Origin of the sequence: uncultured Campylobacter sp. (assembly GCF_937980635.1) — a bacterium.
In the GTDB taxonomy this organism is placed as follows: Bacteria; Campylobacterota; Campylobacteria; order Campylobacterales; family Campylobacteraceae; genus Campylobacter_B.
This window is the reverse complement of the sequence record NZ_CALJPG010000010.1, coordinates 1-53,488: the sequence shown is the minus strand read 5'-3', so window position 1 is coordinate 53,488 and position 53,488 is coordinate 1. Positions and strand designations below refer to the sequence as shown.

Here is a 53,488-nt window from a genome sequence, read left to right as displayed (position 1 = left end):
TTAAGAGGTTAGAAAATGTGCGCAATCGTGGGAGTCATAAATTCCGAAGGTGCGGCTAAAACCGCGTATTACGGGCTTTTTGCCATGCAGCACCGCGGCCAGGAGGCAAGCGGCATCAGCTCGAGCTTCAACCATCACATCAAAACGATCAAAGCCACAGGGCTCGTGACGGAGGTTTTTAGCCTCGCGAGTTTTGAAATTTTAAAGGGCAACATCGCGATCGGCCACAACCGCTACGGCACCGCGGGCGCAGACAGCCTGAAAGACGCGCAGCCTGTTGCGGGCAACTACGCGCTAGGCGAAATTTCGATCGTTCATAACGGAAATTTGATTAATAAAGACGAAATTCGCCGCAAACTCGTAAGCGAGGGGGCGATCTTTCAGTCCGGCATGGACACCGAAAACATCTTGCATCTCATCGCACGCAGCAAGCAGGAGCATCTAAAAGACCGTATCGTCGAAGCTCTGAATCAGTGCGTGGGCGCATATTCGCTTCTGATTTTAAGCCGCTCGAAGATGTTTGCCGTGCGCGATCGCTACGGAGTGCGTCCGCTCAGTATCGGCAGACTCAAAGACGGTGGCTACATCGTCGCGAGCGAAACCTGCGCGTTTGATCTCGTAGGAGCCGAATTCGTCCGCGACGTGAAGCCCGGCGAGATGGTGATCTTCGAAGAGGGCAAGGATGAGTTTAGCTCGCTTGAAATTTTAAAAGCCGCGGAGGCTAGAATTTGCGCGTTTGAATACATCTACTTTGCGCGCCCAGACAGCGTCGTAGAGGGCAAAAATGTATATGAGGTCAGAAAAAAACTGGGCGGCGCGCTCGCGCGAAAATGCGGGGGTTTAAAAGCCGATTTCGTCGTGCCCGTGCCCGATAGCGGCGTACCGGCGGCGCTAGGTTTCGCGCAAGAGAGCAAAATCCCCTTTGAGATGGCGATCGTGCGCAACCACTACATCGGCCGCACCTTCATCGAGCCGACGCAAGAGGTGCGAAATTTAAAGGTCAAACTCAAGCTAAATCCGATCGGTGCGGCACTACACGGCAAGAGCGTCGCGGTGATCGATGACAGCATCGTGCGCGGCACCACGAGCAAAAAGATCGTCGAGCTTCTGCGCCATGCAGGCGCAGCGCGCGTGCATATGTGTATCGCAAGCCCCGAGCTAAAGTACCCCGAGCGCTACGGCATCGACACGCCGAGCGTGCGCGAGCTGATCGCCGCAAATATGAGCACAGATGAAATTTGCAAATTTATAGGCGCCGACAGCCTCACGTTTCTTAGCGTACCGGATCTCGTAGAGGCGCTTGGAAGCGAGCGCAAGTACTCACTCGTAAGCTTCGACGGCGATTATTTCATCAAAGATTAGCAAATTCAAAGGAGTAAACTATGACAAAATTTAAGATTAAGCGCGTTTATGAGAGCGCAGAGGAAGGGGATGGTTTTCGCGTACTTTGCGACAGACTGTGGCCGCGCGGCGTAAAAAAAGACGCGCTGGAACTTGATATGTGGGCAAAAGATATAACGCCTAGCACCGAGATACGCAAGCTTTTCGCGCATAAGCCTGAGAATTTCGCGCATTTTAAGGAGCTTTACCTGGCTGAACTTGAGCAAAATCCCGCCGTAGCTGAATTTTTGAAAAAGGTTAAAAACGAGCCGATCGTCACGCTACTATACGCTGCAAAAGACGAGCACTGCAACCATGCGATGATTCTGCGCGATTTTCTGCAAAGCAAGGTGCGCTGAAATTTTGCGCTCAAAGCGCACCGCTAACTGTATTTTAAAGCAAATGTAAAATCGCCTCGCTCGCCAATCCACTCGGAAAACCAATGTGCGAGGCATAGAATTCAGCGAACAAGGCTTAAGCGGAGCGCTCTTAAAGCCTTGCCAGACGCGATTTGAGATAAATTTTCTATCCGGATGTACACTTCGCAGATGCGCAAAACAAACGCTAAATTTTGCGTCAGAACTCTAAAAAACGCAGAATTTTATAAAAAGCGAATAAAAATTTCAAGGAAAATGACCCGATTTAATATATGCAAATTTAGAATTTCATCTATTTTTTAGCGCTATTTTTCATAATGCAAGCTAAGAATTTAAAAAGCGAGCTTAATATAAATTCGCAACAAATCAAATTAGTTTATTACACGCAGCATTTTTAAATTTCATTTAAGGATTTGCCGCTAACATTGCTCGTAATTTTTTACAAGGAGAAACAATGGCAATCAGTGCTAGAAATCAGCTTCACGTCGTAATCGGCGACGTAAAAACAGGTGCGGTAAATTCGCTAATCACAGCTAAAACCAGAGGCGGCGACGTGTTAAAAGCGACCGTGACGGTTGATTCTGAAAAAACTTTGGATTTAAAAGCAGGCAAAGAGGCGGTATTCTTATTTAAAGCCCCAAATGTCATCATTTCAAAGGGAGAAAACGATCTTCGCCTAAGTGCTGCAAATCAACTAAAAGGCAAAATTACCGCCGTTAAAGAGGGCGCAATCAATGCTGAAATCGATGTCAGAACCGCAGGCGGTGAGAATCTAAGCGCGATCGTCACAAACAGATCTGTTAAAAATTTGGCGCTAGCAGTCGGCGACGAAGTAACCGCGATCATAAAAGCTACTCAAATCATAGTCGGCGTAAAATAATCCTGCATTGTGCGAACCGATGTGCACGCTTTAAACATCGCAAAATCAAGGAATGAAATTTTATAAATTTCACTCCTTCCTCAAAAATCTTTTTTGATAAATCAAATTTCGTAGCAGCTCAAATAGCGCCGTAAGCGGTCTTTTCTCTCATGCGCGCAGATACACCCCGCGCGACATCCAGCCCCAATCACACCAAAAGCAGTCTTGCCCTATTTGCCGCAGTGCGCGTTTCGCGCAGGCTTTGCATCTATGCAGCACGCAAGCCCCACTAGCACGAGATATCTATGAAACGCAGACCCCTCTTCACTCTGCCCGCTCGCTTATAGCAATGTGCTTTCATATTTTCACGCTCGCTACGGCGCTACTTTGCTCGGTAATGACCGATCCTCGCGTAGATGTCCACACCAAGAGTGAGCTGATCTAGATCATAGCGGCACGCGCTAACCGCGCCCACCGATAGATAGCGGCACGGACAGATCATCGAACCGATCGGCTCGTTAAAAGGCGTAGATGTAGATTCTACAAATAAAATCACTCTCGTAAAATTTCGGCTCGTAGCCGCGGGTAGCGGGCATTTGCTTTGCTAAATTTGATACTCGTCGGGGCTTAGTTCGCCTCGTAAAAGTTTGCCGAAGCGTGCGGCTGCAGCCTCTACGGCATCGTCGCCAAACTCGCCGGGCTCAAACCCGCTGCTGATAAACGGCACGACAAACTCCATCCCGCAGTAGTTTGCCGCGATCTTAAGCGGAGTTAAAATTTCATCCATGCTATAGCCGATCGCGCCCTGTTTGGAGTATTCGCTAAGCGGCGTACTAGCGCTTAGCGCGAGCTGCAGGACCTTGCCCCTAAGCGCGCCGGAGCCCACCAGCTCGTGCGAAAAGACGATATCGATATAGGCTTTTAGCATAGGCGGCACGTTTAGCCAGTACATCGGGTACAAAAATACGATGCGATCCGCGCCGCGTAGCGCGTCTTGCTCTGTGCGAGCATCTATACGCGCAGTATCAGTGCCGTAAAGTCCCTCCAAATGACGCACCTCCATGCCGGCAGCGCCCTTTGCGACCTGCGATAGGGCTTTGTTCACGCGCGAGGCGGCGAAATTGGGATGCGATAAGATCACGAGCGTTTTCATGTTGTATCCTTTGTTAAAATTTGTAGAATCATATCGTTAAAAAGCTAAGAGTAGATTAAGAGGAGTTGTGAAAACGAGCGTTATTTTGCTTGTGAGGAACCTGGATTTGCGTGGTACGATAGATACGAGGCGCTCTCGTAACATACTACCTCAAAGCACGCGCTACAAAATGTTTTTACGCGTGTCGCAAAGCAAGCCCCTAGCCCGCTCTTGTCTAAAACGATCTGCTTACGATCCACCCGATCGCGCGCAGCTGCGACGCGGGGCAAAATTTCATCCAAACAAGGATAAATTTATGAAAAAAGATTAAAATTTAGCCGCGATTTGGGCTACGAGCCCGAAAATTTCAAAAAAAAGGACACGATATGCAGAGAAAAACACAGATCGAAGACGAGTTCAGCACAGAGGATCGCGAGCGCAAAATCACGCTGCAAGCGGGAGACGTAGCGCCCGCTTTTACGCTGCAAAACGCCGACGGAGCGAGCGTCGCGCTAAAGGACTTTGCGGGAAAAAAGGTCGCGCTGTATTTTTACCCCAAGGATAACACCCCCGGCTGCACGACCGAAGCGTGCGAATTTAGCGCCGCGTACGATGATTTCATCGCCGCAGACTGCGTGATCGTAGGCATCAGTCCCGACAGCACCAAATCCCACGCGGGCTTCATCGCCAAGCAAAGCCTAAAGCACATCCTGCTGAGCGATCCGCAGCACGAGGTAGCCAAGCTATACGGCGCGTGGCAGGTGCGCAAAAACTACGGGCGCGAGTATCTAGGCATCGTGCGCTCAACCTTTCTGATCGGTGCGGACGGTAAAATTTTAAAGGTCTATAAAAGCGTCAAGGCAAAGGATCACGCCGCAAAGGTACTCGCGGATCTGCTAGCTGCGGGGAAATAAAGCGCTAAGTGGTATTTTGAAGCAGAACTCCGGCGCATTGAGCGCTAAGCTTTAATTATGAAATTTATGCGCTGAAATTTGCTACGGAATTTCGGCATAAAATTTAAGCGTCGAAGCTTCGGCATTAAAATTTGGCTTTGAAATTTTGCCTCAGAATTCTGCTTCTCATTTGAAAATTAAATTTTGAAGCGGAGCTGCAAGCGCGATTTTAGCGGCAAATTTTATCGCCCCAAACCAAAATTTTAAAGGAAAAATATGAAAAACTTAATCATTCTAGCTCACCCCGACATCGAAAATTCGCTCATAAACAAGCGGTTTTTGAAAGAGGCTGCCGCGCAAAGCTTCTAGGAACTTATCGCTTTTTCCTCGCCGCGCTCACGGACAAAAACGCCGCAAAATATCCGCTCTCTTGCTTTGCGTAGCGGCATGTGATGCGAGCAAAGCGGTACTGCGAGCGCGAGTAAAACAGCGCGGCGGGTACGGTTAGAGTCGCTGAACGCCGATAAAGAAACGGGGCGGGGTGCGATACACAAATTTTATCCTCGCGCAAAATCCGCGCCGCAGATCGTATCGGCAAGTAAAATTTCGCTTGATGTTTAGAGAAAAGCGCGAAAAAAACGGTGCCGCAAATTATACGAGCCAAAAATCCGCCCGATGATTTGCAATAAAATTTTAAGTTTAAATTTTACATGTTTGCGCAAAGGCTTCGGCGCCTCCGAATAAGCCTCGGCCGCAGAAATTTTGATCTAAAATTTGAGCAGCCCGTCCTCGTCAAATTTAAAACCGGGTCCCCCCAAGCAACCTCCCAGTAGTACCCGTCCGGATCGGCAAAATACGCGTGGTATCCGCCCCAAAACGTATCTTTGGGCTCCTTGACGATGGTGTCGCCCGCCTTTTTTACTAGCTCTATGACGCTATCCACGTCCTCTTTGTTTTTTACGTTATAGGCTAGCGTGATGCCGCCAAATCCGCTGCCCTTGGGCGGATCGTTCTCGTCGATATCTCGCGCCAGCGCGTCTAACGGATAGAGCTCAAATTTGGTCCCCGGCGTATTAAAAAAGCATACCGACGGGTCGTCGTCTTTACAATCCGTCTTAAATCCTAGGCCGTCTCTGTAAAATTTCAGCGCCCTTTGCATGCTTCGCACGCCTAGGCAGACGCAGGTTATTTTATTCATTTTAGCCTCCATAAATTTTAACGTATCTATTTTGGTTTCTTATGCCGTAGTTGAGCCTGCGCTCAAATAAGCCGTCGTCGCACTAGCCGAGCGCGCCGTCCGAGCTTTTTAATCGCCGATCATTAAAATTCTAAAATTCCGCCTCCAAGCTCGGCGTTAAATTTTAAAATTTAAGCCGCCTTATCTAGCCCACAAGCTAACTCAAAGCCCGCGCCTTACGGCTCAAACGAGCAGGCTTTTAGATTTCCGCCCGCTAAGCCCTTTTTAAACCACTCTTTGCGCTGCGCCGAGGTGCCGTGCGTGAAGGAATCGGGCACGACGCGACCGCTAAATTTGCGCTGCAACGTATCGTCGCCGATCGCACTGGCGGCATTTAGCGCCTCGTCGATATCGCCCGCCTCCAGCACGCGCCCTGTTTTTGCGAGATAATGCGCCCAGACCCCAGCGTAGCAGTCCGCCTGCAGCTCGACTTTGACCTGAAGCGCGTTTTGCTCGGCTTCGCTGCGAGCGCGTCTTTTTAGAGTGGCGATCTGCTCCAGCGTGCCGACTAAATTTTGAACGTGATGCCCCACTTCATGCGCGATGACGTAGGCCTGCGCGAAGTCGCCGCCCGCTTTATATTTATTCGCAAGCTCGTCGAAAAATCCGAGATCCAGATAAATTTTACGGTCTCTCGGGCAATAAAAAGGCCCCGTCTGCGCGCTCGCAAAACCGCAGCCGCTTGCGATCTGATCGCGGAAAAGCCGAAGCCCGGGCTCCTCGTAGCGTGCGCCCGCACTTTTAAATATCTCGCCCCAAACGTCCTCGGTTTGGGCTAGCACCGCCGAGACGAAGGCGAGCTTCTCTTGCTCCTGCGGGCTATCGGTCGGCTCTCTTTGCGTGCTGGCGCCTCCGTCTAAAAGCGCCAAAGGGTTATAGCCCATAAAATACGCTACGACGCCGATTACGAGCACTATACGCCCGATCTTTGAGCCGAGCAAAAACCTAATGATCGGAATCAGCATCCCAAGTGAGCCCGAGCTCGTGCGCATGCTGCTTGCGCGGTCATCCTCTACGTTTGAGCTTCGTCTGCCGTCTTGCCATTTCATGTTTTTCCTTTAAAATTTTTTGAGCCATTATACTAAAATTTTAAAAAGAGCGCCGTTTTGCTTTTACAAAATACTGCGCGCGTAGCGAAATAAATCTGAAATTTTGCTTATTTTAAATTTCTTTTAAGCTGTTTAAAATTTTAAATTCTATATAATCGCCCTTTTTAAATTTAAAAGAAAGGAGAATTTGTGGCAAAAGACGACGTCATAGAGATCGACGGCAACGTCATAGAAGCGCTACCGAACGCGACTTTTAAGGTCGAGCTGGACAACAAACACGTGATTTTATGCCATATCGCGGGCAAGATGCGGATGCACTACATCAAGATAATGCCCGGCGATCGCGTAAAAGTCGAGCTGACCCCTTACAGCCTCGATAAAGGCAGGATCACTTACCGCTATAAGTAAGGATAAAGTTAAATTTAGATATACTCGCGATTTTGCAACTAAACTGTAGGAAGAAGTGTTTTCAAAATCCCCACTATTTTGAAAACAGTTGGTTTGATACTTTCGCTTTTGAAATTTCATTAAACCTAGGTGCAGTTTGCATTTAAAGTGGAGAAAATTTTAGGAGAGTGGAATGAAAGTTCGTCCATCCGTTAAGAAAATGTGCGACAAATGTAAAATTGTCAAGCGCAAAGGTGTTGTTCACGTTATTTGTGAAAATCCAAAACATAAACAAAGACAAGGATAAGTTATGGCTCGTATCGCAGGTGTAGATCTACCAAAGAAAAAAAGGATTGAATACGGACTAACTTATATCTACGGTATAGGTTTATTTACGTCGAGAAAAATTCTCGATGCGGCAGGAATTTCTTACGATAAAAGAGTCGCCGATCTGAGCGAAGATGAAGCCGCCGCTATCAGAAAAGAGATCCAAGAGCACTATATGGTCGAAGGCGATCTTCGCAAACAAGTGGCTATGGATATAAAAGCGCTTATGGACTTGGGCGGCTATCGCGGCTTAAGACACAGAAAGGGCCTTCCTGTTCGCGGTCAAAAAACAAAAACGAACGCCAGAACCAGAAAAGGCAAACGCAAAACCGTCGGTGCGGCAGCTAAATAAGGATTGAGATATGGCACAAAAAAAAGTAGTTAAGAAAAAAACCGTCAGAAAAAATATCGCCAAAGGCATAGTTTACATCTCCGCTACGTTTAACAACACTATGATTACCGTAACGGACGAGATGGGCAACGCGATCGCGTGGAGCAGTGCGGGCGCTTTAAATTTTAAAGGCAGCAAAAAATCCACCCCTTATGCGGCGCAGCAAGCCGTCGAGGACGCGTTAAACAAAGCCAAAGAGCACGGCATCAAAGAGGTAGGCGTCAAGGTTCAGGGTCCGGGAAGTGGACGCGAGACCGCCGTTAAAAGCGTAGGTAGCGTAGAAGGGATTAAAGTTACATATTTCAAAGATATCACTCCTCTTGCGCACAACGGTTGCAGACCGCCTAAACGACGTCGCGTGTAATTATAAAAGGAGAAATTTATGGCTAGATATACAGGACCGGTTGAAAAATTAGAAAGAAGGCTCGGCGTCGATCTATTTATGAAAGGCGAGAGAAGGCTTGCGGGCAAGAGCGCGCTTTTAAAACGCCCTTACGCTCCGGGTCAGCACGGACAAAGACGCGCCAAACTAAGCGAATACGGCTCACAGCTTCGCGAGAAACAAAAGGCTAAATTTATGTACGGCGTAAGCGAGAAGCAGTTCCGCAGGCTATTTGCCGAAGCGGCTCGCAGAGAGGGCAACACGGGAGCGATTTTGGTTCAGCTTTTAGAGCAGAGGCTAGATAACGTCGTTTACCGCATGGGCTTTGCTACGACTAGACGATTTGCGCGCCAACTCGTTACGCACGGACATATCTTAGTAGACGGCAAGCGCGTCGATATTCCTTCGTACTCCGTCCGCGCAGGACAAAAGATCGAAGTGATCGAAAAGAGCAAAAATAACCCGCAAATTTCAAGAGCGCTGGATCTTACGGCACAGACCGGCATCGTAGCGTGGGTAGATGTAGAAAAAGAGAAAAGATACGGAATTTTTTCTAGAGTTCCAGAGAGAGAAGAAGTTGTTATTCCTGTAGAGGAAAGATTTATCGTAGAGCTTTACTCGAAATAGTAGGTGCTAATATGAGAAAAATCACAACATCAGCTCATATGCCAACTGAAATAAAGGTTGAGAATGTCAGCGAAAATGTTGCTAAAATCATAGCGTATCCCTTTGAAACGGGATATGCCGTCACTCTAGCTCATCCTTTACGAAGGTTACTTTATACGAGCACGGTCGGTTTTGCGCCGACCGCGGTTAAAATCGAAGGCGTAAGCCACGAATTCGACAGCATGCGCGGTATGCTCGAGGATATGGCGGCTTTTATCATAAATTTAAAGGGCTTAAGGTTTAAAATCAAGGGCGATTCCCTACGCGAGGTCGTAGAATACAGCTTCAAAGGACCTAAAGAAATTTACGGCAGCGACCTAAATAACGACGCCGTAGAGATCGTAAATCCAAGCGCTTATCTAGCTACGATAAACGAGGATGCCGATCTTAAATTTACGCTCATCATCGAAAAGGGTATCGGCTACGTCCCAAGCGAAGAGATCAGAGAAAATTTAGACGCTGATTTCATCGCGTTGGATGCGTTTTTTACCCCGGTAACTAAGGCTGTTTACGACATCGAAAATGTCTTTGTAGAGGATAATCCTGACTACGAAAAGGTGGTCTTTACGATCACTACCGATGGTCAGATCAGCGCGATAGATGCGTTTAAAAACGCACTTGAGGCGATGTATCAGCAGCTGGCGGTTTTCAAAGGTATCGTAAATATCAGTGCTGCGGATACTTTCGGTAGAGCGATCCCTGCAAATTCCGAGTTTGCAAAGCTTTTTGAGAGCGTTAGCAATCTAAGCTTAAGCGCGCGAAGCTTTAACTGCCTGGATCGCGCGGATATTAGATTTATCGGCGAGCTAGCGATTATGGAAGAGAGCGAGCTTAAAGACCTTAAAAATTTAGGAAAAAAATCGCTCGAGGAGATCAAAGCCGTAATGGAGGAGATCGGTTATCCTATCGGCAACCAAGAGCTCGGCGATAAAAAAGAGCAGCTAAAACGTAAGCTTGACGAGCTGAAGGCTCAAAGACAAAAGAATGAAGGACAATAAATGAGACATAATCACGGATATAGGAAGCTAGGGCGCACTTCGTCTCACCGTGCCGCCCTGCTTAAAAATTTAACCATCGCTTTAGTTACTAGCGGCAAGATCGAAACTACGCTTCCTAAGGCAAAAGAGCTAAGAAGTTATGCCGAAAAATTGATTACTCGCGCGCGAAAAGGCGACAGCGAGGCGCATAGATTTGTTTTCGCGGCGCTTCAAGATAAGGCTGCGACAAATAAGCTGGTCACCGAGATCGCTCCAAAATATGCAGGCGTAAACGGCGGCTACACTCGCATCATCAAAACCCGCCTTCGCAAGGGCGACGCCGCAGAGATGGCTTATATCGAGCTAATCAGCAAATAAAATTTCGGGATCACTCCCGAAATTTCTTCTATGAAATTTAAAATTCTACTTCCGCTTATTATCATCGCTGCGGGCTTGGCGTGGGCATTGGATAATTACCTTAGTTATAAAAACATCGAAACGATCAACTCTGAAATTTCGCTAAAGCAGGCATTGGGCGGTGAGCAAATTTCTAAAATCCGCGTCTATAAATCCAAACGAATTCTTGAAATTTTAACCTCAAAAGGCGTCGCGAAAAGCTACAAAATCGCCCTCGGACGCGAGCCCGAAGGACACAAAGAAGTTCAAGGCGACGGCAAAACCCCTGAGGGCAACTACACCATAAACGGCAAAAATCCGAACTCGGCGTATCATCTAAATTTAGGCATCTCCTATCCGAATAAAGCCGACGTAGCACACGCAAAATCCCTCGGCAAGAGCGCAGGCGGCGATATCAAAATCCACGGGCTACCGAACAAATTCAGCTACCTAGGGCAGAGTATCGCGGCGTTCGGCGACTGGACGGAGGGCTGTATAGCGCTCGTCAATGACGATATGGACGAGCTTTTTGAACACGTGAAAATCGGCACGCCGATAGAAATTTTACCGTGATTGCACGCGCCTGCGCTAAAATTTCACAGCCGCGATCGATATAAAACGTAGCGTAAATTTCATCTGCGAGCTTCAAAACAATATTCGCCGCCCGGGCTTTTGTAGTCGTGAAATTTACGATTAAACTCGGAGTCTGTTTTTATAAAATTTAATCGTATCGGCGCTTGTCTTAATTAAATTTAGACAGTTCCGCCTTAAATTTTACCTACCGCTCAAAAATTTCATCTCAAATTTAGCCCTCGGTCTGGCTGAAATTTCATCCCAAATTTATAGCGCAAATAGTCTAAATTTAAATATACGCAAGCCCGATGATTTGCATACTTCGTCATTGCGAATGGATAAAATTTTAAAATCGCGGCTCGCCGTTCATGGCGTATAAAATTCTTTGCGATCCATTACGCAAAATCCGCGTCCTCGCGCAAAATTTCAGATTAAATTTCATCCCCGATAAGCCTTTTTTTATCGCTTTTGGATATAATTCGCCAAAATCAAAACAAGGAATTTTAATGATACCATTTACAGACGAAGAGCTTCTAGCCCCGGTACAGGATAGCTTGGAGCTGATCCGTCCGATGCTGCAAAACGACGGCGGCGATATGAAGCTTTTAGGCATAAAAAACGGCGTCGTCTATGTCCGCCTTACCGGACATTGCCACGGCTGCGCGGCGAGCTCACAGACCCTAAAATACGGCGTCGAGCGCCAGCTTCGCATGGATATTCACCCCGAGCTTAGCGTCGTAAACATCCCCGAAGGCGAAGAGTTTGAACTATAAAAAACTGGGGCTAAAGGCGTTTTCGCGCGGAGAATTCGAGCTTGCGAAGCTATATTTTTCGCTCGCCTACGAGAAAAGCGGCGAGGAGGAAATTCTATTTTTGCTTGAACTTTGCCAGACCGCGCTGGCAGACCGCGAAGAGGCGCTTATGCTCTTTGATTTTTACAACCTCAGCCCCAAAACTCAAACTGCGGAGCTTTTTAAAATTTTAAACTCCATCAATGAAAAGATCGCGAACGAAGCGGCTTCTGAACCCGGCGCCGAGGACGAGATTGCAGTCATTGCCTATGCCGATTTTATGCGCGCGGTAGGTCAAAGAGGCTTTAAAGACGCCTTCGAATCGATCATTTTTTCCTCCAAAATCGCCATTTCAGATAAAACCGAGATGATAGAATTTTTAGAAAATTTGATAGAAAACGGCTACTACGAAATGGGGCTTAATTACGTCGAGAGCTCGGCTGCCGCGTATGCAGGCGATGAACGCTTCGAAGCGCTAATGCAAAAAATCAAAAATCATGAAAATACGACTCGAAAATAGCTTTATCACCGATAACTCCGCCGAGTGCGAGGCAGGCTGCTTTTTTATGCGCACGAGCGCGAACGCTAAATTTGAACCAGAAGCGTCGCAAAAAGGTGCGCAGATCATCTCTATCGCGCAAGCAAAGGTGCTTTTAAAGATCGATCCGCGCATCAAAATCGTAGGCATCACCGGTACGAACGGCAAAACGACGACCGCGGCGGCGATCTATTCTACGCTACTGGATCTAGGCTTTAGCTGCGGTCTAAGTGGCACGCGCGGCGCCTTTATAAATGAGCGCAGGATCGACGAAAAGGGGCTTACGACGAGCTCAGTTTTTAAGACGATGAGCTATCTTTACGAAGCCGGCAAGCAGGGCTGCGAGTACTTCGTCATGGAGGTAAGCTCGCATGCGATCGCGCAAAATCGCATAGAAGGGCTAAAATTTGCGCTTAAAATTTTTACGAATTTAAGTCAAGATCATCTCGATTATCACGGCAGCATGCAAGAATACGCTGCGGTCAAGAGCTCATTTTTCGCCGACGACGCGCCAAAGCTCATAAATGCCGATGACGGACATATTAAATTTAACCCCGCAAACGCCCTTACCTACGGCATCAAAAACGCCGCGAGCTTCGGCGTGAGCGGATACGGGCTAAAGGGCGGTATCGACGCGCTCGTGCGCACTCCAAACGGCGATAATGCGCAGCTTCAGAGCGATCTTATCGGCGAGTTTAATCTCTACAACCTTACAGCGGCGTTTGCGGCGGTTAAAATTCTAACCAAGCTGCCGAACGAGGAGATCGCAAAAGCCCTGACAAACTTCGGCGGCGTCGAGGGTCGCGTGCAGATCGTAAATAAAAATCCGCTTGTAATCGTTGATTTCGCTCATACTCCCGACGGCATCGAAAAGGTGCTAAACGCGCTACGCGCAAGCGGCGAGATTATCGCGGTTTTTGGCGCAGGAGGCGATCGCGACCACGGCAAGCGTCCGAAAATGGGCGCTATCGCGGAGCACTTTGCTAAAATTTGCATCGTTACGAGCGATAACCCGCGCAGCGAGGATCCCGACGAAATAATCGAGCAAATTTGCGCCGGTATGTGCCGAAAAGATAAAATTTTAAAGATCGCGGATCGCAAAGAGGCGATCGCGCGCGCGCTAGATCTTGCCAAAAACGGCGAGATGATCGCTATTTTGGGCAAAGGCGACGAGACCTATCAAGAGATCAAGGGCGTGAAGCATCCTTTCAACGACAAACAGGTCGTAAGCGAGCTCGTCGCGGTGCGAGGCGAGTCAAATTTAGACTAAATTTTAAAGGACGGCCGATGAAAATCGAAATTTTATCAAGCAAAATCCACCGCGTGCGCGTGACGGACGCCAACCTAAACTACGTAGGCTCTGTCACGATCGGACCCGAGCTCATCGCAGCCGCAGGCTTGCGAGAGTTTCAAAAAGTCGAAATTCTAAACGTCAATAACGGCGAGCGCTTCGCTACTTACGTGATCCGCGGCGAGAAAAAGGGCGAGATCTGCCTAAACGGCGCGGCCGCGCGCAAAGTCTGCGTCGGCGACGTCGTCATCATCGTAGCCTACGCACAGATGAGCGCCAAAAAAGCAAGAAGCTTTAAGCCTAAAATCGTGCAGGTAAACGAAAAAAACCAAATAACGGAGTAAAGATGTTCGAAGGAATGGATTTTTCGAAAATGGGGCAAATGCTCGATCAGATGCAGGCCAAGGCTAAGCAGATCGAGGAGGAGAATGCGCGCAAGGAATTTACCGTAAAATCGGGCGCGGGCATGATCGCTATCAGGCTAAACGGCGCGGGCGAGGTGCTCGATCTAAGCATCGACGACAGCCTTTTTAGCGACAAGGAAAGCTTACAGATCCTGCTAATTTCCGCGATAGGCGACGCGATAAAACTCGTCGAAAACGAAAAGAAAGGCGCAGCAGCGTCCATGCTAGGAGGGCTCGGCAGCCTAGGCGATCTACTTGGCGATAAAGGCTGAGGCGGTAAATTTGAACAGATCGGTCGGATAAAATTTTAAAATTTTATAGTCTTAGAATTTGCCAAACAGCCGATCGGAGGGTTTAAAATTTAAAAGCGGCGATTGTGACGTGTTTCGATCGTTTGCCTCTGCGCGAACACAAAAGAGATAAAATTTAAACGGTACGCAAGACGCAGCTAAATGTCATAAAACGGGCAATAAAAAGTGCGAGCGCGACAAGTAAAATGAGCGTAAAAACCGATAAATACAAACAAGGTAAAAGCAGCCGAACAAGGGCACAAAAAGCGGCTTTAAAGCCCAACCATGCGATAGGAATTTGATGGATATTTTAGAAAAATTTAAAGACTACTTGAAGCGAAACGAACTGAAGGCGCCGAGCTTTCATCCCTACTTCGAGGAGGCGCTCAATTACATGCTGCAGGCGGGCGGCAAGCATTTTCGCGCGCAGCTGCTACTAGGCGTCGTCTCGGCAGTGGATGAGCGGCGCTTTGAGGGCGCGCTGGCGATCGCGATGGCACTTGAGATGATCCACACCTACTCGCTCATACACGACGATCTGCCCGCGATGGACGATGCGGATCTGCGCCGCGGACGGCCGAGCCTGCATAAAAAATACGACGAGGTCACGGCGATTTTGGTGGGCGATGCGCTAAATACAGACGCATTTTTGATCGCCGCGAACGCAAACCTAAGCGACGAGATTAAGATAAAATGCATTAAAACTCTAGCGCGAAATGCAGGCAGTAGCGGCATGGTACTCGGTCAGGCGATCGATTGCCGTTTTGAAAACAGCCCGTTAAAGCAAAACGAACTTGAGTTTTTGCATCTGCACAAAACGGGCGCGCTGATCGCAGCGGCGTTTGAGCTAGGCGCCATAATCGGCGGGCTAAAGGACGAGCTCGCGCATGAGCTTTATAAAATCGGGCTAAAGCTAGGTCTCATATTTCAGATCGAGGATGATATCATCGACGCTACGGGCGACGAGGCAAGCGCAGGCAAGCCCGTAGGAGCGGATGGCGCGAAAAATTCCTTCGTAAATTTACTCGGTCTTGCGGGCGCAAGGAGCTACAAGCAGCGCCTAATAGACGAGGTAGGCGACGCTATGAGCGGCTATGACGAAAGCCTGCGCGATTTGGTTTTAAATTTGATAGAAAAATACCTGAAAGGATGAAAAATGTCGAGCGAGCAGCTAAGTAAAATTTCAAATACGATCAAATTTCTAAGCGCGGATATGATCCAAAGCGCCAACTCAGGCCATCCCGGCACGCCGATGGGGCTAAGCGACGTAATGAGCGTCTTTATGAGTAAGGTCCGCCACAACCCCAAAAATCCCGCGTGGCTGAACCGCGACCGCGTCGTATTCTCGGGCGGACACGCAAGCGCGCTCGTGTATAGCTACCTCTATCTTAGCGGATATGATTTGAGTATGGACGATCTCAAAAGCTTCAGGCGCCTGCACTCCAAAACCCCGGGCCACCCGGAGATCACCACTCCCGGCGTCGAGATCGCTACCGGACCGCTCGGACAAGGCGTCGCAAACGCAGTCGGATTTGCGATGGCCGCAAAATACGCCGCACATCTGCTCAACGAGGAAGGAAACGATATCATCGATCACCGCGTCTATTGCTTCTGCGGCGACGGCGATCTGCAGGAGGGCATCAGCTACGAAGCGTGCGCGCTTGCAGGCAGACATAACCTCGACAATCTCACGATAATCTATGATTCTAACGGCATCACGATCGACGGTAGCACCGATATCGCCTGGTTTGAGGACGTGAAGGTGCGATTTGAAGCCCAAGGCTTTGAGGTCGCACGCATCGACGGGCATAATTTCGATCAGATAGAATTTGTCCTTGACGAGGTCAAAAATAAAACCAAACCCTACCTCATCATCGCAAACACCACGATCGGCAAGGGCGCGCTCGAGCTTGAGGGCACGGCCAAGACGCACGGCGCGCCGCTTGGAGAGGAGCTGCTTGCGCGCGCTAAGCAAAGCCTGGGCTTTGATCCAGCCCAAAGCTTCGTCGTAAGCGAGGATGTGCTTTTTGCGACGCGCGCCGCGGTTGAGAGGGGCGATTTGGAGGAGCGGCTTTGGAAGGAGAAGCTCGGCAAGCTAAGCGATGAAAAAAGAGCGCTTCTAAACGAGCTTTTGAATCCCGATTTTAGCAAGATAGAATTTCCAGATTTTAGCGGGCTTAAAGTCGCCACCCGCGATAGCAACGGCAAAATTTTAAACGCCATCGCAAACGCAGTACCCGGCTTTTTGGGCGGAAGCGCCGATTTGGCGGCATCGAATAAGACCGAGCTAAAAGGCGGCGGCGACTTTCCGTGCGGCAAAAATTTACACTTCGGCATCCGCGAGCACGCGATGGCGGCGATCGGCAACGCCTTTGCGAGATACGGGCTTTTCATCCCGTTTAGCGCGACGTTTTTTATCTTTAGCGACTATCTCAAAACGGGTGCGCGACTCGCGGCGCTGATGGGTTTGCGACACTACTTCGTATTCACGCACGACAGTATCGGCGTAGGCGAAGACGGGCCGACGCACGAGCCTATCGAGCAGCTTAGCACCTTCCGCGCGATGCCAGACTTCTACACCTTCCGCCCCGCAGACGGCAACGAAAACGTAAAATGCTGGCGAACGGCACTTGCTCTGAATGCGCCCGCGGCGTTCGTCTGCTCACGTCAAGGGCTTGAGCCGCTACCTAAGGCGGTTTTAGGCGACGTGCAAAACGGCGCGTATCTGCTAAGGCAGAGCAAAGAGGCGCGGATCACGCTCATCGCAAGCGGTAGCGAGGTCTCGCTCTGCCTAAAAGCGGCGGCGATCCTGCAAGAGCAAGGCATCGGCGCAAACGTCGTCAGCGCGCCGTGCTTCGAGCTTCTGTGCGAGCAGGACGCTGACTATCTGGCGCAAATCCTGCAGGCGCAAACCAAAATTTTAGCCGTCGAAGCCGCAAGCGCGCTTGAGTGGTATAAATTTGCAGACGCGGTACACGGCATGCAAAGCTTCGGCGAGAGCGGCAACGCGAGCGAGCTATTTAAGCTTTTCGGCTTTACCGACGTAGCGATCGCTAAGCAGGCCAAAGAGCTTTTAGAGTAGTAGCGGAAAGGGTAAAATTTGAGCGAAAAAATCAAAATTTCGTATTTAGACGGATTTAAAATTTACGGGTTAAAAGCCCGCACAAAAAATGCGGACGAGCTAGACGGGAGCGGTAAAATTCCCGCGCTGTGGGCAAAATTTATGAAAGAGTGCTATGACGGGCAGAGCGAGATTTACGGCGTCTATTATGATTACGAAAACGGCGCTGACGGGCTTTACGATATCTTTATCGGTACCAAAGCGCCCCGCGGTAGCAAAGCCTTGGAGATCAAAAGCGGCAAATACGCCATTTTTAGCTTTCCAAATGAGCCGCAAAACGTAGCAAAGTTTTGGGGCAAAATTTGGAGCTTTTTTGAGGCCGGCGAACTAAAAAGAACGTTTGGAACAGATTTTGAGTTTTACGGTGGAGACGAGATCAAAATTTTTATCTCGATTTTGTAGGGCGGCGCATGAAATTTATAAACGGCGAGTGATTTTTCGCCGCCGCGACGATGAGCTTTTGCGTAAAATTTCAATCTAAAGGGAGAAAATGGCTCAAATTTCAAACGAGGAGCTTATCAAAACGGCTTGCGATATGATAAACGCCAAACGCTCGGCGCAGCGTATCCGAGGGGAGAAACTCATACGCAAGCACGCTCTTACTGCACTTGGCAAGCAGCTTTACGCCGCATTTTTGCGCGAGCTGAAAGACGCGCGTACGTGGGAGGTCAAAAGCGAGATGCTAAAAGCGCTAGGCGTGATAAGTTTCACCGCGGCTCGGGCGAGATCGAAAAGATCGTAGCGCGCAATCTACCGCAGGAGGCCGTCACGCCCAGCGCCGAGTGCGCGCTTGCGATGCTTAGACGATCGTATAAAAACGACGCGAGCGAGATCATAAGGCTGCTAAAGACGGGCTCATACTCCGCCCTCATCGGTGCGGTAACGGCACTAACGGGGGATCAGATGATACCTTGCAAGGCTGAAATTTTAGAAATTTTAAAACTTACGAAGGACGCTCACAAGCACAAAGATAGGCAGGGCTCGGAGTTTGGACGGAGGGTCCGAGGACCTACGTAGCCGCGGCGTGCGCGAACTGGCTAGGCGGTAGCGAGGCGGTACGGCAATGGCTGCATCACTGCAAGCTCACCGCCGTGTATCGCAACAGCTTCGGCGAGGAGCGCGTGGATCTACGTCTTATCCAGATTTGCGATCTGGCGCTGAAGGGGAAATTTCCAAAAGCCTATGTCGGTTTTTGAAAACAGGTTTTGAAATTTTGGGTTCAAATTTCATTGCCGAGGCTAGCAAAGCTAACCAAGCGCGCAAAGGAGGAGCGGATTTTCAAATTATCCTCGCGCCGCGAAAAGCCGCGTTAAATTTAGCTCGTAGCGCAGACCTTTCGGTGGCAAATCTCTCGCAAGCTTTTTGCTCGCCGAATTTGGCTCGTTAATTTAGCGGCTCGCCGTTCGGTCCTGCATACGGGCTGCGTCGTTGCGCGGTGTTTTGAAATTTCTTACCGTCCAGCCTAAAATTTCTTGCCGCTTAACCATACCCGTGCCGCATAGCTCCTCGTAATTTTTGCCGCCGCTGCGATAAAATTTGCCCGCAAGGTGCTAAAATTTCTTGCTCGCAAGAGCCGCACAGAGCGTAAAACGCTACTACTTTATGAAATTTCATCCATAAAGCGGTAAAATTCCGTGCCCAAAACTACGCGCACGAAAGCAAATTTTATGCCCAAAGCCGCGCCGGGTCGTACCTTAAGCCGTGGATTTAAAACGAAATCTAAATTTGCGCCGTTAAATTTCAACCTCCGTCCGCAAAATCAGGCGAAATTTTACGCGGAATTTCATTTTTAAATCTGTTATTAAGCCATTTTTGGCTTAAATTACGTTTTCATTCGGGTAGATGTCCGAGCGGTCGAAGGAGCGCGCCTCGAAAGCGCGTAAGGCGTCAGCCTTCTAGGGTTCGAATCCCTATCTACCCGCCATCCATTCAAATTTCACCCAATACTTTGGAGTTAAGATGAGCAATAAACTCCTTTCGATGAGCCTGCAGGAGCTGTGGCGGCTCTTTCCGATACGTCTCGTGCCGCACGATCCGCGCTGGAGCGAATATTTTAGGCAGGAGCGCGAAATTCTGCGCGGGCTGCTGCGAGATCATGGCGAGATCAAGATCCACCATATCGGCAGCACCGCAGTAAGCGGTATCTGGGCCAAGCCGATCGTAGATATTTTGATCGAGTGCTCGGATATAGCTGCCGCCAAACGGCGCCTGATAGACGCGGGCTATCTGCTAATGAGCGAAAACGAGAGCCGCTGTAGCCTAAATAAGGGCTACAGCGAAGCGGGATTTGCCGAACGCGTTTTTCACGTGCATCTGCGAAATTTCGGCGATGCGGACGAGATATTTTTTAGAGATTTTTTGCGAGCGAATGCGGATATCGCCGAGCGGTATGAGGCGCTTAAATTAGAGCTTTGCAAGCGGTTCGAGTTCGACCGCGACGCCTACACTGCGGCAAAAAGCGAATTTGTGCTTAAGCTTACGCGCATTGCTAAAGAAAATTCAAAGTAACCGCGCAAATTTATCCTCTGCGTAGAAGCCCGCTCGCCAAGAGAGATAAAAATGGCTAAATTTTATAAACAAAAACTGATAGATAGTGCCGCACATTGCAGATTAGTTTTTATAAAATTTTGATCGTGATTTAAATTTATATGGCAGCCGTCCAGCTATCGACAGATAAAATTTTACAAATCCAGCTAGCAGCGAAGTCGCTCATAAAATACCGTATAACCGTATCGCACCAAAGCTAAGGCTCATCCCCGCACTTCGGTACGGGTTTAAATTTAGAACTTATGCGCCGCAAATTTTAAACATCCCGCTAAAACATCGGCTCATAAATCCGCCAAATTTAAAGCTGCAAAATTTTAAAATTCCTCGCCGCTAGCTAGCCGCGCAAATTCCGCACCGAACGCTTAAATTTAATGATCGCTCTTCAGCCCCGCGCCGCAAAGCGGGATGATGCTATCTCCCTGCAGATCGCGGCTTTCTTTGTAGCGCAGATACGCCGCGTAGGTAGCCGCGGTCGTGTGCTCGACGTAAAATCCGCCACGCGCAAGAGCCGCTCTGGCAGGCAGTATGTCGCTCTCGCTCGCCAAGATCACCTCGCGCTCGCCAGCGTAGCTAGAGCCGAGAATTTCAGCTGCGCGCATCGGTCTTGCGATCGCGATGCCCTCCGCTAGCGTCGGCTGCGGCTCTATTGCGCGCGCCGCACCTTTGGCGTCAAAAAGCGGAGCGCAACGCTCGCTCTGAACGATGAAAATTTTCGGCAGCGCCTCGATAAGACCGCCCTCATATAGCTCGCCTAGCGCCGCTTGAGCGCCCAGCAGCAACGTGCCGTTGCCCACGGGGATGAAGATATTGCGCGGCACCCTGCCCAGCTGCTCGTAGATCTCATAAATGTAGCTCTTCGTGCCCTCGTAAAAGATCGGATTATAAACGTGATTGGCGTAATAGATCTGCTCCTGTGCGGCCTTTTTGCGGCACGCGTCCGCCGTCTCGTCGCGACTGCCGTCAAATACAGTGACGTGCGCGCCGTGGCTTTTGATCATATCGATCTTTTTAGGCGACGTACCCTTCGGGACGTAAATTTCACACTCGATGCCCGCGCGAGCGCAGTACGCCGCCACGGCGTTGCCTGCGTTGCCGCTGGAGTCTTGCAGCACCTTTTTTACGCCGATATTTTTGGCATGCAGCACCAAAACCGCCGCGCCGCGATCTTTGAACGAAAGCGTAGGCATCGCGTAATCGAGCTTAAGATAGAGATTTTCGCCGAATTTTACGCTCGCCGTAAGCCCCTCGCCCATCGAAATTTCTCTAAATTTAGCCGTGTCGATACCCATAAACCTGCGGTATCTAAAGATGCTAAACTCGCTCTGATCTACGAGCGCGGGATTAAATTTAGGCGCGTCGGAGTTTAGCTTATACAGCCCGCCGCAGTCACATTTATAGTGCAGAGTATCGATGGGCGCGTGCTTGCCGCAGCTCGTGCAGATGAAATCGCTCATTGCCGCTCCTATTTTTTCTCTTTGATTTTTGCGACGGCCTCGATCTCTACGAGGCAGCCAAAGTGTAGAGCCGTAGTCGGCACCACGACGCGAGCGGGCTTGTGCGCGCCGAAAAACAGCGCGTACTGCTCGTCGATCACGTCCCAGTTCGCGACGTCGGGCGTATAGACGCGGCACATCCGCACGTCGTTTTTATCCGCGCCCGCGGCGGCCAGCACTGCCGCGACGTTGCTTAGAGCCTGCGCGGCCTGCGCGGCAAGACCCTCTGGAGCGGCTCCCGTGCGCGGATCCACGCTTAGCTGCCCCGAGACGTAGAGCGTACCGTCGTCGTCTAAGATACCCGGCGCATAATGCGCCTTTTTCGGCGCGAAACCGCTTGGGTAAATTTCTTTCATTTAAGCTCCTTTGCATATAAAATTTTATATAATTTTACTCTAAATTTATTAAAAATATATAAGTATTTCTATAAATTTGCAAAATTTTAAAATTTAATCTAAATTTATAGATTTTTTTATATGAAATTTCAGGAGCCCGAATTGAACCAACTTTTGCAGACCTTTATACCGACCGCACACCTTATTAAAAATACGATCGGCGATTGCGAGGTGGTCATCCACGATATGAGCACGCCGCAAAACTCCGTCGTTTTCGTCCTCGGCGACGTAACGGGTAGGAGGATCGGTCAAAGCTTCGATCATCTGGTAAAGGACGTGTTGTTAAGCAAAAATTTTGAAAACGACTGCACCGCAAACTACTACTTTACCGCGCAAAACGGCAAGCTCATACGCTCCTCGACTTCGCTAATCCGCGGCGCAGACGGCAAAGTAGTAGGCGCGCTGTGCGTAAATATCGATACTTCAAACGCCATGGCGGCATACAAAGTAATAAAAAATCTGCTGCCGAATGCAAAGCTCGATAGCGAGGAGTTGCAGGGCGCAAATTTTACCGACGGAAGCTGCAATAGCGCGGCATTAGATGGAGCGAGCTTAAAGGACGGCATAAATTTAGAAACGCAAAGCTCTAACGATTCGCAGCAAAATATCCTTGACATCGTCCAAGACCTTATCGCATCGGCTACGCACGATCTGGATGTGGAGGGGATGAAGAAAGAGGATCGAAAGCGTATCGTAAAATTCCTCGCGCAAAAAGGGATTTTTGAGGTAAAAGGCGCGGTGGAGCTCGTTGCAAAGGCGCTTAGGACGCAGAAAGTCACGATTTACTCGTATATGGATGAGGTAAAGAAGGAGAGCTAACCGCGGTGCATAAATTTGATCTCAAATTTAATAAGCGTTGCGCGTCTTTTTATCAGCGTAGCCATTGAAGTGACGCAAATTTTAATCTGAATTGATGAATCGATCAAAAGTGGGATGCGTCAATTCCTAGTTCATGCGGCTGTAGCGCAATAAAAGCAAAACTCATTTATTACTCGAGCTCATAGCCCTTCGCGCTTTTTAATTTCTCGTCATAATCGACTCCGTTAGCAATTCGCTTGCGTGAAGCATTAAAATCCGCTCGTATCGGGCTTTTGTGCTCGTCAAACTCAAGCGGCGCGACACCAATGATATCTGCTAGCAGATGCGCTAAATCATCGCTCATAAAAGGCTTATCTTTCGCCGCAGCTAGCCTCTGCCATAGCTTAGCGTGATCGCTCAAAAACTCACGCGAGGCTATGAAAATCAGCGGGATTTCGTAAGTAAAGCGGCTCTCCATGCCGTGCCCGAGGCGCCCGTTTTCGTATAAATTTTCGCCGTGATCGCTAAGATAGACGATGAGGCTGTCGTCGCCGGAGAAAATTTTAAAAATTTCATTTATGACAAAATCATTGTAAAGCACGCTGTTATCATAATATGCGACGACATCTTTCTGCTTGGAAGTAAGCTTGGCCTTTACATCCGCCGCGCTAAACTTGCCAAATCCCTCGGGATATCGCAGGCTGTAATCCATATGGCTGCCGATGAGATGGATCACGTAGAAATTTCGCTCGCTCTGCTCCGCTTTCGCCTGATTTATGAGCGGAAGCAGCACTCCGTCAGGCTTGATGCGAACGGTTTCGTAAAGATTGCTCTTTGAGAGGAAGGATTCTGAATCCGCGCGATCGGCAGCGCTTTTGGCACTTAGCGCATGCGCACCGAAAGCCTCTTGATTGCTAATCCAAAAGGTGCGGTAGCCACTTAGCTTAAACATATCGATGATGCTAAGGTTGCGAAACCACGCCCTTTTGCGCTCGCTTTCGTAATCGCTGAAATTTAAAAGCCGCATCAGTACCTGATTAGTCGTGCCGTAAGGCGAGATTGTATCGCTAAATTTTATCAGGTTGCCACTTGCTTCGAGTTTCTCTAAAAGCGGCGTATTTTTAACGCCGTAGCCGTAGAGCGACATATGACCGCGTTGCAAGCTCTCGCCGATTATTAGGACGATATTTTTGACACGAGACTTTTGAGAGGCGGGGTTTATAGCGGTCTCAGGGTTTTTGGAATTTGAAATCGCGCTGGGGCTTTGCGGCGAGGAATTTAAAGTCTCGCCTGAGCTCTGCGCCATAGCGCCCGAGGCAGATGTAGAATTTAAATTTGCGCCGGAATTTTGCACCTGAGCGCTTGATGCGGGCGCGGAATTTTCAGACGCGGAATCCAAGGCGCCGCCTTGCGGATCTGAATTTGCACCGCCTTTTAAAACGCTTTCGTTCGCGCGCTTGGCCTCGTCATATCCTAGCTGCACTTCGCGCATATCGGTAATGAAATTCTTATCGCTCAGATAGTCTTTTATCGTAAAGGCAAACTCCAGCGGAACATATTGCGATAGCTTGGTTATATAGCCCTGCTTGCCTTGGGAAGCTTTGACGGCGATATCCGTGCAAAAGATCGCCCCGTAGATAAGATAAAGCGCCGCTAGTAGCAATCTTAGGCGACTATGCGTTTGCTCCCTCTTTCTCCGCCCTGCTCTTAGAGCTGCAAAGATACAGCCAAGCAGCGCCGCTAGATATAAAATCGTTGCGGGGTTAAGAAACTGCGAAACGAACTCGCGCGTCTCGGCTGCGTCGGTATGCACAAGCGCATCGATCGCCACGACGTTGAAGCTTGAGTCGAAATTTACGATCAAAAATAAAGCCACGCTCGCAATTAGCGCAATTAGCGCTAGTAACACGAATGAAACGAGCTTAAAAAATCGGCCGCTAAGCAGATAGCAGAGGTGAAAGATGAGTAAATTTATGATGAGCACCGCAGAAAAGCCTTTAAATACATGCGAAAAATGATACCCATTGATCTGATAATGTATCTTAGCCCAGCACGCGAGCAAGCATAGCGCTGTGCTAAGCCAAAACGCTCTCCATACGGGACGTTCGCGCAGCGTAGCAAAAAAACCGCGGTCGATTTGCATAAGCAAGCGCGCCACGAGCTCGCCCGCTTTCGTCCGTGCCATAAGCCCGCCTATATTTGCTAGTGCTACATAAAATTTTTCTCTCATTTCACTTTCCTTAGCTTTCAAAAGACATGATAACGCGCACTCCGCGTAGCGCGACATATTTTGTTAAAAATTAAGGCGCAATCTTAGCCGCTTAAAGCTTTGAGCTTGCTTACTTGCGGTCTTTACGCTTCAAATTTTACAGCTAAATTTTAAAGATACGGAGAGTTTGGAATTGGATGGCGGAATTTTGAGGCTAAATTTTAATTGAAAGCGGATCTATGAGCGAAACTACAAAACGAGGCTTTAAAAACAGAAAGCATGAGCTAAAACTCAACCCTTAAAATTTTACGGCTAGGCTACGAACCGTCGCGACAGATTTTAAAATTTCTAGCGCGATAGGTTTCTTTCCGATAAAATTTATGCGTGAAGCGGCTGAGGTAAAATTCCAAGACGCTAGCTATGTAAAATTATCAAAGATCGATCGCAGGTAAAATTTCGCGCCGACAAAAGTATAAAATTTACTAGCCCAAGTCGCCTTTTGTGCGAAATCTACGCGACGCTTAGGACTTCGACCTTATCATCGAAAACCGCCATGCAATGCTCGTAGTGGCTAGTACGAAGTCCGTCCTTGCTTCTCGTGCTCCACTTATCCTCGGCGATGACTGGCGTGCCGTCCTTTTGGCAGATCATCGGCTCGATGCAAAAGACCATGCCGTTTTTGATTTTGGGGCCCGATTTTGGATTGTTGCCCTCCAAATAGTTTGGGATCTCAGGCTCTTCGTGCGGGTGCTTGCCGATGCCGTGACCGCAGAAGCCGTATAGCGGCACGAAGCCACGCGCGCGGATAAATTTCTCGATCTCGAAGCTTAGCTCTTTGAAGTGCATCCCTACCCTGATCGTTTTGATGGCAAACTCCAGCGTATCCTTACTGCATGCGATAAGCTCTTCGTCGGCTTTTGAAATTTTACCGACAGGCAGAGTGCGTGCGCTGTCGCCGAAATATCCGTTTAGTTTCGAGCCTAGATCGACGCCTAAGATATCGCCCTCTTGCAGGATCGTTTCGTCTGGGATTCCATGGATGATGACTTCGTTTAACGAGAGGCAGGCGGCGTTTGGAAAGCCGTATAGCCCTTTAAAAGCCGGGTACGCACCCTTAGAGGTGATGAAATCGTCAATCTTCTTATCAACTTCGAGCAGGCTAAGACCCGGCTTTATGAATGAAGCTGCATAATCAAGGGCCTGCGCGACGATCCTATTCGCTGCACGCAGCCCCTCTAAATCCTTTTTTGTTTTAAGCAAAATTGCCATTTTTAAAGCCCGACCGCACTTAGGGTCTGATATTTGTTCATATAGATCTGCGCTTCGATACGTCTCATCGTATCAAGAGCAACGGAGACGACGATCAGCACGCTGGTGCCGCCAAAATAAAACGGCACACCCATAAATTTAACGAGCAGCCACGGGATGACGGTTACGAGGCCCAGATAGATCGAGCCCCAGAATGTAAGGCGGCTAGCAACTTCGTTTAAGAAGCTCGCCGTTCCCTCGCCCGGACGAATGCCCGGGATAAATCCACCCTGCTTCTTTAAATTTTCACTAATGTCCTTGGAATTAAAAGCAATTGACGCATAAAAATAAGCGAAAAATATAACCAACACAAAGGTCAAAAAGTTAAAGAAGTAATTGCTAGGGCTTAGGAAATCGTGGATCTTTTGGATGATCGGATTAGTGCTTGCCTGTAAAATTGTAGTCGGAAACATCAAAATCGCGCTTGCAAAAATAGGCGGAATGACGCCACTTAAATTTAGCTTGATCGGCACGTAATTCATAATGCGCTTGTTTTGATTCGCCATCAATACTTTGCGCGAAAACGATACCGGAATTCTGCGTTCACCTAGCTCCACATATAAAATTGCTCCGATAGTAGCCAGGATAATTAGCACGATCGCGATTAGCTTTAAAACGTTCATTTCGCCGGTATTTACTAAATTTACGGTACTTCCGATCGCTCTAGGGATGGCACTTACGATACCTGCAAAGATAATAAGGCTGGTGCCGTTACCGACGCCGCGTTGCGTAATTTGTTCGCCGATCCACATCAAAAGCATGGTGCCTGTCAGCATCGAAATGCACGAGATGAAAACAAACTCGTTGGTATTTTCGGCCATTATCGCAGGCGCTCCGGTTTGTCCGTGGATGCCCTGCAAGCCGATGCTAACACCGATGGATTGAACCATAGCGATTGCGATTGTAGCATATCGGATGATCTGCATATATTTCTGCATACCGTCGCGCTCTTTTTTGAGTTTGCCTAAATTTGGAAAGGTTGCGGCAAGCAGCTCCATAATGATCGAAGCGGTAATATAAGGCATAATGCCTAGCGAGATAACGCTGAATCGCTCCGCCGCGTTACCGCTAAACATATTAAACATTCCAAAAGCGTTGTTGCTATTGCTTTGAAAAAATTGCTTTATAACCTCAACGTCCACTCCCGGAACCGGCACGTAAGCTAGCAACCTATAGGCAAAAAGAAAGCCCAAAGTAATGAGAATTTTGTTGCGTAGCGATTTATTCATTATTTTTGTCCGCTATACTTTACGTTCTCGTCTTTGATCTTGCTTGCGAGCGCTTTTGCGCCTACGCCGATCAGCTTGATCTTTTTAACGGAGTTTGAAATTTTATGAACGGATTTGATGCTTTCGATCGTGATCTCGCCAAGATCTTTGATAGCTTCGATTTTATCGACATTGATCACGTAAGGCTTTTCAAATTTAGAAGTAAAACCTACCTTTGGAAGCCTTCGCTGAATCGGCTGTTGACCGCCTTCGAAGCCTCTTTTTTCGTGAGAGCCGGTACGCGCGGTCTGACCCTTGCCGCCGCGACCTGCAGTTTTACCCAGGCCGCTTCCTTGACCGCGACCCAAGCGCTTAGTAGCGTGAGTCGAGCCTGGGGCTTTTTTAAGATTTTCTAATCCCATCTTTTATCCTTGTTAGTGTTTTAACATACTAAGAGCTTTCATTGTAGCTCTTACGACATTTGAGGAGTTGTTCGAACCTAGCGATTTAGTAAGGATATCTTTAACACCCGCAAGCTCTAAAACCGGGCGCACGGAGCCGCCCGCGATAACGCCAGTACCTTCGCTCGCCGGCTTAAGTAAAATTTTGCTCGCATTGTATTTAACTTCAATATCGTGAGTGATAGTAGAGCCGTTTAAATTTACCTTGATGATATTTTTAAACGCATCATCTACCGCCTTTTTAATCGCGTCGGGAACCTCTTTGGACTTACCAAAGCCAAAGCCTACTAAGCCGTTTCTATTGCCTACTACGATAAGAGCCGTAAACCTAAACCTTCTACCGCCTTTAACGACCTTCGTAACCCTACCGATATTGACGATTACCTCTTCGAATTCTTCTCTATTATACTTTTCCACAATCATTCCTTTGGGTTATAGTTTGATGCCGTTTTGGCGTAGCGACTCGGCGAAGCTTGCGATCACGCCGTGATACAAATAGCCGTTGCGATCGAAAAGCGCCTCGGAGATGCCCTTATCCTTTAGCTTGGAAGCTAAATCTTTAGCTAGGCTGGCCGCGCCCTCTTTGTTTGCCTTTAAATTTAAAACCTTACCGCTGCTGGCGCACAAAGTCACGCTCGCTACATCGTCGATAGCCTGAGCGTAAACTGTCCTATTGGATTTGAAAATAGAAATTCTAGGGCAAGATGCGACGCCTGAAATTTTAGCGCGAATTCTTCTTTTTCTCTTGATTCGTAAAGAGATCTTTCTTTTTAATACGTTCTGTGTCATTTCTCAACCCTTATTTCTTAGCTGTTTTTCCGGCTTTGCGGATGATATGCTCTTCAAGATACTTGATGCCTTTGCCCTTATACGGCTCAGGTGGTCTGAATCCTCTGATCTCGGCTGCTACTTGACCTACTTGCTGCTTGTCGTCGCCTTTGATGGTTACGACGTTTTTATCTACAGAAATTTCGATTCCCTTTGGAGATTCAAAATTTATCGGATGCGAAAAGCCCAAATTTAGCTCAAGCACCTTGCCCTTCATCGCAGCTCTGTAGCCGACGCCGTTGATTTCAAGCTGTTTTGAAAAGCCCTCGGTAAGACCAAGGACGATATTATTGGCTAAAGCGCGGTATGTTCCCCAATACGCCCTGCTCTGTCTATCCTCACCCTTAGGCGAGAATTCTATCTTTCCGTCTTCGATTTTTACATCGACATGACCTTTTAAATCAAGCTCTTTTTCGTTATTCGATTTTTTAAATTTTAACGACGAGCCGTCAATCTTGACCTCAACTCCGTTTGGAATAGAGATCGGTTTTTTACCAATTCTTGACATAATTTTCCTTTTTATTTGTCTAGGGTATGTCTACTTTTACGAATGGATACCACAATGCCATAAAAAGTAGAAACTTCTTACCAGATCGTGCAAAGCACTTCGCCGCCGACGCCCGCTTTGTGCGCGTCGATACCGCTCATAACGCCCTTGCTTGTGCTAACGACGACGGTTCCGTAGCCGTTTTTGAAGCGCTTGATTTCGTCTTTGCCCTGATAGACGCGGCGACCCGGAGTCGAAATTCTTTTAACTTCGTTTATTACGCTTTTGCCCTTTTCGTCGTATTTAAGCACTACGTTGATGATCTTTTTATTATTTTCCTCTACTACGTTGTAGCTCTCGATATAGCCCTTCTCGGCTAAAATTTTAAGCATAGCCTCAACGACGTTTGAGTGAAAAAGCTTAGTTGTATCTAGCCTTCGCATCGCAGCATTTCTGATGCGAGTTAGTCCATCTGAAATAAGATCGTTAATCATCTCTTCTCCTTACCAGCTTGCTTTTTTTAGACCTGGGATTAAGCCCTCATTTGCCATCTTGCGAAGGCAAACGCGACAAATTCCAAAATCCTTATAAACGGAGTGCGGACGACCGCAAATTTGACATCTGGTATATGCGCGAGTGCTAAATTTAGCAGGGCGTTTCGCCTTGGCTACCATTGATTTTTTTGCCATATCATTTTCCTTTTGCAAAAGGCATGCCGAATAGCTCTAGCAATTTAAATGCCTCTTTATCGTTATTTGTAGTCGTTACGACGGTTATATTCATACCGTGAGTTCTTAAAATTTGATCGTATTCGACCTCTGGGAACATCAGCTGCTCTTGTAAACCGAAGTTATAATTGCCGCGTCCGTCAAAGCCCGTTCTAGGTAGTCCTCGGAAATCCTTAACTCTAGGAAGCGCGATAGAGATCAGTTTGTCTAGAAAGGCGAACATCTGCTCCTTTCGTAACGTAACCATTATGCCTACCGGGAAACCTTCACGCACTTTAAAGCCGGCAACCGATTTTTTTGCATTGACGATAAGCGCTTTTTGACCTGCGATCAGCGAGATAGTATCGGCCATATTTTGAAGCACTTTTTGATCTTTACTCGATTCGCCCGTTCCTACGCTGATAACGATTTTTTCAAGTGCTGGAATAAGCATAGGATTTTTTATATCAAATTCTTTCTGCAAAGCAGCTCTGATGGAATTAGCGTATTTATCTTTTAGTCTGCTCATAATCAACCCTCTACCAACGCAACGTTTGAAATATCCATCGGCATCTCTTTGCTCGTAAAGCCGCCTTGTGGATTTTGCTCGGTTGGTTTGATAGCCTTTTTAGCCATTTTACAACCCTCGACGATAACTTGAGCTTTTTTAGGAAACACAGCCTTAACGGTGCCTGTTTTGCCCTTATCGTCACCTGCAATGATCTTTACTTGATCGCCCTTTTTAATCTTAAATTTTACTGCCATTATAAAACCTCCGGAGCCAGCGAAACGATCTTCATAAAACCGCCGTATCTGACCTCTCTACCGATAGGACCGAAAATACGAGTGCCGATCGGCTCTTTTTTTGAATCCAAAATAACGGCTGCGTTCTCATCGAATCTAATTAGTGAGCCGTTGCCTCTGTGCAACTCTTTAGTCGTACGAACGACTACGGCTTTTACTACTTGACCGCGCTTAATCTTGCCGTTAGGGAGCGCTTTTTTTACAGAGCAAACGATGATATCGCCGATTGTAGCATATCTTCTTTTGCTGCCGCCCAAAACTTTAATACACATAAGTTCTTTTGCGCCGCTATTATCAGCTACCGCAAGTCTGGTAAAACTCTGTATCATTATTCAACTCCTGTTTTCAAAACCGCTTTTAAGCGAAACGATTTTCTAGCGCTTAGCGGTCTGCACTCGATCGCAGATATGGTGTCGCCAATCTTTACGACGTTGTTTTCATCGTGGATCAGATATTTTTTAAATCTTTTTACGATCTTTCTATATCTAGGGTGCATAACCCTTCGCTCTACCAAAACGGTAGCTGTTTTATCGCCAGCCTTCTTTACGACTACGCCTTGAATTTCTCTTTTAAATGCCATAACCTATCCTTATTTCGCTTTAATAGCGGTGTTGATTCTAGCGATATCTTTTTTGATAGCGCGAATCTCGTTAGGATTGCTTAGCTGCATAGTTTTTAGCTTTTGTCTAGCCGTAAATAAAAGCAACTTACTTTGTTTCAACATAGAATTTAGCTCAGCCAAATCTTTATCTTTCAAATCAGTATATTTCATTTTCGCTTTCCCTACTTACGATTTTCGTTTTAAAAGGTAGTTTATGAATCGAAAGCATAAGCGCCTCTTTAGCAACCTCTTCGCTAACGCCGGTCATCTCGAAAATGATCCTGCCCGGTTTTATATTCATTACCCATTCTTCTACGCCGCTCTTACCTTTACCCATACGAGTTTGTAGAGGCTTTTTGGTAAGCGGTTTATCTGGGAATACCTTAATCCAAATTTTAGCTTGACGATTTACGAAGCGCGTCATCGCGACACGAGCCGCTTCGATCTGGCGAGAATTTACCCTACCCGCCTCTACCGCTTTGATACCGAAATCGCCGAACGTCAAGGAATTTCCTCTCGTTGCGTAGCCGCGATTGCGACCTTTCATCATCTTGCGGTATTTTGTTCTTTTTGGCATCAACATAACTATTTACCTCTTCTTGGTCTGCGTGTTTTTTTAGGCGCATCATCGGTCTTTTCAGCCTGGATGCCTTTTTGTAAAATTTCACCCTTAAAGATCCAAACCTTAATGCCGATATTACCGTAGGTCGTATGCGCTTCGGCAAAGCCGTAATCGATCCTAGCCCTTAGAGTATGAAGCGGAACGCGTCCCTCCAAATACCATTCGGTTCTAGCCATTTCCGCACCGCCCAAGCGACCTGCGACGCAAATTTTAATTCCCTTTGCGCCTGCTTTTTGAGCACCTTGGATGACCTTTTTCATAGCGCGGCGGAATGCAACGCGGCGCTCTAGCTGCATGGCTACGTTTTCTGCAGCCAAAAGTGCGTTCGAGCCTACTTTGCGCTCCTCTTTGATATTGATGGCTATGTCTTTATTGACTAGCTTAACGACTTCGCTTCTTAAATTTTCGACCTCGCCGCCTTTTTTGCCGATGATGATACCCGGTCTTGCGGCTACGATCGTTACGCGAATTTTCTTAGCCGTTCTTTCAATAAGAATTTGGCTAATTCCCGCATAATAAAGCTTAGCTTTTAGAAATTTGCGGATCTTGTAATCCTCGCCGATACTCTCGGAAAGCGTCGCTTTAGAAGGAAACCATCTAGACTCCCAATTTCGATTAATTCCTAATCTTAAACCGATCGGATTTACTTTCTGTCCCATTTACGCTTCCTTCTTACTTGGTTTTGCTACTTCGACGATAATGTGCGAAGTAGGCTTGCGGATACGGCTAGCCGTACCTCTGGCGCGCGGACGAAATCTCTTAAGCACCGGACCTGCATCCACTCGGCAGCTGGTAACTACGACCTCTTCAGGCTCAAAGCCGCCGTTTGCGACCGCACTTGAAATCGCCGTAGCGATATATTTTGCGCCGCGATTAGGCGTAAATTCCAAAGTAGCAAGGGCAAATTCCGCATTCATGCCTTGAATTTGCTTCGCGATAAGTCTTGCTTTTGTCGGCGAAAGACGAACAAATTTAATAGTTGATTTACTCATATTCTATCCTTACTTGCCGATCTTTTTCTGCACGGAGCCTTTGTGGCCCTTGAAAGTGCGCGTAGGAGCGAACTCGCCTAATTTATAACCGATATGATGCTCGGTCACATAAACCGGGATAAAATTCTTTCCGTTATGAACGTTAAACGTAAGTCCGATCATCTCAGGCACGATCGTGCTTCGCCTCGACCAAGTCTTGATCGGTTTGTTATCGCCGGCTTTCTTTGCCGCAACGACTTTTTTCATTACGTGATCATCTACGAAAGGACCTTTTTTTAGCGATCTAGCCATTTTTATTTTCCTTTCCTTCTTGAAATTATAAGCTTATCGCTCGCTTTTTTATGGCGAGTTTTATAGCCCTTCGTCGGTTTACCCCACGGAGTTACCGGATGGCGACCGGAGTTTTTCTTACCCTCGCCACCGCCGTGCGGGTGATCGACCGGGTTCATCGCAGAACCTCTGGTTTGAGGGCGGATACCTCTATGGCGATTACGTCCGGCTTTACCGATGACGACGTTTGCCCACTCTTCGTTACCCACTACGCCGATGCTGGCCATGCACTCTGCGAGCACTCTTCTCATCTCACCGCTAGGCAGACGTAAAATGACGTATTTTTCCTCTTTACCCATAAGCTGAGCATAGCCTCCTGCGCTACGTGCCATTTGAGCACCTTTGCCAGGTTTTAACTCGATATTGTGTAGGATGGTACCTACAGGGATATTTTTCATCTTCATAGCGTTGCCCGGCTTAATATCTAATCCGCCCTCGGCAGCAGCTACTACGTCGCCCACTTTAAGATCGTTAGGCTTGATAATGTAGCGCTTCTCGCCGTCTGCGTATGAGATCAGCGCAATACGGCAGTTGCGATTCGGATCGTATTCAATCGCCTCGACCTTGCCAGCAACGCCGAATTTATTTCGCTTAAAATCGATAATTCTATAAAGTTTAGCTGCTCCGGCTTGTTTATGGCGACTGGTAATGCGACCGTTATTGTTCCTTCCGGCTGCGGCAGGAATTTTAACAAGCAAACCTCTAACGCTAGCTTTTGCAGTGATATCCTCGCTACTAAGCCCCGTCATAAATCTTCTACTTGGAGTATACGGTTTATAAGTTTTAATCGCCATTTTACGCCTCCACGCTTTCTAGGCTTGCGCCCTCAGGTAGTTTGACGTAGAATTTCTTCACATCGTTTCTAGCGCCAGTTCTGCCTTTAAATCTTTTTACTTTGCCGTCCTGTCTTAAAGAATTTATCTTTAGCGGAGTGATCCCGAAATAGTTCTTCAAAACGCTCTTTAGTCCGTTTTTCGTAACCGACGGGCTAGTTTGGATAACGACCACGCCGTTTTCTTGAAGACCGAGAGACTTTTCCGTATAAAGGATCGTTTTGATATCTGTTATATCTGCCATTTTAGTCCTCTTTCACTATTGATTCAAATGCCGCTTTTTCGAATACGACCGAGCCGTAAACTGCGATTAGATAAGCATTGACCTCGCTTGCATCGATGACATAGCAATTCTTAAGATTTCTATAGGCCAAAAGAGTTTGCGCGTCCAGCTCGTTTTTAACGATCAGTGCATCTCTAACGCCTAGTTTCTTAATAAAATTTGCTGCATCTTTGGTTTTACCGCTTTTTAGCTCCAAATCGTCAAAGATAAAAATTTTACCCTCGTTTGCCTTCTCATTGATAGCAAATTCCAGCGCAAGTCGTTTTTGCTTTTTATTGACCTTCTGCTCATAGTTTCGCTCGTTAGTCGGACCGAATGCGACCGCGCCGCCTACCCAGACGTTAGTTCTGGTTGAGCCCGCACGTGCGCCACCGCGGCCCTTTTGTCGCCATGGCTTTTTACCGCCGCCGCTAACCTCGGCGCGAGTTTTAGCGTTAGCCGTATTTGCACGAAGCGAAGCAAGGTAAGATTTGACGTACAAATATAGATTGTGCGAATTGACTTCCGAAAATTTCGCAGGGATTTCAATTTCGCTTGCTTTTTCCAGTTTTTCGTTAAGCACGCTTACTTTACTCATTTTACTATCCTTATTCTGCCCATTGCGCCGTTAAATCCAGGAACCGAGCCTTTAAGCACCAAAATTTTATTCTCGGCATCAAAGCTTACGACTTCGTTTTTGGCAGTGATCGTTTCATTTCCAGTGTGTCCCGCCATCCTCATGCCAGGCTGAACGCGACCCGGCCACTCGCAGTTACCGATCGAGCCCGGTCTTCGGTGAAAGCGGCTACCGTGCGCTGCAGGACCGCCCGCAAAGCCATGGCGCTTAATAACGCCCTGATAACCTTTACCCTTGGATTTAAAGCTTACTTTGACGATCTTAGCCTCGTTCAAAACATCTAAATTTTGATCGCCAAGCTCGGCATTTTCTAAGCTTAGAGTTGCAAATTTATTAAATTCCTTACTTAGACTGTATTTCTTTTGAATTCCAGCGATAGCTTTATTATACGCTTTGCCCTCTGCGTAGGCTACGATAGCTTTTTTCTCATCGCAAACTTCGCAAATTTTGGTATTGATAAGTCGTAAAAGCGTCACGGGCGTGCTGCTCGTGTCGATCGTCCTACTCATACCTATTTTTTCTACAATATATTCCATTGTTTTACCCCTTATTTGCCCATCGCGTGAACTTCGACGTTGACTTCCGGAGCCAAATCAAGCTTAGTTAGCGAATCAACCGTATCTGGCGTAGCCGCTACGATGTCTAGCATACGAGCGTGAATTTTCATCTCAAACTGCTCTCTGGAGTCTTTATTTACGTGCGGAGATCTTAAAACGGTGTAGCGTTTAATCTTCGTAGGCATCGGCACGGGACCTCTGACGTCCGCACCTGTTCTTTTCACGGCTTCAACGATAGCCGAAACTGTGCGATCTAAAACTCGATGGTCATAAGCCTTGAGTTTTAACCTAATTTTTTGCATCACTTTTCCTTAATAAAGAACTTGTCGCAACGCGCGACCCTTTGTTTCAAACAAAAGATGCACATTATATAAAAGCGCTCCAGCTTTGTCAAGAAAATAGCCAAATTTTATGGAAATATTTCCTTTTAATAAGGAAAAATATATAGAATTTCGAAAATTTTTGGAGTGTCGGAAATTTTCAATACAAAAATTTTGGATAAATTTAAAATAGATATAAAAATTTCATAGGATTTTTCAGATTTATTTCCTTTTAATAAGGAAAATTTTAAAATATCCACTATGAATGATCTAAAATTTTTTTACGAAAATCCGCCGGAATTTACGGCTTTTATCCCGCGCAAAAGAGGTATAGACTCGCCCAAAACCATAATCTACGGAGTGCTAAATTCCGGCAAAAGCGCCGTGCTGAAAAATGAAATTTCGGAACTTAAAAAAGATGAAATTTTGTACCTGAATTTAGCCGATCTACGCCTTGAAGAGGCGGTGGCGAATGATGGAATTTTTGTGGCTAGAAATAGTGCGGACAATACAAAGGCTAGCGCAGCAAATGGATATGAAATAAGTAGAGAAGCTACACTTGGCGCGGATATTTCGGATATAGATAAATTTTATCGCGCCGCCGTAAAAAATACAGATACAAAAAACGCAAGCGCAAATGGCTCAAACAACGCAAGAAATATGGAGTTCTACAGCGCAAAAAATAGGAGCGAGAATTTCTTCCACGAGATCAAAGAATTTTTAGCCGCCAACGAGCAAATTTTATCGCTTTTTTTAGATAATTTTAGTAGCGCCGATTTTGAAATTTCATCGCTTCAAAGCTTCGCTGGGGGGCTAAATTTAAAGCGCTTTATAATTTCTACGCGCGATAAAGAGTTGATCCTGCCGGGCTTTGAGCGGCTTGAGCTTTTGCCGCTTTCGTTTGAAGAATTTATCGCCTTCGACAAGCGCCACAACGAGATAAACTCGATGATTTCGGCGTTTTTAGCCCAAGGTGGCGGCGCAAAAAACCCCTTCATAGCGCCCGCTGAAATTTTAGAATTCGAGCAGAGGCTGCTTGCGGCAAACTTTAGCCGCACGGAGATTTTAATCCTCAAAGAGTGCCTAAGCTTCGTTCACACTGCATTTAGTGCAAATAAAATTTACACCGCGCTAAAGCCGCGCATCAAGATCTCCAAAGACGCCGTATACGGCACTATCGCCAAGCTTGAGCGGGAAAATTTCATCAGATTTTTAAGCAAAGCTGGCGAGCCCGCGCGCGCAAAAAAATTATATTTTTCGCATTTTAATATGCGCGAAATTTTAACGAGCAAAAAGGACTTCTCGAAAAAATTTGCCAACGTCCTTTTCTGCGAGCTTTTGGGGCTAAATACGCCGATTTTTTACACAAAAGAGCTGGATTTTTACCTGCCTGCTCTAAAGATGGGGGTTCTCGTCATCCCATTCAGCGACGCAGACATTATCTTTTTAAAATTCCGCAAAATTTTAAGCGTGCTAAAAAAACTCGGCGTCACAAGTCTAAAAGTTGTGTCTATGGCAAACTCCGGTAGGCTCGAGATTGAGGGTATCCGCTGCGATGTTGTGCCGTTTCATGAATTCGCGCTTAGCTTCTGATTTATTGACATCCCATATCATAAAAATACAAATTTTATGATATAATTTTGGTAAACTCATATCAATTACATAAGGGAAAGCCGATGATCAAATTAAAAGATAAACTCATTTATGAAACGCTAAAACTGGTCGAATCGCAAGGCGAAGATGGGCTTTTGTGTCGCAATAAGCAAAGCGATGCGGAGTTTATGAGGCCCGTGAACGAATTCGCAGCTGCGAGTGGGCGCAACTACACCTCGATCAAATCGACTCTTGACATCATCCATAAAAACTGGGGCTATCTGCAGCGCGAAAGCATTAAGGATACGGGGCTTGATGCAGGCAAGGCGTCGAAGATTTTCATCTACCGCCTATGCGAGGCAGGGCGAAGCTTTATCGAAAAATACGAAAAAACTCTCGTCCAAAACGCCGACAAATAGCCCAAAATTAAAAATTTTAAGCGCCGATTAGATAGAATTCTTTAATTTCACGTAGCGCGATAGAATTTCATTTTTTATGCGACTAGCCTTAAAAAAGGAGATGAAAATGCTGGATTTTATAGTAAAAATGTTCGCCTGGAAAGCTGAGTGGGAGGTAAAAAAGGAATATGACAAAGAATTCGGCGACCTATCCTCCATGCGCTCAATCCTGCGCTTTATAATACTTCTTATCATACTTAGCATTTTGATTAAATTTCAATTAAGCGTATGAAAGATACATTTTTAGACATTGCGCTCGTTTTATTTGGCATCGCTATGCTCGTCACGATACAACAAAAATCTTTATTAAAATTTACAATCTTCGTCGTGATTTTAGCGCTCGCTAGAGAGTTAATCATCAGGCTTTATGCCTAGCTTCGGCGAAACCGACGCGGATGGAATTTAAAATTTAAACGACAAAATGACGGCGCGGCGGAATTCGGCTGGTGCAAATTTTAAATTTCACCGTAACTGCACTATGCTTTTATCGTCGTTAGCGAATTCTACCGCGCTTCAAGAATTGCCGTATCGATAAATCTAGCTTTTATCGTCAATGACAGATTTTATCCGCGCCGAGGATTTGCGCTTGATGTAGCGCCTTCTGCTATCAGTGGCGGAATTTCACTTGTGCGAACAAGGCGGATTTTTTGCGGTGGCAGCAAAAATTATAAACCAAATGAGCGGGTTAGAGCGTAAATTTTATAACGCTATAACGCTTAACTTCCGCAGAAGCCTAAATTGGCGCAATACAAGTGCAGAATTCAATCAAAAAATTTCAAACTTAGTAGTAAAATTCCGCACGCTGAAATCTTAAAATTTTATTTCATAAAATTCCGAAATTTAGGAATTAAATTTTGCAGCGAAGCGGCAAATTTTACTTCGCAATTAAAATTATTACGCAAACCATACCTTGTAAATTCCAAAATTTCATCATCATAAAATTTTAAAATTCCAAGGCTGTATTGCGAATTTATTATTTTATAAAACGGAGCGAAAAGCGAAATTTTGAGTAAATCGCACTCAAAAATTTCACGAATTCTCGCGCAAACTGGCTCGAAATTTCACCCTGTCTACTCTACGTATCCGATAAATTCGCCATCGAAAGTATGCCTAACGTCGCCGCGAAAGTAAATTTTACCTCCATCTCCTAAGCGCAAATTTAGCATTTCGCCGCTTGCAGGTATCACGCGGATGTGGGGAGCTAGCCCTATATTTTCGACGCCTGCGATGAAGCATGCTGCCATCCCCGTACCGCATGCGAGAGTTTCTGCCTCTACGCCGCGCTCAAAGGTGCGCACTTTTAAAATTTTGCTTGCGAGGCGGCTTTGAACTAACGCATAATTAACGTTAGCGTTATACTTTTCGCGCAGATCACGGGCTAGCGCGGCATTGAACTCATTTAAATCGCTAACAAAAGTTACCAAGTGCGGCACTCCTGTGTTATAAAAATACCACGTTAGCCCTGCCTCCTCAAAGCTTTCGCCAAGGCGTTTAGGACGAGTTAACATTACCTCGACGTTAGCTACTAACGCGTGAGCGTTAGGACGCAGATTGAAAATCTCGCCGAAGCTTACATTGCGTAGCTCGCCGCGCATGCTCTCGCTCAAATTTCCGCCGAAAATACCGAAAATTTCGCCGCTAATTACGCCTGCGCCACTTAGGAATTTCATACTCTGCGCGGCCAAAAAATTCTCATACGCATACATGCATACCGCGCGCGAGCCATTGCCGCACATATCGGCGCTACTGCCGTCGCTATTGTAAAATTCCCACTCAAAGTTTATCCCCTCGATACCGTTAAATTTCGGTAGCACGACGATGAGCCCGTCGGCGCCTACTCCATCGCGCCTATCGCATAGCTCACGCGCTAGCTTGGATCTATCCGCCTTAACCGAATCCGTAAATATTACGAAATCATTTCCGCTCGCATTATATTTTGAAATTTTCATAATCTACCTCGCAAATTTTTAAAATTACTAACGCTCACTAACGCTTTATTAAAATTTTACTTCTATCTAAATTTAAGTGCATCGCTTATTTATAGGCTTTACTAAGGCTCAATTTACTAACGCATTTTCTTTCGTGAGCCCATTTTGTTATGCGTTTTTCGCGCTTGATGTTAGAACCTACCTTATAGCCTTTAAATGCTCGCAAGCATCAAATCTTCCGAGCTTGCAAGCCTTTTCATAAAGCTCGCGCGCCCTCTTTTTATCTTTCGCTACGCCCCAGCCCTTTTCGTATTGATACGCTAAATTTGAGCAGGCTAGCGGCTCATCGCTTTTCTCGCACGCCTCGCTAAAATACTTCGCAGCAAGCGCGTGATCCTTTTGCCCGCCGTCGCCCTTAAAATACGTAACGCCTAAATTTACGCACGAATCCGCGTGTCCTTGCTCGCAAGCCCTCGTAAAAAATGTCCTAGCCCTGTCCGCGTCTTTTTTCACGCCGTCGCCAAGAACGTAGCTAAGCCCTAGGTTATGGCACGCCTCTACCTGCCCCATCTTACAAGCCTTGATTAAAAGCTCGATCGCCTTTTTCACGTCGGGATAGACGCCGAGCCCCTTTTTATAGTTGTATGCAAGGCTCGCGCACCCCTCGCTGCTGTTTTTCTTGCAAGCATCGCTAAAAAGCTCATTCGCCCTCTTGCGATCCTGCGCCACCCCCTGCCCGTCGTTGTAGAGCAGCCCCAAATAGACGCAGCCCTTCTGCTCGCCGAGCTTGCACGCCCTGTCGTAATAGCGCGCGGCCTGCTTGAAGCTTCTATTTGAGTCGTATGCATAGCCCAAATTTGCGCAGTCTAGCGCGTTTTCCTCGCCGCCGGCGTCGCAGTTGCGCTGCAGCTCATTTATCACGCGGCCTAGCTTTTTACAATCCATCTCGCTCCCCGCGGCGCAACCCTTCCTTAGATCGTCGATCTCCGCCGTAGCGCCCGTCGCAAACAACGCAGAGAGCAAAACCGCTCGCGCCGTAAATTTCAACCGCTCTTTAAGCGGTGTGCTTTTAAAATTTTGAAATTTAGCGCCCTTTTGGGCGCGGCTACCGACCATCATCGTCTTCTCCTTTATTTTTAGTCTCATCTTAATTCGCGTAGAAATTTTACGAGCTCTCGCGTAAAGGGCTAAATTTTATCTTTTAGCTCTTTTAAAAATCTCTCCACCGCAGCCTTAAGCGCGGCAAGATCTCTGCTATTATCTATCACAAAGTCCGCCATGTCGCGCTTTTGCTCTATGTCCGTTTGCAGTTCCACGCGGTGCGTTGCAGCGGCGCGATCCAGCCCGTTTCGCTTCATCACGCGCAAAATTAGCGTATCTTTAGGCGCATAAACGACCGCTACTTTATCAAAAAACTCATACCTCTTGCCCTCAAAAAATAGCGGAATATCAACGAAATAAAGCTTTCCTTTCGCCTCCAAAGCCTGCGCCTGCGATAAAATTTCAGCCGTTATCTTCGGATGCAGTAGAGCTTCTAGCTTTGCCAATTCCGCAGGGTTTTTAAATACCAGTTCACCTAGTTTTTTGCGGTCCACAAAAGCGCAAGAATCGGTCAAATTTTCCTCATCTCTGCTATCGTCAAATTCCACATGCGAACTCAAATTTCTAGCCTGTGCGTCTTTTTGCATGACGTATTGCGTTCCGAAAATTTCAGCTACCTGCGCGGCGCAGCGATCAATGACGAAGTGTGAGATCTTATCAGCGTCGATTATCTCAAATCCGCGATCACGAAGCAGCTCGCAAACCGCACTCTTGCCGCTACCAATACTGCCTGTGATGACGACTGCGTGTTTAAATTTCAAGGTGAGCCTTTATAGCATTTTTATTCGATTTTAGCTAAAATCTGCGAAATTATACCATCTTGGAGGATAAAATTTGATAAGCTACAAAGACGCGGGCGTCAATATAGACGCGGGAAATGACTTCGTAAACGCAATAAAACCGTTCGTAAAAGCGACGCAAACTCCGCACGTTTTAGGCGGTATCGGATCGTTTTCGGGTGCGGTAAGGCTGCCTGCTGGCTACAAAAAGCCCGCGATCCTAGGCGCTACCGACGGCGTGGGTACAAAGCTGCGACTCGCGATCGACGCGCGCAAATTTGACGGCGTCGGCCAGGACCTCGTCGCGATGTGCGTGAACGACCTCATCTGTAACTTCGCCGAGCCGCTATTTTTCCTCGACTACTACGCGACGGCAAAGCTCGAGATCGCGGATGCCAAAGAGGTCGTAAAAAGCATAGCCGAGGGCTGCAAGCTCGCGCGTTGCGCGCTTATCGGCGGCGAAACGGCTGAGATGCCCTCGATGTATGAAAAGGGCGACTTCGACCTTGCAGGCTTTGCCGTGGGTATCGCCGAAGAGGACGAGATCGACCGCTCTAAATTTGTCCGCGAAGGCGACGTACTCATCGCGCTTCCTAGCAGCGGCTTGCACTCAAACGGCTTCTCGCTCGCGCGCAAAGTAATCGCCGAGCTAGGGCTAAAATTTGACGAGAAAATCGGCGGTCGCGCGCTCATCGACGTGCTTTTAGAGCCGACCAGGATTTACGTCGGCGACTTTTTAAATTTAAAAGACAAGATCCAAGCGCTCGCACATATCACGGGCGGTGGCATAGTAGAAAACCTGCCGCGAGTATTTCCGGAGGGGCTTGGCGCAAAGATTGATCGCGCCGCAATTCGCACGCCTGAGATATTTAAAATCATCGCGCAAAAAGTGGAGTCCGCAGAGATGATGAGGACGTTTAATATGGGCATAGGCATGATCGTCGTAGCGCCGAAGCAAAACGCGGACTTCGTACTAGCAAATACCGACGGCTACGTCATCGGCGAGGTCGTAAAAGGCGGGGGCGCACAGCTCGTGTAAATTTGAAGCGGTAAAATTTGCCGTTTTTTGCCAAAGCAGAATTTATGTTTAGACTAAATTTTAAAGCAGGTATTGCGATCGCCTCCAAAAACAGCGCCGAGAATTATTATATGATAGGCCTTGCGGACGACAGGTACGACTATAAAAACTATCTGCTTTTCCAAAGACCGATCAAGCTCGGGCGATACGAGGACGCAGACGCGCCGCACAACGGCTTATACGCAGAGTGCAATGGCGACGTATGCTATAACGGCTGCAAGGCAGTGAAAATCACTAGCGAGCTTATCGTTTTTGAAGTCCAAGATAGCGTCATCACCGTTGATATCAGCGGAGTCAAAATTCCCAAACGCTTCATGCAGTATTGTAAAGAAATTTTCGGCGATCTGCTCAGCATCGAGGGGTAAATTTAAATGTGCCTAACGGCACGCAAAAGCAAATTTCGCAATCACAAATATAAAGCCGAAATTAAAATTTAACGAGCGAATTTTAAATAGCACGAGACAAGAGCGTTTAAGCAAAGCCATTAAACGCGATAAAACTTCGCGCCGGAGTAAAATTTATTGCGAGATTTGCGCATCAAATTCGGTGCAAGTATTATGTGGCAAAATTTACCCTTCCAAACATAGCTAAATTTAACGCTCTATCTGCAGCTGCCCGCGCTTTAAATTTAGACGCGCCGCTTGTCGCCCCTGCCCTCTTACAGCAAGCCTCGCGGACTTAAGAGATGCAAATGATCATCTAGCTATCCGCGCAGCCGCTTGTTTTTTTTTTAGAAAGGGCGATCACTAGTGCGTCCACACTGCCGTCTGCCTCTTTCAATAAATGGCGATCGCTCGCCCTTTCTGTTTAAAATTTTATCTATGCACTAGCGCCTTATTTTGCAAAATCTAAAATTTTAGCGATATTTTTGCGGCTGTAGAGCTCCGCCATATTCCATGCTTTGGCGTTTGTCGCAGCTACGTCTATGACCTCGTCTAGCACCTTGCCTTCGATACCGAGCTGTGCCAAGCTAGTCGGCGTGCCGATCTTATCAAACCACGCCTTAAGCGCCAGGGTGCCTTCATCCGCGCTTTTAAGGCCGAAAATCTCAAGCGCGAAACGCTCAAACGCGCTTAAATTCCTATCCTTATACCACCTCATCCACGCAGGCATTACCACGCTAAGACCGGCTCCATGCGCGCAGTCCACGACCGCGCTCATCGCGTGCTCTATCATATGGTTTGGATAGCCGAAGCCGCCCACGCCCACGTAGGTTAGTCCGTTTAGCGCCATCGTAGCAGCCCATGCAAACTCGGCGCGCGCATCGTAATCGCTCGGATCTGCAAGCAGAATTTCGGTCGTGCGGATGACGGTTTTGATGTTGGCTTCGATATAGGCTCGAACGATGTCCGGATGGATGCTAGCGGTAAAATACCCCTCGATGCTGTGGGCGACGATGTCGCTCGCGCTATATACGAGATACTCGCGGCTGACGGTTGCTTGCAGCTGCGGGTTTATGACCGAGGCTTTCGGGTATAGACACGGCGCGCTGATCGGGTATTTTTGCTTGGTCTGCTCCTTGGTTACCACGCCGCCGCAGTTCATCTCTGAGCCCGTCGCGGCGAGGGTGATGATATCAAAAATTTTAAGCGCGACGCTCGGGCTTTTGCCGGTAAAAAAATCCCACACGTCGCCCTCGTAACAGGCGCCCGCGGCTACGGCTTTCGCCGAGTCCAGCACGCTTCCGCCGCCGACAGCGAGCACGCTATCGGCGCCAAATTCTTTGGCGAGCTTGATTGCTTCGTTTACCTTGCTTAGCACGGGATTTGATTTTATGCCGCCAAGCTGCGCAAATTCTATACCGTTTGCCTTTAAGCTGCTCTCCACCACGTCCATCAGCCCGCTCTTTCGCACGCGTTCGCTACCGTATAGCACGAGAGCCTTTTTCGCACCCGCTTCCTTCATGTACTGCCCGATATGCTTTTCTTTATCCTTGCCGAATTCTATCCTCACGGAGTTGCAAAAACTAAAATCTGTCATCTTCTCTCCTTTAAATAAAGTTGACTAAATTATAGCCTTTTTTAAAATTTTGCGGTAGCACGATGGTCCAAATTCCTTGCCTAATCGTGCAAATTTAAGTATAACCCGAGTAAATTTAAAGGAGAGCATGAACGAAGTAGATAAAATTTAAAAGACGCCGCAAAGATCGCAGATCAGCTATATCCCGCCTACGGACACGTTCAGACGCCTATAGAGGCGCTCAGCTTTTACCGTCAAAGCGAGCCCTCGGACTTCATCGCGACGATCTATGAGCCTAGCGTATACTTGTGCCTGCGCGGCGGTAAAATGGTGGAATTTAGCGGCAAACAGTATCGCTACGATACGCAAAAATTCCTACTTTGCGCAAGCGACCTGCCGCTTTTGGGGCGAGTAGAGCACTGTCCGTTTCTATCGGTAAGCATTAAATTTCAAAGCGAGGATATTCTTGAGGCACTCAAGGAGATAGAAGGGCAAAGCCACGCGGGCAGACTTCCGTAGTTCGTGTAATTTGCGGCGCCGTTTTTCCCCGCGTCTTGCTCTAAATATCGAGCGAAATTTTGCTCTCCGATATGATCTACGGCGCAGATTTTGCGTGAGTCTAAAATTTGTGTCTCGCACTCCGCCGCTGTTTTACTCGCGCTCGCAGTACCGCTTTACTCGCATCGCATGCTGCTACGCAAAACAAGAAAGCGGATATTTCGCGGCGCTTTTGTCCGTGAGTGCGGCGAGGAAAAGAGCGATAAATTCCTCAAAGTTTTGCGCGATGACCAGGGCATCCTCATAGATCGGTTCCGCGCCGAATACGATCTTGCCCGCGTCTGCGCCCTTCGTGAGGATGCCCGCGAAGCAGCGTTCGCCCCTGACCGAAAACAAAAACGGCAAGCACCCGCTCCAAAACGCGCTCACGGCGGCTCTTTCCGCATCGTTAGCCGCGCACTCCAGGCTGTCTTTTTCAAAATCTCCGTAGTGAAATTCCGCCTCGTCTGCGCCTGACGACGCATAATCCCTGGCGGATACGAACCAAACGGCGTCCGCAGCGTCATGCAAAGTCTCAAAAGAGCAAACGAAGCGGTAAAAATCTTCGCTTAAATTTTTAAATCTGCCGCCCAAAAATTCGCTTTGCGGCGGGCAAATTTCATCCCTGCTCCGTATCTGCCAGCCGTTTTGCGCCAGCGCGTCTATAAGTTCGTCAAAAACCATCTCGCCTCCCGTAATTTGGCGCCGATTATAGCATCTTACTCGGCGCAGCGGTTAAATGCGGCTAAATTTATAAAATTTTGCCTGTCCGCCGCGCATAAAAAGAGAAATTTTGCGCGAAATTTTATAAATTCGGCTAAAAATAAAATGACGTTTCCAAATCGCCGCTAAATTTAGGCTCGGCAGAAGGCGTAAGCCGCAGATGAAAAACGGGCGTATCACTTAAAATAGGCGTATCGTCGCAGGAGGCGGGCGAGCAGCTAAAATTTGCGCTTCGGTATCCGCCTAAAATTTCCAAGCGGTACCGACCGCGCTTTAGCTTAAAGCTTAGGCTGTTTTGCTCGCTAATGCGGCTCATATCTTTAAAATAGCCGATGCCTGCGATCTTTAGCATGCCTGATGAGTGAAAAATCCAGCCGCGAGAGATGATTTTCACTCCGTTTTGATTAAAAATTTCCTCATCCGCCTCGCCCGCAGTAACCGAAAAATCGTAATAATCGCTGCGAACGCCCAATATCGGCACCGCAATGCCCTCTCTTGTGACCGCGCCCCCGTGCTCGGTCTGCGTAAAATAAGCAAGAACGTCCTCGTTCGCAAGCCCGTGCTCATCCAGATAGCGCGCTAGCAGCGCGAGGACCCTTTATCACGAAGCCGCCCAGCTCGGAGAAAATTCGCCTTTTCATTCGCGCCTTTCTTTGATCGCCGTGCGCGTCGTACGCAGAAATTTTACCGTCCATTTGCCCTCTTTATATTTGTTTTCGCAGCGCCGATGAAATTTTATCACAGTGCCCGCAGCAGGCTAAATTTTATCTCTGCGATCGCGCCGAGAATGAAATTTAAAGCCTATTTTGCGCTCAAATTTACAGCCCGCGGTTTTTGCCGTCCATGCCTTGGCATCTGTCTACGAGCCAGCGCCCGTCCTTGCGCACGAGCAGGAAGCGGCGCGCAAAGCCGTGTTCGTCCTTGGCGTAGATGTAAATTTTATTTTTGCTCTCGCATTCGGCGTCCGTTAGCTCGTACCCGCCGTAGGTGCCGCCCTCCATCATCGAAAACGAAATGCCCTCGGGGCGGAAGCCGCTGCGCCTAACGGGCGTGCAGTAGCGCGCAAAGAGCTCGTCGCATCTGCGCTGCACCTCGCCGTCGTCCGCATCATCAATTCGCGATGTGGCAAATTTCTCCCACTCGCTCATCGCCGCGAAAAATTCTAAAAGCACACTCCGCGCCGCCGCCAGGTCATCTGGATCAAGCTTCTTTTTACTCTTTGCGGCGTCTCTTTGCGCCTGCTCGAATTCCGCAATCTGCTCCTTGCTAAAGCGCCCGCCGTCTAGATAAAACTGGATTTTGGTATCCGCCGCGGCTAGCAGCCCCGCAAAGCTCACGCGCGAATTGACCAGGCGCAGCGATTTTAGCTTCGGGATTTGCACGATCGCTTTTAGCCCCTCGTCCGTGATGCTGACGTTTTCGATACCGATGTGCTCGAGCTTAGCGTGTTCCGCAAAGTATCTAAACCCCTCGCCGCTTATCTTATCGCTATCTTGTAAAAACAGATACGCAAGCTTCGGCAGCGTGGCTAGATGCTGCAGCGCCGCATCCGTAATCGCTGTGCCTATAAAGCCCATATTTACGAGGCTTTTTACCTCGCAGATGCGGCGCACCATCTCATCGCTTAGCGCTACGTTTTCGTAGTGATGGCCTTTGCAGTAGCGCTCGCTAACCGCGTCCAAAGCCTCCTGCATCGTGATCTGCCTCATCATCTGTCCTTTAAATTTGATTTTAAAATTTTAGTGAAATTTTACGATCTGCGCAAGGCGCTTAAATTTACGCGCGGATTTGCACGCGCAGCGCGATTAAATTTTACGGCAATAGCGCGGTTGAAATATACTTTCGTCGTTGAAATTCGGCACAGAATTTCGGCAAGACTTTTTAAATTGAGCTCGCCGCGCAAAGCGCGCGAGCGGAAAAGGTGCTTTTGTGATTAAATTTTACGCATTATTTTTCGCGATGCCGCTTCTCTTCGATGCCGCTTTGTCCTTGTCTGCGTGCTAGCTCGTCAAGCAGGGCATCCGGGTGGATATTGTGCGCCCCAAGTGCGAGCAGAAGGTGAAATAAAAGATCCGCCCCCTCGTAAATCACGTCGTATCGCGGCTCTCCCGCTCTGTGCTCGCCGAAGCCCTCACGCGCGACGTCTGCGTAAAGCTCGCTGCGCGAGAGGTCCTTGCACGCCAGCGCGAACTCGCACGCCTCCTCGGCGATCTTTTTGAGATAGGCGTTTTCGCCCTTCGCGTAGAGCGAGGCGACGTAGGAGAGCGCGGACTCGCCGTTTAGCTTGCGATCTAAGCAGACGTGATAAATTTCGTCCAAAATGCCGCATGGGCTTTTTTCTGTGGAGTTTTTGAGCATAGAATTTTGCGCGGCGGCGTCTAAATTTTGAGTGCTGCGCTCTGCGGCGGAATTTATGAACGCGGAATTCGTCGCGGCGGGGCTTTGCATTGCGGAATTTTGCTCACCGCAGGAATCGGTAGAATTTTTGGGCGTTAAATTCTGCAAGCCGTCGCAGGAAGCGGAATTCTGCTCTGTGCGAGAATTAGCGAAATTTTTCTGCATGAGAGAGGTTGCAGAGCCGTGCTCTGCAAAATTTATCGCGCCGCAAGCACTCGAGCCCCCCACATTTTCGCCGCATTTTTGCAGCGAAATCTCTTTGAAAAAGCAGCTTCGCGAGCCCGTATGGCAGGCGGATCCGCCGCACTGCTCGACTTTAAGTAGCAGCGCGTCGTTGTCGCAGTCCAAAAAGGCGGATTTTACGAGCTGAACGTGACCGCTGCTCTCACCTTTTTTCCAGATGCGCCCCTTGCTGCGCGAGAAGTAGTGCGCGTAGCCCGTTTGCAGCGTCAGGCTTAGCGCCTCTTCGTTCATATACGCGAGCATCAAAACCGCGCCATCGCCCGCATCTTGCACGATCGCGGGGAGCAGCCCGCCTAATTTTTGCCAATCTACCTTCATCTTTGATCCTTAGTTTGCGAAGTCGCGCGCCTTAAATTTAGCCGCCGCACGCGGAATTTGAGTTATGAATTTACGAAGCGGCGCGCCTCGTAAATTTAAAGGACAAGCCTAGCGGCTAAATTTAAGCGACCGCTAGGTTTAAGCTGCGACGGGCGCGAGTTCTGCTCGTCACGAGCTTTCGCGCTAGCTGTTAAGTTTAGCTCGCAAAATCGAGAGTTAAGCTTATGCGCCCAGAGCAATTCGCTATTAAATTTAGTTCGCGAAATCGGGGCGCATAACCGCCTGAAATTTTAATTTTCCCGCTCGATGGCGCTTTGCTTCGCCTTATCTTTCGTATCGACCCAGATATTAGGCACCGCGCCGCCCGGCGTTAGGAAAATTTTTGCGTCGCTGTTTTCGCGCAACGCCTCGTTAAATTTAGCTTGCGTCTCGATCTGCTTGAGGCTTAAAAGATTTGCATCGAGGCTCTTTGCGACCTCTTTGTTGGCGTAAGCTTGCGCGTCAGCTTCGATCTTAGCGGCATCGGCGCGACCTTGAGCTTCGATTTTGACGGCGTCGGCGTTACCTTTGGCAAGAGCCGCCTTTTTAAGCGCTTCTTGGTTTGCGCGCTCGACCTCGTATTTGGTGCGCTCGGCCTCCTGCTTGGCGATCTGCACGCTCTCGATCTGCTCCTTTACCTTCGCCGGCAGGATGATCTCTCTAAGCTGCACAGCTAGCAGATCTACGGGCGAATTCGGCAGTGCTTCGATATTTTTGCGGATGCCGTCGTCGATCGCTTTAGCGATCTCGTCGCGTTTAGTAGGCAGCTCCTCGGCGGCATAGTTGCCGATGACGCTGCGCACGACGTCCTTTACGCGCGGATCGATGATCTTATCCTCCCACAAAAAGCCCCACTCAGCGATCGTGTTGGGCGCCGTGGCTTCATTGAGCCTGTATTGTACGGTGATGTCGATGCTGACGGGCAAATTTCGCGAGTCTAGCACCGAAAGCGAGTTTTTACTAATGATACCGCCAGCGGTGCCGCTTTTAGTAGCGATACCCGCGCTCATATCTTCGCTGCTAGTGTAGTTTATGATACGCGTGCGAGTATCTACGACGAATACGTCCTGTATGAACGGCACGAAAAAGTGAAGTCCCGCGCCAAGAGGCGTCGGATCGTATTTGCCTAAATTTGACTTGATCCCCACTTCGCCGGATTGGATCGTGACGAAGGGTTTTGAGATCACGAGCAGCGCTATTATCGCGATTATCGCGTAAATCACGCCGCTAAACTTGCCCATTCCTCCAAAATTAGGAATTTTAAAATTTAAATTCCCGCCTTTTTTGTCGCCATTTTTCTTATTAAAATAATCATTTAAATCCGCAGGCATGCGTGTCCTTATTTAACATATGTGAGCCAGTGCTCAAATTTTGGGTCTTTGCCCGTGACGACGGCGAAATAGGCCTTTTGCAAGCGGCTCGTGATCTCGTCCATCTCGCCCTTGCCGATGATCCTGCCGTCGATGTTGCTAATCGGCGTGACCTCCGCGGCGGTACCGGTAAAAAACGCCTCGTCCGCGGCATAGAGCTGATCGCGAGCGATGCGCTCTCTGCGGACTTCGTAGCCCAGGCTGCGCGCGATTTCTATGACTGAATTTTGAGTGATGCTCTCTAGGCTGGTGTCGTTCGGCGGAGTGATAATGACGCCTTCTTTTACGATAAATAGGCACTCGCCCGGACCCTCCGCGACGAAGCCCTGCGGATCGAGTAGTATCGCCTCATCGTATCCCGCATCGACCGCCTCAAAATTTGCCATCTGCGAGTTGAAATAATTCGCGCTCGCCTTGGCTTTTGCCATCATCGAAAATTGCGCAGGCTTTATCCACGATGAAATTTTGGCTTTGATGCCCTTGCGTAGCGCCTCTTCGCCCATATACGCGCCCCATTGCCACGCTGCGACGATGACGTTTACCGAGCAGTCCTTGGACGAAACGCCCATTGAGCCGTAGCCGAAATACGCTAGCGGGCGGATATAGACGGTCTGATCGAAGCGGTTTTTTGCGACGACGTCGATCTGGGCCTGACGAAGCTGCTCGAAGCTAAACGGAAGCTTGATTAGACAGAGTTTTGCCGAAATTTCAAACCTGCGAGTGTGCTCGTCTAGGCGAAAAATCGCGTAGCCTTTGTCGGTCTTATAGGCGCGTACGCCCTCAAATACGGCATTTCCGTAGTGCAAAGAGTGCGTCAAAACGTGAGTAGTAGCTTCCGCCCATGGGATTAGTTTGCCGTCTTTCCAGATGAGTTCGGCCTCTTGAATTTGTGCCATTTTTTGATCCTTTTGTTTAAAATTTAATCTGCGATTTTAGCTAAAACAATATTAATTTCTAAGAAATTTAAAAGCGGTTGAAATTTGATGCGATTTTAAGACGCACAACGAATCGTGAGTTCAAATTTAGCTCGCAACTCGGTGCAGATGGCATTAAAATTCCACGAACGAAAGCCCGATGCCGATCTTATTGACGCTGCGTTTGTAGTCCGCTAGGCTCTCGCCGTAGCCGTTAAAGTAGCGTAGATAGCCGTAAAATCCGCTATTAAAGATCGGAAAGCTGTAGTTCAGCTCGATCGCGCCGCGGTTACTGCCGTCAAAATGTAGATTATTTCGCCATAGAGCGCTAAGTCGCTGCTTGCCGAAGGTGTATGACGCGCGCAGATCGCCGTAGCCCATATAATCCGCGATGTCCTCATTCGTGCGGTCCAGCCAAAACGCATACCAGGCTCTGGGGGTGATCGAAAATCCGTCCGTACTCCACGTGCTTTGCGCGTAGAGCCTATTCCATGAGCGCGATTCCTCGCCGCCCTTGCCGTTTGACTCGTGCATGGCGCCTATCTTTAGCTCGTCCGCAAACGGCACCGGCGCGCTAACGTAGAGCTCGGGGCGATAGTTGCTCTCGCGGAAAGGCGCGCTATCCTGCGTGATCTGCCACCAGGAATTTTGCGCGTAAGCGAATGAAATTTTCTCTCCAAGCCCCAGCGCGTCGTAGGCAATCGGCCGCTCGAAGCTAAACTCAAAATGCAGCTCATCCGCCTTGCGATCGGGCTTTTTGCTAAAATCGTGGGTAAAGAGCATATAGATCGGCTCGTAGTATTTAAGCCCTAAAAATCCAAAATTTCGGTCATTTTGCTCGCTTTGCGGCGCGGAATCCAACGCAGTGGAATTCTGCGAGAGCGAGGCGGAATTTGATGATTTTAAATTTGACGCGGAGTCTGACGCAGCCGAGTTTGCGTCTGCGAAATTTGACGAAGTGGAATTTGGCGCGGCGGAATTTTGTGCGAAAGAATTTTGCGACTCAGCAGAGCTTAAAACGGCGGTATCATCGTGCGAAGCGCGGTTTTCTGCGGACGAGGTAGAATTTTTTGCTGAATTTCGGCGCGACTTTTCGCCGCTTTCCGCTAGACTTGCCGCGGCGATCTTTTTGTAATAGATCATCGCGTTTTTGTAATCGCCCTTGGCCTCGTACTCGCTAGCCTTTGCGTATAGCTCGGAGAGATCTTGCGCGGCTAGGCTTATGGCGCAAAGCGCGAACGCTAAAGCTTTAAATTTCATCTACGCCCTTTAAATCGTTTTGATAATTTATATTTAAAAACTGCTCTTTGTTTTTGAAATTTAGCACTTTGGAATTTGCAGATCCGATGAGCGCGCCGATCTTATGCTCTTTCGCGCGGTAGAGCTCAAGCGCGCGCGGAGCGAGATCCGCATCAAAAAATCCGCACAGGCTGTGTCTATGCGCTTCGTCGCCCGCCACGCAAATTTGCCCCTCCTGCTCGCTAAGAGCGCGAATGGTGGAAATTTCTACAAATGGCATATCGGCGGGGATGATAAAAATGCGCTCGCCGCTAAATGGCTTCAGCGCCGAATACAGCGCGCCCATCGGCGAAAATTCCTCAAATTCGTCGTATATCATAGGAAGCGGCGGGTTAAATTTAGAGCTTTTGGCGCAGGCGAAAACCCGCTCAAACTCGCGGCTTAGGCGCGAGAAAAGAAAGTGCGTCATGCTGGGATGCCCGCGGAATGGAAACAGCGTTTTGTCGCTGCCGAAACGCGAGCTTTTGCCGCCGCAGAGAATGACGCAGGTTTTCATCGAAATTTCACCGGCTTTCATCGATCTTTATCGCGGCGAAATTTTAAATTTGAAAGTAAAATTTGAAAGAAGCGCGGGCATATCAGTCTTTTTGCATATATTTGGCTTTGCCAAGGGCGTTGTTTGCGATGAACTGATAAAGGCTCGGCGCCTGAAGCTTGGCTAGTTCTGGATATTTGGCTTTAAGCGTCTTCCAGATATCGTAGACTCGCATGCCGCTTGCGTAAAGCTTCATAATCTCGCTAAAATGCGGATCGTAAAGGCTCGGCTTTTTATACAGCGAGAGTTTGCGGTCGGTATCCAGCACTGCATTTGCCTCGATAAAAGCCGCTAAATCGCGCTCGCTTACTTTAGCAAAATCCTTTTCGTAATGAGCTTTCATATATTTTAAAATTT

At 48.0% G+C, this 53,488-nt stretch carries 72 protein-coding genes, 1 tRNA gene and 3 pseudogenes; 31 read left to right on the top strand and 45 right to left on the bottom strand.

The genetic code is table 11. The annotated features are described in order from the left end of the window. Nucleotides 1–15 precede the first annotated feature (15 nt). From purF to Q0460_RS02395, 3 genes are all read left to right on the top strand, one after another. Nucleotides 16–1,362 (top strand): amidophosphoribosyltransferase, encoded by a 1,347-nt coding sequence (gene purF / locus Q0460_RS02405; RefSeq protein WP_299084374.1) that lies wholly within the window; start codon nt 16–18, stop codon nt 1,360–1,362. A gap of 20 nt (nt 1,363–1,382) precedes the next feature. Continuing rightward, complete coding sequence (locus Q0460_RS02400; RefSeq protein ID WP_299084371.1) at nt 1,383–1,739, top strand: DUF488 domain-containing protein; 357 nt, start codon at nt 1,383–1,385, stop codon at nt 1,737–1,739. A gap of 472 nt (nt 1,740–2,211) precedes the next feature. Beyond that, nucleotides 2,212–2,637, top strand: coding sequence for a TOBE domain-containing protein (locus Q0460_RS02395; RefSeq protein ID WP_299084368.1), 426 nt, complete (start codon nt 2,212–2,214; stop codon nt 2,635–2,637). Nucleotides 2,638–2,998: 361 nt separating this feature from the next. Here the strand turns inward: Q0460_RS02395 and Q0460_RS02390 are convergent, their stop codons facing one another. Next, on the bottom strand, nt 2,999–3,172 hold the full coding sequence (locus Q0460_RS02390) for a hypothetical protein (protein ID WP_299084365.1): 174 nt from the start codon (nt 3,170–3,172) through the stop codon (nt 2,999–3,001). Nucleotides 3,173–3,220: 48 nt separating this feature from the next. Further along, nucleotides 3,221–3,769, bottom strand: coding sequence for an NAD(P)H-dependent oxidoreductase (locus Q0460_RS02385; RefSeq protein ID WP_299084362.1), 549 nt, complete (start codon nt 3,767–3,769; stop codon nt 3,221–3,223). 365 nt (nt 3,770–4,134) lie between these two features. Here Q0460_RS02385 and bcp point away from each other — a divergent pair, with 365 nt between their 5' ends. Beyond that, nucleotides 4,135–4,662 carry a thioredoxin-dependent thiol peroxidase gene (gene bcp, locus Q0460_RS02380; protein ID WP_299084359.1) on the top strand — a complete coding sequence of 176 codons (528 nt, stop codon included), beginning with the start codon at nt 4,135–4,137 and terminating at the stop codon, nt 4,660–4,662. Nucleotides 4,663–5,408: 746 nt separating this feature from the next. Here bcp and Q0460_RS02375 read toward each other — a convergent pair. Continuing rightward, a pseudogene (locus tag Q0460_RS02375) lies at nt 5,409–5,839 on the bottom strand (VOC family protein). A 215-nt stretch (nt 5,840–6,054) separates the two neighbouring features. Then, entirely contained in the window at nt 6,055–6,927 is an 873-nt protein-coding gene (locus Q0460_RS02370; RefSeq protein ID WP_299084354.1) for a neutral zinc metallopeptidase, read from the bottom strand. 189 nt (nt 6,928–7,116) lie between these two features. On the opposite strand from Q0460_RS02370, the gene infA reads away from it, so the two are divergent. From infA to Q0460_RS02280, 18 genes are all read left to right on the top strand, one after another. After that, a complete protein-coding gene (infA, locus tag Q0460_RS02365; protein WP_005869854.1) occupies nt 7,117–7,335 on the top strand; it encodes a translation initiation factor IF-1 in 219 nt (72 codons plus the stop codon). Between the two features lie 172 nt (nt 7,336–7,507). After that, the gene (gene rpmJ, locus Q0460_RS02360; RefSeq protein ID WP_005869855.1) at nt 7,508–7,621 is read left to right on the top strand and encodes a 50S ribosomal protein L36; all 114 of its coding nucleotides are present in this window, start codon (nt 7,508–7,510) and stop codon (nt 7,619–7,621) included. A 3-nt stretch (nt 7,622–7,624) separates the two neighbouring features. Continuing rightward, nucleotides 7,625–7,993 (top strand): 30S ribosomal protein S13, encoded by a 369-nt coding sequence (rpsM, locus tag Q0460_RS02355; protein WP_005869856.1) that lies wholly within the window; start codon nt 7,625–7,627, stop codon nt 7,991–7,993. A 10-nt stretch (nt 7,994–8,003) separates the two neighbouring features. After that, nucleotides 8,004–8,396 carry a 30S ribosomal protein S11 gene (gene rpsK, locus Q0460_RS02350; protein ID WP_177387174.1) on the top strand — a complete coding sequence of 131 codons (393 nt, stop codon included), beginning with the start codon at nt 8,004–8,006 and terminating at the stop codon, nt 8,394–8,396. A gap of 18 nt (nt 8,397–8,414) precedes the next feature. Next, nucleotides 8,415–9,041: a 30S ribosomal protein S4 gene (gene rpsD / locus Q0460_RS02345; protein ID WP_005869858.1), complete on the top strand. Its 627-nt coding sequence runs from the start codon at nt 8,415–8,417 to the stop codon at nt 9,039–9,041. 11 nt (nt 9,042–9,052) lie between these two features. Beyond that, nucleotides 9,053–10,078 carry a DNA-directed RNA polymerase subunit alpha gene (locus Q0460_RS02340; RefSeq protein WP_177387178.1) on the top strand — a complete coding sequence of 342 codons (1,026 nt, stop codon included), beginning with the start codon at nt 9,053–9,055 and terminating at the stop codon, nt 10,076–10,078. Continuing rightward, nucleotides 10,079–10,435 carry a 50S ribosomal protein L17 gene (gene rplQ / locus Q0460_RS02335; RefSeq protein WP_005869862.1) on the top strand — a complete coding sequence of 119 codons (357 nt, stop codon included), beginning with the start codon at nt 10,079–10,081 and terminating at the stop codon, nt 10,433–10,435. Between the two features lie 30 nt (nt 10,436–10,465). Beyond that, nucleotides 10,466–11,026: a L,D-transpeptidase family protein gene (locus tag Q0460_RS02330; RefSeq protein ID WP_299084350.1), complete on the top strand. Its 561-nt coding sequence runs from the start codon at nt 10,466–10,468 to the stop codon at nt 11,024–11,026. 506 nt (nt 11,027–11,532) lie between these two features. Next, nucleotides 11,533–11,799: a NifU family protein gene (locus Q0460_RS02325; RefSeq protein ID WP_005869869.1), complete on the top strand. Its 267-nt coding sequence runs from the start codon at nt 11,533–11,535 to the stop codon at nt 11,797–11,799. After that, nucleotides 11,789–12,337: a histidine kinase gene (locus Q0460_RS02320; RefSeq protein ID WP_298026507.1), complete on the top strand. Its 549-nt coding sequence runs from the start codon at nt 11,789–11,791 to the stop codon at nt 12,335–12,337. The genes Q0460_RS02325 and Q0460_RS02320 overlap by 11 nt, the downstream gene beginning before the upstream one ends. Continuing rightward, nucleotides 12,315–13,625: a UDP-N-acetylmuramoyl-L-alanyl-D-glutamate--2,6-diaminopimelate ligase gene (locus tag Q0460_RS02315; RefSeq protein ID WP_299084343.1), complete on the top strand. Its 1,311-nt coding sequence runs from the start codon at nt 12,315–12,317 to the stop codon at nt 13,623–13,625. Before Q0460_RS02320 ends, Q0460_RS02315 begins: the two co-directional genes overlap by 23 nt. A 17-nt stretch (nt 13,626–13,642) precedes the next feature. Continuing rightward, nucleotides 13,643–13,990 (top strand): aspartate 1-decarboxylase, encoded by a 348-nt coding sequence (panD, locus tag Q0460_RS02310; RefSeq protein WP_299084340.1) that lies wholly within the window; start codon nt 13,643–13,645, stop codon nt 13,988–13,990. 2 nt (nt 13,991–13,992) lie between these two features. Then, on the top strand, nt 13,993–14,322 hold the full coding sequence (locus tag Q0460_RS02305) for a YbaB/EbfC family nucleoid-associated protein (protein WP_299084337.1): 330 nt from the start codon (nt 13,993–13,995) through the stop codon (nt 14,320–14,322). A gap of 319 nt (nt 14,323–14,641) precedes the next feature. After that, nucleotides 14,642–15,493, top strand: a complete 852-nt coding sequence (locus Q0460_RS02300; protein WP_299084334.1) for a polyprenyl synthetase family protein — start codon at nt 14,642–14,644, stop codon at nt 15,491–15,493. A gap of 3 nt (nt 15,494–15,496) precedes the next feature. Next, nucleotides 15,497–17,422 carry a transketolase gene (gene tkt / locus Q0460_RS02295; RefSeq protein WP_299084330.1) on the top strand — a complete coding sequence of 642 codons (1,926 nt, stop codon included), beginning with the start codon at nt 15,497–15,499 and terminating at the stop codon, nt 17,420–17,422. Between the two features lie 30 nt (nt 17,423–17,452). Then, nucleotides 17,453–17,863 carry a GyrI-like domain-containing protein gene (locus tag Q0460_RS02290; RefSeq protein WP_367178650.1) on the top strand — a complete coding sequence of 137 codons (411 nt, stop codon included), beginning with the start codon at nt 17,453–17,455 and terminating at the stop codon, nt 17,861–17,863. Nucleotides 17,864–17,951: 88 nt separating this feature from the next. After that, nucleotides 17,952–18,203, top strand: coding sequence for a hypothetical protein (locus Q0460_RS02285; RefSeq protein ID WP_299084325.1), 252 nt, complete (start codon nt 17,952–17,954; stop codon nt 18,201–18,203). Beyond that, entirely contained in the window at nt 18,122–18,478 is a 357-nt protein-coding gene (locus Q0460_RS02280; RefSeq protein ID WP_299084323.1) for a hypothetical protein, read from the top strand. Before Q0460_RS02285 ends, Q0460_RS02280 begins: the two co-directional genes overlap by 82 nt. 583 nt (nt 18,479–19,061) lie before the next feature. Here Q0460_RS02280 and Q0460_RS02275 read toward each other — a convergent pair. Beyond that, nucleotides 19,062–19,205 (bottom strand): hypothetical protein, encoded by a 144-nt coding sequence (locus Q0460_RS02275; RefSeq protein WP_299084320.1) that lies wholly within the window; start codon nt 19,203–19,205, stop codon nt 19,062–19,064. Between the two features lie 92 nt (nt 19,206–19,297). On the opposite strand from Q0460_RS02275, the gene Q0460_RS02270 reads away from it, so the two are divergent. Both Q0460_RS02270 and Q0460_RS02265 read left to right on the top strand, forming a co-directional pair. After that, nucleotides 19,298–19,385 (top strand) — tRNA-Ser (locus tag Q0460_RS02270). Between the two features lie 35 nt (nt 19,386–19,420). After that, complete coding sequence (locus Q0460_RS02265; protein WP_299084318.1) at nt 19,421–19,969, top strand: GrpB family protein; 549 nt, start codon at nt 19,421–19,423, stop codon at nt 19,967–19,969. A gap of 407 nt (nt 19,970–20,376) precedes the next feature. Here Q0460_RS02265 and Q0460_RS02260 read toward each other — a convergent pair whose 3' ends face one another. Both Q0460_RS02260 and Q0460_RS02255 read right to left on the bottom strand, forming a co-directional pair. After that, complete coding sequence (locus tag Q0460_RS02260) at nt 20,377–21,462, bottom strand: threonine synthase (protein ID WP_299084315.1); 1,086 nt, start codon at nt 21,460–21,462, stop codon at nt 20,377–20,379. A gap of 8 nt (nt 21,463–21,470) precedes the next feature. Beyond that, nucleotides 21,471–21,857 carry a RidA family protein gene (locus tag Q0460_RS02255; protein ID WP_299084313.1) on the bottom strand — a complete coding sequence of 129 codons (387 nt, stop codon included), beginning with the start codon at nt 21,855–21,857 and terminating at the stop codon, nt 21,471–21,473. A 141-nt stretch (nt 21,858–21,998) separates the two neighbouring features. Here Q0460_RS02255 and Q0460_RS02250 point away from each other — a divergent pair, with 141 nt between their 5' ends. Further along, nucleotides 21,999–22,715: a transcriptional regulator gene (locus tag Q0460_RS02250; protein WP_299084310.1), complete on the top strand. Its 717-nt coding sequence runs from the start codon at nt 21,999–22,001 to the stop codon at nt 22,713–22,715. A 169-nt stretch (nt 22,716–22,884) separates the two neighbouring features. On the opposite strand, the gene Q0460_RS02245 is transcribed toward Q0460_RS02250, so the two are convergent. The 23 genes and pseudogenes from Q0460_RS02245 to rpsJ all read right to left on the bottom strand — a co-directional run bounded on the left by Q0460_RS02245 (nt 22,885) and on the right by rpsJ (nt 35,842). Further along, nucleotides 22,885–24,924, bottom strand: coding sequence for a phosphoethanolamine transferase (locus Q0460_RS02245; RefSeq protein WP_299084307.1), 2,040 nt, complete (start codon nt 24,922–24,924; stop codon nt 22,885–22,887). 489 nt (nt 24,925–25,413) lie between these two features. Further along, nucleotides 25,414–26,172 carry a type I methionyl aminopeptidase gene (gene map / locus Q0460_RS02240; RefSeq protein ID WP_298024846.1) on the bottom strand — a complete coding sequence of 253 codons (759 nt, stop codon included), beginning with the start codon at nt 26,170–26,172 and terminating at the stop codon, nt 25,414–25,416. 2 nt (nt 26,173–26,174) lie between these two features. Then, complete coding sequence (secY, locus tag Q0460_RS02235) at nt 26,175–27,440, bottom strand: preprotein translocase subunit SecY (protein ID WP_299084303.1); 1,266 nt, start codon at nt 27,438–27,440, stop codon at nt 26,175–26,177. Next, nucleotides 27,440–27,841 carry a 50S ribosomal protein L15 gene (gene rplO, locus Q0460_RS02230; protein ID WP_299084300.1) on the bottom strand — a complete coding sequence of 134 codons (402 nt, stop codon included), beginning with the start codon at nt 27,839–27,841 and terminating at the stop codon, nt 27,440–27,442. The genes secY and rplO overlap by 1 nt, the downstream gene beginning before the upstream one ends. Before the next feature lie 12 nt (nt 27,842–27,853). Beyond that, the gene (rpsE, locus tag Q0460_RS02225; protein WP_005868986.1) at nt 27,854–28,297 is read right to left on the bottom strand and encodes a 30S ribosomal protein S5; all 444 of its coding nucleotides are present in this window, start codon (nt 28,295–28,297) and stop codon (nt 27,854–27,856) included. A gap of 15 nt (nt 28,298–28,312) precedes the next feature. Then, nucleotides 28,313–28,669: a 50S ribosomal protein L18 gene (gene rplR, locus Q0460_RS02220; protein ID WP_298083066.1), complete on the bottom strand. Its 357-nt coding sequence runs from the start codon at nt 28,667–28,669 to the stop codon at nt 28,313–28,315. Between the two features lie 10 nt (nt 28,670–28,679). After that, nucleotides 28,680–29,216, bottom strand: coding sequence for a 50S ribosomal protein L6 (rplF, locus tag Q0460_RS02215; protein WP_299084297.1), 537 nt, complete (start codon nt 29,214–29,216; stop codon nt 28,680–28,682). Between the two features lie 77 nt (nt 29,217–29,293). Then, nucleotides 29,294–29,689: a 30S ribosomal protein S8 gene (gene rpsH / locus Q0460_RS02210; RefSeq protein ID WP_177387632.1), complete on the bottom strand. Its 396-nt coding sequence runs from the start codon at nt 29,687–29,689 to the stop codon at nt 29,294–29,296. Between the two features lie 9 nt (nt 29,690–29,698). Continuing rightward, nucleotides 29,699–29,884 (bottom strand): type Z 30S ribosomal protein S14, encoded by a 186-nt coding sequence (locus tag Q0460_RS02205; RefSeq protein WP_005868990.1) that lies wholly within the window; start codon nt 29,882–29,884, stop codon nt 29,699–29,701. Nucleotide 29,885: 1 nt separating this feature from the next. Next, nucleotides 29,886–30,431 (bottom strand): 50S ribosomal protein L5, encoded by a 546-nt coding sequence (rplE, locus tag Q0460_RS02200; protein ID WP_291938590.1) that lies wholly within the window; start codon nt 30,429–30,431, stop codon nt 29,886–29,888. A 2-nt stretch (nt 30,432–30,433) separates the two neighbouring features. Then, a complete protein-coding gene (rplX, locus tag Q0460_RS02195; RefSeq protein ID WP_005868992.1) occupies nt 30,434–30,667 on the bottom strand; it encodes a 50S ribosomal protein L24 in 234 nt (77 codons plus the stop codon). Then, complete coding sequence (rplN, locus tag Q0460_RS02190; RefSeq protein WP_005868993.1) at nt 30,667–31,035, bottom strand: 50S ribosomal protein L14; 369 nt, start codon at nt 31,033–31,035, stop codon at nt 30,667–30,669. Before rplN ends, rplX begins: the two co-directional genes overlap by 1 nt. After that, entirely contained in the window at nt 31,035–31,286 is a 252-nt protein-coding gene (gene rpsQ / locus Q0460_RS02185; RefSeq protein ID WP_005868994.1) for a 30S ribosomal protein S17, read from the bottom strand. Before rpsQ ends, rplN begins: the two co-directional genes overlap by 1 nt. A 9-nt stretch (nt 31,287–31,295) precedes the next feature. Next, nucleotides 31,296–31,478, bottom strand: a complete 183-nt coding sequence (gene rpmC / locus Q0460_RS02180) for a 50S ribosomal protein L29 (protein WP_005868995.1) — start codon at nt 31,476–31,478, stop codon at nt 31,296–31,298. Beyond that, the gene (gene rplP / locus Q0460_RS02175; RefSeq protein ID WP_005868996.1) at nt 31,465–31,890 is read right to left on the bottom strand and encodes a 50S ribosomal protein L16; all 426 of its coding nucleotides are present in this window, start codon (nt 31,888–31,890) and stop codon (nt 31,465–31,467) included. The genes rpmC and rplP overlap by 14 nt, the downstream gene beginning before the upstream one ends. A gap of 2 nt (nt 31,891–31,892) precedes the next feature. Then, entirely contained in the window at nt 31,893–32,588 is a 696-nt protein-coding gene (rpsC, locus tag Q0460_RS02170) for a 30S ribosomal protein S3 (RefSeq protein ID WP_005868997.1), read from the bottom strand. A 21-nt stretch (nt 32,589–32,609) separates the two neighbouring features. Then, nucleotides 32,610–32,921, bottom strand: a pseudogene (gene rplV / locus Q0460_RS02165) (50S ribosomal protein L22); the annotation flags it as partial. A 9-nt stretch (nt 32,922–32,930) separates the two neighbouring features. Further along, nucleotides 32,931–33,212: a 30S ribosomal protein S19 gene (gene rpsS, locus Q0460_RS02160; protein WP_005869002.1), complete on the bottom strand. Its 282-nt coding sequence runs from the start codon at nt 33,210–33,212 to the stop codon at nt 32,931–32,933. 2 nt (nt 33,213–33,214) lie between these two features. Continuing rightward, the gene (rplB, locus tag Q0460_RS02155; protein ID WP_297897660.1) at nt 33,215–34,045 is read right to left on the bottom strand and encodes a 50S ribosomal protein L2; all 831 of its coding nucleotides are present in this window, start codon (nt 34,043–34,045) and stop codon (nt 33,215–33,217) included. Between the two features lies 1 nt (nt 34,046). Continuing rightward, nucleotides 34,047–34,328 carry a 50S ribosomal protein L23 gene (locus Q0460_RS02150; protein ID WP_297960294.1) on the bottom strand — a complete coding sequence of 94 codons (282 nt, stop codon included), beginning with the start codon at nt 34,326–34,328 and terminating at the stop codon, nt 34,047–34,049. A 1-nt stretch (nt 34,329) separates the two neighbouring features. Next, nucleotides 34,330–34,944, bottom strand: coding sequence for a 50S ribosomal protein L4 (gene rplD / locus Q0460_RS02145; protein ID WP_005869006.1), 615 nt, complete (start codon nt 34,942–34,944; stop codon nt 34,330–34,332). After that, nucleotides 34,941–35,519: a 50S ribosomal protein L3 gene (rplC, locus tag Q0460_RS02140; RefSeq protein ID WP_299084293.1), complete on the bottom strand. Its 579-nt coding sequence runs from the start codon at nt 35,517–35,519 to the stop codon at nt 34,941–34,943. Before rplC ends, rplD begins: the two co-directional genes overlap by 4 nt. An 11-nt stretch (nt 35,520–35,530) precedes the next feature. Continuing rightward, nucleotides 35,531–35,842, bottom strand: a complete 312-nt coding sequence (gene rpsJ, locus Q0460_RS02135; protein WP_005869011.1) for a 30S ribosomal protein S10 — start codon at nt 35,840–35,842, stop codon at nt 35,531–35,533. A gap of 279 nt (nt 35,843–36,121) precedes the next feature. Between rpsJ and Q0460_RS02130 the strand changes: the two genes are divergently transcribed. From Q0460_RS02130 to Q0460_RS02120, 3 genes are all read left to right on the top strand, one after another. Next, nucleotides 36,122–37,453 carry a hypothetical protein gene (locus tag Q0460_RS02130; protein WP_299084290.1) on the top strand — a complete coding sequence of 444 codons (1,332 nt, stop codon included), beginning with the start codon at nt 36,122–36,124 and terminating at the stop codon, nt 37,451–37,453. Nucleotides 37,454–37,536: 83 nt separating this feature from the next. Then, nucleotides 37,537–37,872, top strand: coding sequence for a hypothetical protein (locus tag Q0460_RS02125; RefSeq protein ID WP_299084287.1), 336 nt, complete (start codon nt 37,537–37,539; stop codon nt 37,870–37,872). Between the two features lie 267 nt (nt 37,873–38,139). Then, entirely contained in the window at nt 38,140–38,286 is a 147-nt protein-coding gene (locus Q0460_RS02120) for a hypothetical protein (RefSeq protein WP_299084284.1), read from the top strand. A 695-nt stretch (nt 38,287–38,981) separates the two neighbouring features. Here the strand turns inward: Q0460_RS02120 and dapF are convergent. The 3 genes from dapF to coaE all read right to left on the bottom strand — a co-directional run bounded on the left by dapF (nt 38,982) and on the right by coaE (nt 41,701). Then, complete coding sequence (dapF, locus tag Q0460_RS02115; RefSeq protein ID WP_299084281.1) at nt 38,982–39,860, bottom strand: diaminopimelate epimerase; 879 nt, start codon at nt 39,858–39,860, stop codon at nt 38,982–38,984. A gap of 177 nt (nt 39,861–40,037) precedes the next feature. Further along, the gene (locus Q0460_RS02110; RefSeq protein WP_299084278.1) at nt 40,038–40,958 is read right to left on the bottom strand and encodes a tetratricopeptide repeat protein; all 921 of its coding nucleotides are present in this window, start codon (nt 40,956–40,958) and stop codon (nt 40,038–40,040) included. 68 nt (nt 40,959–41,026) lie between these two features. Beyond that, the gene (gene coaE / locus Q0460_RS02105; RefSeq protein ID WP_299084275.1) at nt 41,027–41,701 is read right to left on the bottom strand and encodes a dephospho-CoA kinase; all 675 of its coding nucleotides are present in this window, start codon (nt 41,699–41,701) and stop codon (nt 41,027–41,029) included. A gap of 73 nt (nt 41,702–41,774) precedes the next feature. On the opposite strand from coaE, the gene purM reads away from it, so the two are divergent. Next, nucleotides 41,775–42,758: a phosphoribosylformylglycinamidine cyclo-ligase gene (purM, locus tag Q0460_RS02100; protein WP_299084272.1), complete on the top strand. Its 984-nt coding sequence runs from the start codon at nt 41,775–41,777 to the stop codon at nt 42,756–42,758. Nucleotides 42,759–42,802: 44 nt separating this feature from the next. After that, on the top strand, nt 42,803–43,162 hold the full coding sequence (locus Q0460_RS02095) for an Imm10 family immunity protein (protein WP_299084269.1): 360 nt from the start codon (nt 42,803–42,805) through the stop codon (nt 43,160–43,162). Between the two features lie 469 nt (nt 43,163–43,631). Here Q0460_RS02095 and Q0460_RS02090 read toward each other — a convergent pair whose 3' ends face one another. Then, nucleotides 43,632–44,777: an iron-containing alcohol dehydrogenase gene (locus tag Q0460_RS02090; protein WP_299084266.1), complete on the bottom strand. Its 1,146-nt coding sequence runs from the start codon at nt 44,775–44,777 to the stop codon at nt 43,632–43,634. Between the two features lie 165 nt (nt 44,778–44,942). Between Q0460_RS02090 and Q0460_RS02085 the strand changes: the two genes are divergently transcribed. Continuing rightward, on the top strand, nt 44,943–45,275 hold the full coding sequence (locus tag Q0460_RS02085; RefSeq protein WP_367178649.1) for an AraC family transcriptional regulator: 333 nt from the start codon (nt 44,943–44,945) through the stop codon (nt 45,273–45,275). Between the two features lie 174 nt (nt 45,276–45,449). Here Q0460_RS02085 and Q0460_RS02080 read toward each other — a convergent pair whose 3' ends face one another. The 11 genes and pseudogenes from Q0460_RS02080 to Q0460_RS02030 all read right to left on the bottom strand — a co-directional run. Beyond that, a complete protein-coding gene (locus Q0460_RS02080) occupies nt 45,450–45,977 on the bottom strand; it encodes a hypothetical protein (protein ID WP_299084263.1) in 528 nt (175 codons plus the stop codon). Between the two features lie 133 nt (nt 45,978–46,110). Then, nucleotides 46,111–46,497, bottom strand: a complete 387-nt coding sequence (locus tag Q0460_RS02075; protein ID WP_299084260.1) for a hypothetical protein — start codon at nt 46,495–46,497, stop codon at nt 46,111–46,113. An 82-nt stretch (nt 46,498–46,579) separates the two neighbouring features. Beyond that, nucleotides 46,580–46,711, bottom strand: coding sequence for a hypothetical protein (locus tag Q0460_RS02070; RefSeq protein WP_299084257.1), 132 nt, complete (start codon nt 46,709–46,711; stop codon nt 46,580–46,582). Between the two features lie 123 nt (nt 46,712–46,834). Next, nucleotides 46,835–47,725 carry an NTF2 fold immunity protein gene (locus Q0460_RS02065; RefSeq protein ID WP_299084254.1) on the bottom strand — a complete coding sequence of 297 codons (891 nt, stop codon included), beginning with the start codon at nt 47,723–47,725 and terminating at the stop codon, nt 46,835–46,837. A 238-nt stretch (nt 47,726–47,963) separates the two neighbouring features. After that, complete coding sequence (locus Q0460_RS02060) at nt 47,964–48,374, bottom strand: phosphoribosyl-ATP diphosphatase (protein ID WP_299084614.1); 411 nt, start codon at nt 48,372–48,374, stop codon at nt 47,964–47,966. 282 nt (nt 48,375–48,656) lie between these two features. Then, nucleotides 48,657–48,974, bottom strand: a pseudogene (gene hisI, locus Q0460_RS02055) (phosphoribosyl-AMP cyclohydrolase); the annotation flags it as partial. A 290-nt stretch (nt 48,975–49,264) separates the two neighbouring features. Continuing rightward, the gene (locus Q0460_RS02050) at nt 49,265–50,344 is read right to left on the bottom strand and encodes an SPFH domain-containing protein (protein WP_291938638.1); all 1,080 of its coding nucleotides are present in this window, start codon (nt 50,342–50,344) and stop codon (nt 49,265–49,267) included. Nucleotides 50,345–50,352: 8 nt separating this feature from the next. Next, nucleotides 50,353–51,279, bottom strand: a complete 927-nt coding sequence (locus tag Q0460_RS02045; protein ID WP_299084250.1) for a branched-chain amino acid transaminase — start codon at nt 51,277–51,279, stop codon at nt 50,353–50,355. A 153-nt stretch (nt 51,280–51,432) separates the two neighbouring features. After that, on the bottom strand, nt 51,433–52,557 hold the full coding sequence (locus tag Q0460_RS02040) for a phospholipase A (RefSeq protein WP_299084247.1): 1,125 nt from the start codon (nt 52,555–52,557) through the stop codon (nt 51,433–51,435). Further along, nucleotides 52,547–53,113 carry a molybdenum cofactor guanylyltransferase gene (locus Q0460_RS02035; protein WP_299084244.1) on the bottom strand — a complete coding sequence of 189 codons (567 nt, stop codon included), beginning with the start codon at nt 53,111–53,113 and terminating at the stop codon, nt 52,547–52,549. Before Q0460_RS02035 ends, Q0460_RS02040 begins: the two co-directional genes overlap by 11 nt. Before the next feature lie 61 nt (nt 53,114–53,174). Continuing rightward, nucleotides 53,175–53,488 (bottom strand): hypothetical protein (locus tag Q0460_RS02030; protein ID WP_299084241.1); only part of this gene is annotated, 314 nt, incomplete at its 5' end.

Coding starts and splice junctions, on each gene's coding strand:
- purF (WP_299084374.1), top strand. CDS start 16: ATGTGCGCAATCGTGGGAGTCATAAATTCCGAAGGTGCGGCTAAAACC.
- Q0460_RS02400 (WP_299084371.1), top strand. CDS start 1,383: ATGACAAAATTTAAGATTAAGCGCGTTTATGAGAGCGCAGAGGAAGGG.
- Q0460_RS02395 (WP_299084368.1), top strand. CDS start 2,212: ATGGCAATCAGTGCTAGAAATCAGCTTCACGTCGTAATCGGCGACGTA.
- Q0460_RS02385 (WP_299084362.1), bottom strand. CDS start 3,769: ATGAAAACGCTCGTGATCTTATCGCATCCCAATTTCGCCGCCTCGCGC.
- bcp (WP_299084359.1), top strand. CDS start 4,135: ATGCAGAGAAAAACACAGATCGAAGACGAGTTCAGCACAGAGGATCGC.
- Q0460_RS02370 (WP_299084354.1), bottom strand. CDS start 6,927: ATGAAATGGCAAGACGGCAGACGAAGCTCAAACGTAGAGGATGACCGC.
- rpmJ (WP_005869855.1), top strand. CDS start 7,508: ATGAAAGTTCGTCCATCCGTTAAGAAAATGTGCGACAAATGTAAAATT.
- rpsM (WP_005869856.1), top strand. CDS start 7,625: ATGGCTCGTATCGCAGGTGTAGATCTACCAAAGAAAAAAAGGATTGAA.
- rpsK (WP_177387174.1), top strand. CDS start 8,004: ATGGCACAAAAAAAAGTAGTTAAGAAAAAAACCGTCAGAAAAAATATC.
- rpsD (WP_005869858.1), top strand. CDS start 8,415: ATGGCTAGATATACAGGACCGGTTGAAAAATTAGAAAGAAGGCTCGGC.
- Q0460_RS02340 (WP_177387178.1), top strand. CDS start 9,053: ATGAGAAAAATCACAACATCAGCTCATATGCCAACTGAAATAAAGGTT.
- rplQ (WP_005869862.1), top strand. CDS start 10,079: ATGAGACATAATCACGGATATAGGAAGCTAGGGCGCACTTCGTCTCAC.
- Q0460_RS02330 (WP_299084350.1), top strand. CDS start 10,466: ATGAAATTTAAAATTCTACTTCCGCTTATTATCATCGCTGCGGGCTTG.
- Q0460_RS02325 (WP_005869869.1), top strand. CDS start 11,533: ATGATACCATTTACAGACGAAGAGCTTCTAGCCCCGGTACAGGATAGC.
- Q0460_RS02315 (WP_299084343.1), top strand. CDS start 12,315: ATGAAAATACGACTCGAAAATAGCTTTATCACCGATAACTCCGCCGAG.
- panD (WP_299084340.1), top strand. CDS start 13,643: ATGAAAATCGAAATTTTATCAAGCAAAATCCACCGCGTGCGCGTGACG.
- Q0460_RS02305 (WP_299084337.1), top strand. CDS start 13,993: ATGTTCGAAGGAATGGATTTTTCGAAAATGGGGCAAATGCTCGATCAG.
- Q0460_RS02300 (WP_299084334.1), top strand. CDS start 14,642: ATGGATATTTTAGAAAAATTTAAAGACTACTTGAAGCGAAACGAACTG.
- tkt (WP_299084330.1), top strand. CDS start 15,497: ATGTCGAGCGAGCAGCTAAGTAAAATTTCAAATACGATCAAATTTCTA.
- Q0460_RS02285 (WP_299084325.1), top strand. CDS start 17,952: ATGGCTCAAATTTCAAACGAGGAGCTTATCAAAACGGCTTGCGATATG.
- Q0460_RS02265 (WP_299084318.1), top strand. CDS start 19,421: ATGAGCAATAAACTCCTTTCGATGAGCCTGCAGGAGCTGTGGCGGCTC.
- Q0460_RS02260 (WP_299084315.1), bottom strand. CDS start 21,462: ATGAGCGATTTCATCTGCACGAGCTGCGGCAAGCACGCGCCCATCGAT.
- Q0460_RS02255 (WP_299084313.1), bottom strand. CDS start 21,857: ATGAAAGAAATTTACCCAAGCGGTTTCGCGCCGAAAAAGGCGCATTAT.
- Q0460_RS02245 (WP_299084307.1), bottom strand. CDS start 24,924: ATGAGAGAAAAATTTTATGTAGCACTAGCAAATATAGGCGGGCTTATG.
- map (WP_298024846.1), bottom strand. CDS start 26,172: ATGGCAATTTTGCTTAAAACAAAAAAGGATTTAGAGGGGCTGCGTGCA.
- secY (WP_299084303.1), bottom strand. CDS start 27,440: ATGAATAAATCGCTACGCAACAAAATTCTCATTACTTTGGGCTTTCTT.
- rplO (WP_299084300.1), bottom strand. CDS start 27,841: ATGGGATTAGAAAATCTTAAAAAAGCCCCAGGCTCGACTCACGCTACT.
- rplR (WP_298083066.1), bottom strand. CDS start 28,669: ATGACACAGAACGTATTAAAAAGAAAGATCTCTTTACGAATCAAGAGA.
- rplF (WP_299084297.1), bottom strand. CDS start 29,216: ATGTCAAGAATTGGTAAAAAACCGATCTCTATTCCAAACGGAGTTGAG.
- rpsH (WP_177387632.1), bottom strand. CDS start 29,689: ATGATTAACGATCTTATTTCAGATGGACTAACTCGCATCAGAAATGCT.
- Q0460_RS02205 (WP_005868990.1), bottom strand. CDS start 29,884: ATGGCAAAAAAATCAATGGTAGCCAAGGCGAAACGCCCTGCTAAATTT.
- rplE (WP_291938590.1), bottom strand. CDS start 30,431: ATGAGCAGACTAAAAGATAAATACGCTAATTCCATCAGAGCTGCTTTG.
- rplX (WP_005868992.1), bottom strand. CDS start 30,667: ATGGCAGTAAAATTTAAGATTAAAAAGGGCGATCAAGTAAAGATCATT.
- rplN (WP_005868993.1), bottom strand. CDS start 31,035: ATGATACAGAGTTTTACCAGACTTGCGGTAGCTGATAATAGCGGCGCA.
- rpsQ (WP_005868994.1), bottom strand. CDS start 31,286: ATGGCATTTAAAAGAGAAATTCAAGGCGTAGTCGTAAAGAAGGCTGGC.
- rpmC (WP_005868995.1), bottom strand. CDS start 31,478: ATGAAATATACTGATTTGAAAGATAAAGATTTGGCTGAGCTAAATTCT.
- rplP (WP_005868996.1), bottom strand. CDS start 31,890: ATGTTGATGCCAAAAAGAACAAAATACCGCAAGATGATGAAAGGTCGC.
- rpsC (WP_005868997.1), bottom strand. CDS start 32,588: ATGGGACAGAAAGTAAATCCGATCGGTTTAAGATTAGGAATTAATCGA.
- rpsS (WP_005869002.1), bottom strand. CDS start 33,212: ATGGCTAGATCGCTAAAAAAAGGTCCTTTCGTAGATGATCACGTAATG.
- rplB (WP_297897660.1), bottom strand. CDS start 34,045: ATGGCGATTAAAACTTATAAACCGTATACTCCAAGTAGAAGATTTATG.
- Q0460_RS02150 (WP_297960294.1), bottom strand. CDS start 34,328: ATGGCAGATATAACAGATATCAAAACGATCCTTTATACGGAAAAGTCT.
- rplD (WP_005869006.1), bottom strand. CDS start 34,944: ATGAGTAAAGTAAGCGTGCTTAACGAAAAACTGGAAAAAGCAAGCGAA.
- rplC (WP_299084293.1), bottom strand. CDS start 35,519: ATGGAATATATTGTAGAAAAAATAGGTATGAGTAGGACGATCGACACG.
- rpsJ (WP_005869011.1), bottom strand. CDS start 35,842: ATGCAAAAAATTAGGTTAAAACTCAAGGCTTATGACCATCGAGTTTTA.
- Q0460_RS02130 (WP_299084290.1), top strand. CDS start 36,122: ATGAATGATCTAAAATTTTTTTACGAAAATCCGCCGGAATTTACGGCT.
- Q0460_RS02125 (WP_299084287.1), top strand. CDS start 37,537: ATGATCAAATTAAAAGATAAACTCATTTATGAAACGCTAAAACTGGTC.
- Q0460_RS02120 (WP_299084284.1), top strand. CDS start 38,140: ATGAAAGATACATTTTTAGACATTGCGCTCGTTTTATTTGGCATCGCT.
- dapF (WP_299084281.1), bottom strand. CDS start 39,860: ATGAAAATTTCAAAATATAATGCGAGCGGAAATGATTTCGTAATATTT.
- Q0460_RS02110 (WP_299084278.1), bottom strand. CDS start 40,958: ATGATGGTCGGTAGCCGCGCCCAAAAGGGCGCTAAATTTCAAAATTTT.
- Q0460_RS02095 (WP_299084269.1), top strand. CDS start 42,803: ATGTTTAGACTAAATTTTAAAGCAGGTATTGCGATCGCCTCCAAAAAC.
- Q0460_RS02090 (WP_299084266.1), bottom strand. CDS start 44,777: ATGACAGATTTTAGTTTTTGCAACTCCGTGAGGATAGAATTCGGCAAG.
- Q0460_RS02080 (WP_299084263.1), bottom strand. CDS start 45,977: ATGGTTTTTGACGAACTTATAGACGCGCTGGCGCAAAACGGCTGGCAG.
- Q0460_RS02070 (WP_299084257.1), bottom strand. CDS start 46,711: ATGGACGGTAAAATTTCTGCGTACGACGCGCACGGCGATCAAAGAAAG.
- Q0460_RS02065 (WP_299084254.1), bottom strand. CDS start 47,725: ATGAGGCAGATCACGATGCAGGAGGCTTTGGACGCGGTTAGCGAGCGC.
- Q0460_RS02060 (WP_299084614.1), bottom strand. CDS start 48,374: ATGCTCAAAAACTCCACAGAAAAAAGCCCATGCGGCATTTTGGACGAA.
- Q0460_RS02050 (WP_291938638.1), bottom strand. CDS start 50,344: ATGCCTGCGGATTTAAATGATTATTTTAATAAGAAAAATGGCGACAAA.
- Q0460_RS02045 (WP_299084250.1), bottom strand. CDS start 51,279: ATGGCACAAATTCAAGAGGCCGAACTCATCTGGAAAGACGGCAAACTA.
- Q0460_RS02040 (WP_299084247.1), bottom strand. CDS start 52,557: ATGAAATTTAAAGCTTTAGCGTTCGCGCTTTGCGCCATAAGCCTAGCC.
- Q0460_RS02035 (WP_299084244.1), bottom strand. CDS start 53,113: ATGAAAGCCGGTGAAATTTCGATGAAAACCTGCGTCATTCTCTGCGGC.